36 protein-coding genes, 1 pseudogene and 1 riboswitch are annotated in these 48,741 nt (G+C 35.8%); of the genes and pseudogenes, 13 read left to right on the top strand and 24 right to left on the bottom strand.

What is annotated here, in order from left to right:
* From QVA17_RS05440 to QVA17_RS05390, 11 genes are all read right to left on the bottom strand, one after another.
* Positions 1 to 227: HPr family phosphocarrier protein (locus tag QVA17_RS05440; protein ID WP_287386970.1), on the bottom strand; the 227-nt coding region annotated here is incomplete at its 3' end.
* Positions 228 to 468: 241 nt separating this feature from the next.
* Positions 469 to 846 carry a response regulator gene (locus QVA17_RS05435; RefSeq protein ID WP_287386968.1) on the bottom strand — a complete coding sequence of 126 codons (378 nt, stop codon included), beginning with the start codon at positions 844 to 846 and terminating at the stop codon, positions 469 to 471.
* Between the two features lie 2 nt (positions 847 to 848).
* Positions 849 to 3,041 (bottom strand): ATP-binding protein, encoded by a 2,193-nt coding sequence (locus QVA17_RS05430; protein WP_287386967.1) that lies wholly within the window; start codon positions 3,039 to 3,041, stop codon positions 849 to 851.
* Positions 3,042 to 3,045: 4 nt separating this feature from the next.
* A complete protein-coding gene (locus tag QVA17_RS05425) occupies positions 3,046 to 5,616 on the bottom strand; it encodes an ATP-binding protein (RefSeq protein WP_287386965.1) in 2,571 nt (856 codons plus the stop codon).
* Between the two features lie 109 nt (positions 5,617 to 5,725).
* A complete protein-coding gene (locus QVA17_RS05420; RefSeq protein ID WP_287386963.1) occupies positions 5,726 to 6,754 on the bottom strand; it encodes a transglutaminase domain-containing protein in 1,029 nt (342 codons plus the stop codon).
* Positions 6,755 to 6,762: 8 nt separating this feature from the next.
* Complete coding sequence (locus QVA17_RS05415) at positions 6,763 to 7,326, bottom strand: DUF5662 family protein (protein ID WP_287386961.1); 564 nt, start codon at positions 7,324 to 7,326, stop codon at positions 6,763 to 6,765.
* A gap of 14 nt (positions 7,327 to 7,340) precedes the next feature.
* Complete coding sequence (locus QVA17_RS05410) at positions 7,341 to 8,615, bottom strand: ATP-binding protein (protein ID WP_027431285.1); 1,275 nt, start codon at positions 8,613 to 8,615, stop codon at positions 7,341 to 7,343.
* A 24-nt stretch (positions 8,616 to 8,639) separates the two neighbouring features.
* Complete coding sequence (locus QVA17_RS05405; protein ID WP_287386958.1) at positions 8,640 to 10,133, bottom strand: carboxypeptidase M32; 1,494 nt, start codon at positions 10,131 to 10,133, stop codon at positions 8,640 to 8,642.
* Between the two features lie 99 nt (positions 10,134 to 10,232).
* Positions 10,233 to 11,579 (bottom strand): vWA domain-containing protein, encoded by a 1,347-nt coding sequence (locus QVA17_RS05400; RefSeq protein ID WP_287386957.1) that lies wholly within the window; start codon positions 11,577 to 11,579, stop codon positions 10,233 to 10,235.
* 1 nt (position 11,580) lies between these two features.
* A complete protein-coding gene (locus QVA17_RS05395; RefSeq protein ID WP_287386955.1) occupies positions 11,581 to 12,630 on the bottom strand; it encodes a leucine-rich repeat protein in 1,050 nt (349 codons plus the stop codon).
* Positions 12,631 to 12,633: 3 nt separating this feature from the next.
* Positions 12,634 to 13,995 (bottom strand): diguanylate cyclase, encoded by a 1,362-nt coding sequence (locus tag QVA17_RS05390; RefSeq protein WP_287386953.1) that lies wholly within the window; start codon positions 13,993 to 13,995, stop codon positions 12,634 to 12,636.
* A 209-nt stretch (positions 13,996 to 14,204) separates the two neighbouring features.
* Between QVA17_RS05390 and QVA17_RS05385 the strand changes: the two genes are divergently transcribed.
* The 3 genes from QVA17_RS05385 to QVA17_RS05375 all read left to right on the top strand — a co-directional run bounded on the left by QVA17_RS05385 (position 14,205) and on the right by QVA17_RS05375 (position 18,389).
* On the top strand, positions 14,205 to 15,959 hold the full coding sequence (locus tag QVA17_RS05385; RefSeq protein ID WP_287386952.1) for a GGDEF domain-containing protein: 1,755 nt from the start codon (positions 14,205 to 14,207) through the stop codon (positions 15,957 to 15,959).
* On the top strand, positions 15,952 to 17,661 hold the full coding sequence (locus tag QVA17_RS05380; RefSeq protein WP_287386951.1) for a GGDEF domain-containing protein: 1,710 nt from the start codon (positions 15,952 to 15,954) through the stop codon (positions 17,659 to 17,661). The genes QVA17_RS05385 and QVA17_RS05380 overlap by 8 nt, the downstream gene beginning before the upstream one ends.
* Positions 17,662 to 17,888: 227 nt before the next feature.
* The gene (locus QVA17_RS05375) at positions 17,889 to 18,389 is read left to right on the top strand and encodes a DUF2798 domain-containing protein (RefSeq protein ID WP_287386950.1); all 501 of its coding nucleotides are present in this window, start codon (positions 17,889 to 17,891) and stop codon (positions 18,387 to 18,389) included.
* A 979-nt stretch (positions 18,390 to 19,368) separates the two neighbouring features.
* Here the strand turns inward: QVA17_RS05375 and QVA17_RS05370 are convergent.
* The gene (locus tag QVA17_RS05370) at positions 19,369 to 20,850 is read right to left on the bottom strand and encodes a DUF1846 domain-containing protein (RefSeq protein ID WP_027431291.1); all 1,482 of its coding nucleotides are present in this window, start codon (positions 20,848 to 20,850) and stop codon (positions 19,369 to 19,371) included.
* A gap of 157 nt (positions 20,851 to 21,007) precedes the next feature.
* Positions 21,008 to 21,117, top strand: a riboswitch (TPP riboswitch).
* A 65-nt stretch (positions 21,118 to 21,182) separates the two neighbouring features.
* On the opposite strand from QVA17_RS05370, the gene thiD reads away from it, so the two are divergent.
* The 6 genes from thiD (at position 21,183) to QVA17_RS05340 (ending at position 29,593) form a co-directional block, all read left to right on the top strand.
* Positions 21,183 to 22,019: a bifunctional hydroxymethylpyrimidine kinase/phosphomethylpyrimidine kinase gene (gene thiD, locus QVA17_RS05365; RefSeq protein ID WP_287386948.1), complete on the top strand. Its 837-nt coding sequence runs from the start codon at positions 21,183 to 21,185 to the stop codon at positions 22,017 to 22,019.
* 116 nt (positions 22,020 to 22,135) lie between these two features.
* Positions 22,136 to 23,452 carry a phosphomethylpyrimidine synthase ThiC gene (gene thiC, locus QVA17_RS05360; RefSeq protein WP_027431293.1) on the top strand — a complete coding sequence of 439 codons (1,317 nt, stop codon included), beginning with the start codon at positions 22,136 to 22,138 and terminating at the stop codon, positions 23,450 to 23,452.
* 46 nt (positions 23,453 to 23,498) lie between these two features.
* Positions 23,499 to 24,167 carry an energy-coupled thiamine transporter ThiT gene (locus tag QVA17_RS05355; protein WP_287386945.1) on the top strand — a complete coding sequence of 223 codons (669 nt, stop codon included), beginning with the start codon at positions 23,499 to 23,501 and terminating at the stop codon, positions 24,165 to 24,167.
* A 162-nt stretch (positions 24,168 to 24,329) separates the two neighbouring features.
* Complete coding sequence (locus QVA17_RS05350; RefSeq protein WP_287386943.1) at positions 24,330 to 25,088, top strand: CAP domain-containing protein; 759 nt, start codon at positions 24,330 to 24,332, stop codon at positions 25,086 to 25,088.
* Positions 25,089 to 25,167: 79 nt separating this feature from the next.
* Positions 25,168 to 26,370: an exonuclease SbcCD subunit D gene (locus QVA17_RS05345; RefSeq protein ID WP_287386941.1), complete on the top strand. Its 1,203-nt coding sequence runs from the start codon at positions 25,168 to 25,170 to the stop codon at positions 26,368 to 26,370.
* The gene (locus QVA17_RS05340) at positions 26,357 to 29,593 is read left to right on the top strand and encodes an SMC family ATPase (protein WP_287386940.1); all 3,237 of its coding nucleotides are present in this window, start codon (positions 26,357 to 26,359) and stop codon (positions 29,591 to 29,593) included. The genes QVA17_RS05345 and QVA17_RS05340 overlap by 14 nt, the downstream gene beginning before the upstream one ends.
* A gap of 37 nt (positions 29,594 to 29,630) precedes the next feature.
* On the opposite strand, the gene QVA17_RS05335 is transcribed toward QVA17_RS05340, so the two are convergent.
* From QVA17_RS05335 to pepT, 6 genes are all read right to left on the bottom strand, one after another.
* The gene (locus QVA17_RS05335; protein ID WP_287386938.1) at positions 29,631 to 30,083 is read right to left on the bottom strand and encodes a virulence RhuM family protein; all 453 of its coding nucleotides are present in this window, start codon (positions 30,081 to 30,083) and stop codon (positions 29,631 to 29,633) included.
* A gap of 113 nt (positions 30,084 to 30,196) precedes the next feature.
* Complete coding sequence (locus tag QVA17_RS05330; RefSeq protein ID WP_287386937.1) at positions 30,197 to 30,631, bottom strand: helix-turn-helix domain-containing protein; 435 nt, start codon at positions 30,629 to 30,631, stop codon at positions 30,197 to 30,199.
* Between the two features lie 367 nt (positions 30,632 to 30,998).
* Positions 30,999 to 33,461: an adenosine deaminase gene (locus QVA17_RS05325; RefSeq protein WP_287386935.1), complete on the bottom strand. Its 2,463-nt coding sequence runs from the start codon at positions 33,459 to 33,461 to the stop codon at positions 30,999 to 31,001.
* 26 nt (positions 33,462 to 33,487) lie between these two features.
* Positions 33,488 to 33,967 (bottom strand): Cys-tRNA(Pro) deacylase, encoded by a 480-nt coding sequence (ybaK, locus tag QVA17_RS05320; protein WP_287386933.1) that lies wholly within the window; start codon positions 33,965 to 33,967, stop codon positions 33,488 to 33,490.
* Between the two features lie 202 nt (positions 33,968 to 34,169).
* Positions 34,170 to 34,424, bottom strand: a complete 255-nt coding sequence (locus tag QVA17_RS05315) for a hypothetical protein (protein ID WP_287386932.1) — start codon at positions 34,422 to 34,424, stop codon at positions 34,170 to 34,172.
* A gap of 213 nt (positions 34,425 to 34,637) precedes the next feature.
* Positions 34,638 to 35,870 carry a peptidase T gene (pepT, locus tag QVA17_RS05310; protein ID WP_287386931.1) on the bottom strand — a complete coding sequence of 411 codons (1,233 nt, stop codon included), beginning with the start codon at positions 35,868 to 35,870 and terminating at the stop codon, positions 34,638 to 34,640.
* 192 nt (positions 35,871 to 36,062) lie between these two features.
* Here pepT and QVA17_RS05305 point away from each other — a divergent pair, with 192 nt between their 5' ends.
* The gene (locus QVA17_RS05305) at positions 36,063 to 37,154 is read left to right on the top strand and encodes a papain-like cysteine protease family protein (protein WP_287386929.1); all 1,092 of its coding nucleotides are present in this window, start codon (positions 36,063 to 36,065) and stop codon (positions 37,152 to 37,154) included.
* The gene (locus QVA17_RS05300) at positions 37,130 to 37,636 is read left to right on the top strand and encodes a hypothetical protein (RefSeq protein WP_287386928.1); all 507 of its coding nucleotides are present in this window, start codon (positions 37,130 to 37,132) and stop codon (positions 37,634 to 37,636) included. Before QVA17_RS05305 ends, QVA17_RS05300 begins: the two co-directional genes overlap by 25 nt.
* A 51-nt stretch (positions 37,637 to 37,687) precedes the next feature.
* Here the strand turns inward: QVA17_RS05300 and QVA17_RS05295 are convergent, their stop codons facing one another.
* Positions 37,688 to 39,355 (bottom strand): glycoside hydrolase family 13 protein, encoded by a 1,668-nt coding sequence (locus QVA17_RS05295; protein ID WP_287386926.1) that lies wholly within the window; start codon positions 39,353 to 39,355, stop codon positions 37,688 to 37,690.
* Between the two features lie 301 nt (positions 39,356 to 39,656).
* On the opposite strand from QVA17_RS05295, the gene ascB reads away from it, so the two are divergent.
* Positions 39,657 to 41,147 (top strand): 6-phospho-beta-glucosidase, encoded by a 1,491-nt coding sequence (ascB, locus tag QVA17_RS05290; protein WP_287386924.1) that lies wholly within the window; start codon positions 39,657 to 39,659, stop codon positions 41,145 to 41,147.
* A 532-nt stretch (positions 41,148 to 41,679) separates the two neighbouring features.
* Here ascB and QVA17_RS05285 read toward each other — a convergent pair.
* From QVA17_RS05285 to thrH, 3 genes are all read right to left on the bottom strand, one after another.
* Positions 41,680 to 42,948, bottom strand: coding sequence for a 6-phosphofructokinase (locus QVA17_RS05285; RefSeq protein WP_027431310.1), 1,269 nt, complete (start codon positions 42,946 to 42,948; stop codon positions 41,680 to 41,682).
* Between the two features lie 715 nt (positions 42,949 to 43,663).
* Positions 43,664 to 44,857 (bottom strand): Gfo/Idh/MocA family protein, encoded by a 1,194-nt coding sequence (locus QVA17_RS05280; protein ID WP_287386923.1) that lies wholly within the window; start codon positions 44,855 to 44,857, stop codon positions 43,664 to 43,666.
* A gap of 117 nt (positions 44,858 to 44,974) precedes the next feature.
* Positions 44,975 to 45,574 carry a bifunctional phosphoserine phosphatase/homoserine phosphotransferase ThrH gene (gene thrH / locus QVA17_RS05275; RefSeq protein ID WP_027431312.1) on the bottom strand — a complete coding sequence of 200 codons (600 nt, stop codon included), beginning with the start codon at positions 45,572 to 45,574 and terminating at the stop codon, positions 44,975 to 44,977.
* 341 nt (positions 45,575 to 45,915) lie between these two features.
* Here thrH and QVA17_RS05270 point away from each other — a divergent pair, with 341 nt between their 5' ends.
* Positions 45,916 to 47,181 carry an ATP-binding protein gene (locus tag QVA17_RS05270; protein WP_287386922.1) on the top strand — a complete coding sequence of 422 codons (1,266 nt, stop codon included), beginning with the start codon at positions 45,916 to 45,918 and terminating at the stop codon, positions 47,179 to 47,181.
* Between the two features lie 287 nt (positions 47,182 to 47,468).
* Here the strand turns inward: QVA17_RS05270 and QVA17_RS05265 are convergent, their stop codons facing one another.
* Positions 47,469 to 48,029 carry a flavin reductase family protein gene (locus QVA17_RS05265; protein ID WP_103952943.1) on the bottom strand — a complete coding sequence of 187 codons (561 nt, stop codon included), beginning with the start codon at positions 48,027 to 48,029 and terminating at the stop codon, positions 47,469 to 47,471.
* A 207-nt stretch (positions 48,030 to 48,236) separates the two neighbouring features.
* Positions 48,237 to 48,741 (bottom strand): annotated as a pseudogene (locus QVA17_RS05260) (hypothetical protein); the annotation flags it as partial.

Here is a 48,741-nt window from a genome sequence, read left to right as displayed (position 1 = left end):
CTAGCAAATGTAGCTTCTTCATCTCCACCTTCTACGTTAACAGTTACAGTATCGCCACACTTAACACCCATTGCCATTAAAGCCATAAGCTTTGTTGCTTCTGCTGATTTATCACCCTTGCAAACTGTGATCTTAGAATCATAGTTCTTAGCTTCCTTTACTAAAAGACCTGCTGGTCTAGCGTGAATTCCTACTTCGTCTTTAATTACATAATCAAATGATTTCATTTCAAAACCTCCAAAATTAATAATCTAATAATCAATGTGTCTCAACTGAAAGCCTTACATTTCATACGTTAAGCCCCCACTTAATAAATATGCAAATGTGAAAACGTTTACAGTTCATACTAAAATTATAACATGTGATTTTTTGTTGTAAATTGCTGTTTTCTATATAATCACATGCTATAATTTGGTAATTATGCACAATTCAATTTATTTATATTTAAGAAAAATTGAGTGTTTATGCTTATTTGTGAGCGTTTCTCCCGAAAGTTTTTTCTACGCTTTCTAAGAGTTTTTCTGGTAAAAATGGCTTCACAATATAATCATTTACGCCTAATCTCTTAGCCTTTAAAACTGTTTCTCTGTCAGCGGAAGATGTAAACATTAAGATTGGAATTTTATTCCATTTCTTATTTTGCTTAACCAAGGACATAACCTCAAAACCGTTCATCATTGGCATTTCAATATCTAACATAATAAGATCCGGCTCAAAATCCTGAATCATATCAATACCATCAATTCCTGAACTTGCACATTTTACCTCATACTCATCCTTTAAGACGTAATCTGCAAGCTTTAAAATCATTTTGTCATCATCAATAATTAATATCTTCTTATCCATCCTTATGCCTCCTCTCGATAGCCCTTAATAACCTCAATAGTACTCCTATACATAGATAAAAATGCTCTTGCATTAGACTTTATATAGTCTAAATCTCCTCGTTTAAACGCCAGCTCTAAATCCTTAGCGCTTCTTGTAAGCTCCATAGCGCCAATGGTTTGAGAGGTGTTTCTAACAGAGCGAAGTGTAAGCAAGAATGCGTCCCAATTTTCTACTTGAATGTAAGTAAGTAAATCTCCAATTTTCTCATTTTCTACATAAGTATTTAACATATCTTCATAAAAGGCTACATCATTCATGCAATACTTTAAACCCATCTCTACATCAAAGCCCTTCAAACCCTTTTCAAGCTTAAGAATATCCCCTCTTTGAGGTTTATTCTGAGTGTGCTTGTTTTCCTGTTTACTTGGTTCGATTTTCTTTGTTACATCAATAGGCTCTACTCTTTGTTGCTTGTCTTCCTTAACCAAATTTGGCTTTATCTTTGTAGTTTTTTTCATATCTTTCTCGGCTAATTTAACCTTCTTTTGTACTGGCTTTTTTTCTTTAACCTCCTTAGTTATAGGCATCTCTGCCCTGTCTTTATCCTCCTTAACGAGATCTAACTTAACATCACTTTTTTTCTTTCCCTGTTTTTCAATTTCAAGCCCTACCTCTGCTAGTTTGTTAGCAAGCAAATCTTCTTTAATATCAAGCTCCGCCTTGGTTTTACTAAAATCCTCCTCCATTATAAGAGGCTCCACCTTAGCAGGCTTATCAACTCCTTGTACTACTCCAAAGGAAAATGTAGTGCCCTTTCCATACTCGCTCTTAAACTTTAATTTACTACCCATTAAAGAAAGAAGTCTCGTGGCAATATTTAGACCAAAGCCTCGGCCCTTTGCATTTTTGTTATAACCAATAATTCCAGATTTCAGACTCTTTTCTAGGCTCTCTCTTTCTTCTGGCCTCATACCAACTCCAGTGTCTGAAACCTCAATGGTCATCTTGCCCTTATTCTCATCCTCCTGATTCCACAAGGCCTTAAAGTTAACTTTGCCCACTTGAGTGAATTTCAGAGAATTAAATATAAGAGAAGATATGATTTGTGAAAGTCTAGGCCTGTCCCCGTAAAGTTTCTTAGGGAAGCCCTCATCAATTTCATAATCAAAATCAAGGCCCTTTTCTCGGGCATTATTTTTACCAATTTCCACACAGTCCTCAAGCATCTCCCGAGGTGAATACTCCTCCACGTTTAACTCCATCTTATCATCTGTTAAACTTATGTAATCATTAATATCCTTAAGAGTTTCCTTTAACTTTCCTACAGATTCAATGATTTTTTCTGTATCCTTTAGGATATCCTGATCCGCCGTTTTAGCAGATATCTTCTGAGTGTAAGCATTTATCCGGTTAACTGGCGTCTTAATGTCCTGTCTAATACTTTTTAAAAATGTATCTTTAGACGCATTTAAATCTAAGACCTTATTAGTGGCCTCCTTCGCCTTATTAGTCACATCGTTTAGTTTATACATTGCCTCTATAAAAAGCCTATAATCTGGTGTTTCCATAGCAAGGAAGGTAATCCAAATTCCCACTGAAACAAAGAACATAGTAAGTAAAATGTCCTGAAGGAAGAAGAACTGAATCACAAGTCCTATCAATATCAAAAACATGTACATGGCAAAGGATACCAACTGCTTTACAGAGAAACATTTTCTATTAAGCACGGCAATTACCGAAGCATACAAAAGATAATAGATAGGCAGTATAAAAACTAGGAAATAAAGTGGTCCATGCACATAGCCCTCAGTGGCATTAAAGCTGAAAATAAACCCAATAGGGATATTTACCACAAGCATTACACAAATGGCGCAAACCACTACTTTTCCTATAATTACATCCACATCTTTTTTATCGCTAACCCTTACATAGGCATTGATGTATTTTGTGTAGGAATAGCCCATTAGGGCAATAGTCACGAAATACACCGTGTTTAAAAGGCTGTTAAACCAGAAGGGAACAATATAGCCATATGAAATTGTAAGTGCTGTTGTTAAATCAAAAACTGTGGCTACTAAAGCCCACATAACCAAATCTCTAAAGGCCCTGCTTACATCTGTTTGTGTTACAAAAAAGTAATTCATACACAGCCATAAAACCATGTCGAATACCGCTGCAGCAATTTCAAAATCAATATTATAAGCTAGTTCCAAGTTATCACCTCCAGCCCAACATCTTTAGTAATTTCTCGTAGCTCTCCATTAGATAAGCCTGTTTTTGATGTGCAATATCTATATTTCCAGCCTTAACTCCCTGCTCGATTTCCTTGCAGAGAGCCGAAAAATTCTTAGCACCAATAGTAAGAGATGTACTCTTTAAACCATGTACAGCAATTCTATAATTATTAAAGTCATTGGCTTCATAGAATTTCTTAATATCCTCAAAGCGATTTTCCTTAACGTAATCTGCCTTTAACTCATCGTATAACTCTCTAATTCCGCCGCAATATTCCATACCCGTCTTGTCATCGATATAGCAGATATTCGCCATATCAATAGCGTCTGCAACTGCATTTTCAATGGTTTTCTTAGTATCTAGATTATTGGCATCTAATTTCGTTATATCAAGTAAGCCACCCTCCTCGATGATCTTATTAAAATCCTCGTCCTTAGTTGGCTTGTCATACCATCTATAATTCTCATGCCAGTTTTTATCCACTTCCTCATCCACGATGCTATCCGGTGGTAAATATTTTCTTATGATGGCCTCTAGCTGCAACTCCCTAATAGGCTTTGCTAGATAGTCATCAAAGCCAATGGATAGGTACTCTTTCTTAGCCCCATTAATGGCATTGGCCGTAAGCATAATAATAGGTGTTTCCCTATTTAAATTATCCTTATCCGCCTTAATTTCCTTAAAGGTCTCAACGCCGTCCTTGCCAGGCATCATATGATCAAGGAAAATCATGTCATAGTTTACATTTCTAGTAAGGGCAATGGCTGTGTTTCCGTTGTCGCAATAATCAATGTCAATATTTGTATTTTTAAGGAGGCCCTCCACTACCTTAATATTTGCCGGAATATCGTCCACCACAAGGATTTTTACATCATTTACCACAAAGGAAATGTGTCTATTCTCCTCATAGTCCTCATCATTCTTAAGAGAGGAAATATCCCCAAGAAGATCTTCTCCATCTAGCTTTTGAGGGATTGTTATGGTAAAGGTAGAACCAACGCCATATTCACTTTCCACCTCAATGCTGCCTCCCATAAGGTCTACTAGCTGCTTTGAAATAGAAAGACCAAGGCCTGTGCCCTCTACCGCATAATTTCTCTCAATATTAATTCTCTGGAAGGTATGGAAAAGATTCGATAAATCCTCCTTTTTCATACCCTGTCCCGTATCTGTCACCTGAACAATTAAGTTTATTGTGTCCTCCTCATCTGTTGGAGAATAGCCAACAAACATGGTAACACTGCCGTAATCTGTATATTTTATTGCATTTGTTAAAATGTTATTAATAATCTGACGGATTCTAATGGCATCACCAATTAAACATGCCGGAACCTTAGTATCATTTTTTAAAACCACTGATAAACGCTTACTTTTAGCCCTCATCATAATCATGCCAATACAGTCATGAATCATGCTCTTTAGATTGTAGCTAGTCTCAACTATTTCCATTTTTCCTGATTCAATCTTAGAAAAATCAAGGATGTCATTAACTATGGTGTAGAGATTATTACTGGCTTTCTCAATATCTCTTGCATAGGATAGGATTTCAGGGTCCTTAGAATCCCTTAGAATCATGGTATCCATACCAATAATGGCATTAATAGGAGTTCTAATTTCATGAGACATGTGGGCAAGGAAATTAGACTTTGCCTTATTTGCCACCTGAGCTTGCTGTTTAGCCTCATCGGCTTCCTTTTTAGCCTCTCGCAATTTATTGTTTTGAGACTCCATGATTTCTACCTGCTTTGCCAGCATTTCTGAGGAAACCCTTGAATTTTCTAGCAAAGTCTCCATAAGTCTCACAATAAGCACGATTACCATAATGATGCTATAAACTGTAATTCCGTATCTAAAGTAGGTGCCCTTCACATTTTCAATATCACCAACGCCTAAGCAGACATCGATAATACCGCAGGAAATGGATACAAAAAGTCCGATCTCTTCAAGTTTTAAATCCCAGACCTTAAGCCTGTGATTTTCTAGGGTACAGCATACAAAGAAGACAATTAAATTTATTACAATGTAGCTATAAGTTGAAAGGAAAATATATTTTACATCTATAGCTTTTGATAAAAAGAGACCTAATTGTACAAAGAAAATAAGGAAGGATAGCAAAAGCATCACATCATATAATCTTCTATATTTATTGCCATATTGTTTTTCGTAATAAAGTAAAAGTAAAATTGGAATCGTCATTAGAATACTGATTAAACCAGTGGTGTAGGCAGTTTCAACGTAGAAATAACCGCCTATATACTTGCTTTCTAGGAAGAAATAAAGAGTTGCAAGTAAATCAAATAAAGTAAGATATTCAAGGCCAGTATTACGGCCATCCACGAACCTGCGAATGACAGTAATACCCCATGAAATCAAAAAAGTCAACAAAATAAGAAGGTCACAAATAAAATTGACCATATTACTAACTGCGCTAAATGGCAGTGTATTCATATCATATTTTATAACATCCTTCATCTGATAGCTGATGAAGTCTATAATCAAAAGAACGAATTCTCCAAGCAGAAGAATCCATAAAGCCTTCTTATACCCCTTCATATCAGTTCCCTCTACAATTAACACGTACTATTTATTGTTACAATTATTGTACAACATTAACTATAAACTGGCAACTTGTTAAGGTTAATTGATAATTATTAAAATGTATTTAATTCGCTGTGCTGTAATAGCTATAATATGCATCATCAGTTAAGTTTGCGTTATTTGCCTCATATCTTGAGTCTATGCAACTATGCTTTGCTGCAAGATATCCCGCCGCTGCGGAGGCATTTATTGTGTGATCAGCACTAATTGTAGCATCTGTTACAAGGAAATAATCGTAAATTTTTATCTGTTCAGTAGAAGAAACAAATGGCGCATCCCAAGTACAATCAATGTTATACCAAGTACCATCAATTCTTACCTGATTCCAAGCATGACCTATAAGACTTGAGCCGTTATTGGCTGGACCTGAAACGATTTCTGCCTGCACCCCTGCTAAGTAGCATAATAATGAAAATGCATCTGCATAGCCTTGGCATACAGCCACCTTGTTAATTAGCGCACCCGTACAGGTAAATAGGCTTCTATTACTTGTATCAATAGTTGATGGGTAAGTAATAGAGTCAATTAGGTAATCGTGAATTGTTTTTACCTTAGTATATTCTGACATTGAGCTAGAAATAATGCTATTAACAATAGACTGTGCTGCGCTATATTCACTTGCTGTTATTGCTGAAAATGTATGTAATTCAACGCTAGTGCTAGCGCTATTTGAAACAGACTGTAATAGTGAAGAGTTATCACTTTCTTGGCTAACTCCACTTACTGCTGATTTAGCAACTTGTACAGAGCTAGAAGATTTAGTTGAGGCAGCATTAGTCTCTTCTTTTATTGTAATTTGTTGGCCTGAACTTGTTGTAATTACAGTTGTGCCATCCTCAAGAGTTGTAACGGAAGTCTCTTCTTGACTTGCGCTTGTATCTTCACTGCTCTCCCCTGTAGAAGTCTCAGTGGATTCATCTGATGAAATTTCTTCCAAGCTTTCATCATCACTTGATTCTATTGTGTCATCCATACTTTCTGCTGCAAGGTTTCCTGACTTTGCAGAAGATGCTTTATTGCAGGCAGTTATATTAGTGCATAAAAGCATTAAAACCAACAGTAGGCTTAAAAATCTAAATTTGCGATTACCCATATTTCCTCCTATTTCTTACGGTGTAAGATCTTACGTCTTATATATGCATATGTGTAGTCTTCTCCCTTTTCTGATAACATTTTCAAAAGGCGATAAAGGAGTGCCTCTGTATCTGGGTGCATAAGATAATGTCCCCTGCCCTGTAAATAGTAGTTTAAGGCATCAGAATCGGTATATTTGTCTTTATTGTAGATTTTGCTTGCTGCTATTCTGTCGCAAAACATTTCTATAACGTATTTCTTTGGCATTGGCATGCCTTCTAGGTTGATATCCCCTGTCTTTTTTGTAGAATAATCAATCCAGTATTCATAGTGGTGTCTGTTGCGGCCCTTGTGATGAAGCCAAGCACTAGAGACACCCTCTTTTTCTCTCTGGGCATTATTCGGACTTCTATTCCCCTGGAAATAAATTACCCCCGGTATAAATTCCACAGGTGAATACTTAGAAAGGTCATGAGTAAGACCTTGATAATACATACCAAGTTTAAACATTTCCTTTCTAACTAATCTTCTATGGGCATTAACGGTATGCAAATGTCCACAAAAATTTTTCCAAAATTGAATAAATGTCATCAATTCACCCCATTCTATTTGTTCAAATCTTTTAGAATCTTTGTCTTCTTAGAGTTTATTAATAACTTATCAGCATATTCTAGGTAGTTTTTATTAGGGTTGTTAAGTAGGAATATTGCTGCATTTTCACTAAGTGTAAGGTTAGTAATAAATATAAGCATACTTCCCTCGTCTAAGCCTTCCTTAATAAAACGAATAGTATTATCTAGGTTAGAGCTTGCCATTTCTGAACTAACGCCCACTTTAAGCTCTAAGCTCATATCATAATCTGTTCCTGAATCCTTTGCTTTTTTAAGCTCTTCGGCACTTTCATTGGCCTCTTTAAAATCTCTATCTAATCTTTCTAATAGCAGATTAATAAGAATTAACTTCTCATCATATTCTGCGTTGTTTAGTCTAGCATAAACCGCTGCATCAACGCTAGCTTTTAAGATAAGTTCTATCTCATAATCTTTGCTATATTTCATGTAAAGATCATAGAAGCTTAGGAAATCCTCAGCCACTTCTCTATCTCTTAAATATTCATAGATAATGTCCTCAGTTATAGCAATTCCTAGCTCTTCATAGCTATAAAGGAGGGTACTTAAATCCTCCCAGCCTCTAGCTGTAACAAATTTTAAGCCGTCCACATCAGAGTAAACCTTATAGAAGTTATCGGCTTTTACATCTAAATAACTTAGTATACTTCTGTGAACCTTGCGATTTATAGCATAGATTTTCCAAGCATCAAGGTCAGGCTCTATATTGATTAAACGAACTCTATCAAGAGTTACAACGTCAAGCTCTCTAACCTGCTTGTTGTATTCTGATGGGTTTCCTGCAGCCACAATAATCCAGTTTTTTGGAAGCTTTTGATTACCAAAAGTCTTAACCTGCAAAAACTGTAGCATCATAGGCATAAGTGTCTCAGAAACACAGTTAATCTCATCAATAAAGAGAATTCCCTTCTTATGCCCTGTCTTTTCCATGTATTCGTAAATGCCTGAAATAATCTCAGACATTGTATACTCTGTAACATCTCTTTCCACGCCGTCATAAACCTTCTTTGAAACAATAGGTAGACCTACGGCTGACTGTCTTGTGTGATGTGTAATTGTATAAGAAACAAGGCCAATGTTTAACTCCTCGCTAATTTGCTGCATAATCTGAGTCTTACCAACCCCTGGAGGGCCCATTAATAACACTGGTCTTTGTCTAAGTTCAGGAATCTTAGGATTTCCCTGTTCATCCTTTAAAAAATAAGCCTTTACTGTATTAGCAATTTCTTCTTTTGCCTGAAAAATATTCATAACTTTCTCCTAACCATAACCTAATTATAGGCCATATAACATTCCATATTTATTTTCAATGTATTCTAAAAAGTCCTTTGAAGTTAATTCTCTAGCTGTAATCTGCTTGATCCAATCGCTAGAATCGAGTTTGTCTGCATCTTTCCATACATTTTCAAACATCCACTTATTAATTGTATCCATGTGGCCTGTTCTAATGGCATCTGCCACATCAATCTCTTCCTTCATCTTGTTGTAATACATGCTGTTGTAGAAGTTACCAAGGGCATAAGTTGGGAAATATCCAAAACCAGAAGTCCAGTGAACATCCTGCAAACAGCCAAGTGTATCATTAGTTGGAGTAACTCCAAGATAGCTCTTATACTTCTTTGCCCAAGCCTTTGGAACATCAGCAATATCAAGCTTTCCCTCCATAATTTCCTTCTCGATTTCATAACGAATAATTATGTGGAAAGTATATGTAAATTCGTCTGCCTCAGTTCTTACAAGACTAGGCTGTACCTGATTTACATAGTCAAAAATTTCTGTCTTTGAAACGCCCTTTAGTGCCTCTGGGAAAATGTCCTGCATTCTATCATAAATGGCAGCAATGAAGTTTTCAGATCTGCCGATAATATTTTCATAAAATCTTGAAACCGATTCGTGCTGACCCATGCTCTTATAGTCGAATAAATAGTAGTCCCAGTCCTTATCTGGTGTGCTTAAATCAAAGAGGGCATGGCCACACTCATGAATTACAGAATACATGCTTGAGAAGAGATTATCCTCATAAAAATGTGTTGTTACCCTTTCGTCATTTCGGCCCACAAGTTCAGTAAATGGGTGCTCTGAAAGGGCATATGTGCCCCTATTAAAGTCAAAACCTAGAGTTTCAAGTAAGAACTTCATAAATTCTTCCTGTTGATAATCCTTTACCTTTCTAGAGGCAAAGTCAGTTCTAATAGGCTTTTTAGCGGCCTTGATCTTTTCAAGTAAAGGAATAAGGCTTTCCTTGCACTCTCCAAAAAGCTCATCAAGCTTGGCGCTTGTCATACCTGGCTCGTAGATATCAAGTAAGTTATCATAAGACACATCCACTGCCGACTCATTTAAAGCTATCTTTTTGAATTCCATATCCTTTATCTTAGCAAGACTTGGTGCAAATTTTGTGAAATCTGCATCCTTTTTTGCCTCCACCCAATTTGCGAAGGCTTCGTTTTCTATATTTGAAAATTCAAGATTAAGCTCTGGGCTTATATTCTTGTTTCTTTCAATGTCCTTGTAGAGCTTGCTAACTAAAACCTTAGCCTCAGTTTCTAGGCTATCTAGCTCTTTATGTAGGGCCACTACGCAGTCCACAAATTCCTTGCTATGAGTAATCTCATAAGCTTTATTAGCAAGTAAACTCTGTAGCTCACCCTGAGCTTTAAGGCCCTTAGCTGGTGTCTTTGTTTCCATATCAAACTCTATGATTTTACTAGCGTGCTCATACTCCTCTGCTTCTTTTAGTTTTCCTAGTAAAAATTTTAAATTGTCCATTTTCCTTTTCCTTTCTCGATAGCATATCCTCACTTGCTATCTCTGTAAATGTGTTTTATTGTTTTGTGTTTTAAAGTGTTTTACACTTAAATATAAGCTTTATTCTTGCTCTAGGGTGGATTTATGAATTATCTCTTTGTAAACCCAAGCCGGAACCTTTATTTCCTCTTTTCCTTCATATCCTTCAAGGAATACAAAAGCCGTCTTATATTCTGGCTTTGTCTGTGGGAAAATGCCTCTTCCATCCGTAAAATAAATCACTCCGTCAGGACTAGTTATTTCTCCCGTCTTTATTAGATTATTTATATAAGTAAATGTTGGCCTAAAATCAGTGTTTCCGCCACCTTTAAGTTGGAAATCCGAGAATAGTTTTTCTATATTATAATCTCCATTAATAATTATATCATCTCTTACCAAATCATCTGCCTGTATTATTCTAACTCTTGCATTCTTAAAGAAATTCTCGCTTTGTCCTAAAATTTCCAAAGTCTTTTTTAGAAAATTTTTGACTAATTCTCCAGAAGTGGAATAACTAGTATCAATTGCAATAATAAAATCTCTGATCTTATTAGACTCCTTAGTTTCAAGAGGTTCAATAAGAGGTATATTTTCATAAAGACGAAGTCCGTAGCTATAAAAGGCTAGGTCAAACTCGTCTGGGTTAGTCTTTAGCTCTTCATGAAGAGAGCTAAATTTAATTAGGAAATCTCTGTAGCTTGCCCCACGTCTTGCCTCCACCGCTAGATTGATGGATGCAATATCTCCTCCATCATCACTATTTGAAAAGGACTTGTTATGAGAAATCTCCTTAGCTCTTTTCTGCCAGTCCTTGTAGGTGTCGTTCTCTCTTTGAGACATTTGCTTATTGTCCTTTTTAGGCCAGAAGCTGTGGTCGTCTGTGACAAATTCCCTAGCTAATTTCTGATACCATTTTATATACTCTTCTGGGTCGAAATTCTTGCTATCCTCATATAAAAGCTCGTAAATCTGAGAGGCGGAAACTATATTTAGATTCTTCAATCTCTCATAGACCTGCTTTCTTAAAAGGGTGAGAATTCTTTTGGTGCAAGGCTTATTAAGGCTATCAATAACCTGCTCCACGGCAATATCGCAGGCAAGATTCCACAAATCTTCCCTTCTATCCTGTCTTATCCACAAATGCCCGTAAATACAGTGCAAAATACTGTGTAAATAAGCTCTCTCTAAAAAGCGCTCATTCTTTTTAAAAATCTCTATGGTGTGTTCTGGCCCAAAGAAAAGCATTCTGCCATCTGTGGCAAACATCTGCATACCTTCCCTTTCCACAAAAGTTAGGGCTGAAAGGGCCACATCCATAAATCGTAAATCTTTATATATCTCGTCCCTTAAAAATGATAAAATCTCCTTGCCCATTCTGGCTTCCCACTGGCTTTGAGACTCATTTTTAAGCTTAAACTCTTCATCCATCTCATTCTCCTCTAAAATTTATAATCTTTGCTGAAGCCTCTAACCACTGATACTTTGTGGCTTCTCTTAAGGCTAGCATCTTATCTTCATTATTTATTATGTCCATTTTTAACAAAAATTCTAAACTCTCCATATCCTGCTTTCTTATGACTTCCTTTAGGATTTCCGCCTTATTATCTGCAATGAAATCATAGTACATCTCTTTGTTTGCCTTTGATAAATCCACAGGATAAAGCAGTCTATAAATTGCCATTAGGGCTAGGGTATTAACAGCTTCCACGCTTACTGCTTTACTAAAGGTCTCATCATAGCCATTAATTATTAATACCCCATTGGAAAATTGTTGTCTCGCCCTATAGCCTTCACCATCCACGTTAAAGGCAAAGATATGAGCAGGTCCAATTTCTTCATAACTCTCTGAATATTCAGGAAAGTAGAATCTTGCAAGGACGTTATCTAACTTATTAGTAGTCTCTAGCTCTTTATCCGGCTCCTTAAAGGTTACAAGTAGGCCCTGCTTATACTGGGCTAAGACATTTCTTATTCCAGTAGCATCCTTAATTTCTGCCTTTAAATTAATCTTTGATAATTTATTGCAGTTCATAAAAGCATCCCCGTCTACTAGGTTAAGGGCTTTACTCATTTCCATAAACTTTAGACTACGACAATTGTAGAGCGCAAAGCTCTCGATTTTGACTAGATTTTCATTAAGATATAATTCCTCTAGAATATCTCCTGAAATCAGGGATAAATCTGTGTCGTAATCATCTATATCTATTAGTTTTTGTTTCGGAGCAAAGGCATATTTTCCTAAAACAAGGACCCTAAAGCCCTCTATCTCATTAGGTAAATAAACTAAATTAAGCTCGCCAAAGAGGCGCAGTAATCTAATACCCACATCCCCTATAGCAAGCTTATTGTCCTTCATATATTCTGTAATTGTTCTCTCGCCTAAATCAATAGGCTTTAAATCCTTAGTTAGCACATAATCGTATGCACATAAAAATCTATAATCGTAATAATCTATTGAAACACTGTACTCAAACACCATTCTCTATTCTTCTCTTTCTTGCATGTCTTTTACTTCGTAAGAAAGCTCTATGGATTCTCCCATTAAGTATCTTTCATAGATCTTTTCCACACGGGAAACTACCTTATCAATGTCCTCGTCCTTGACATTCATAATTAAAACCACGTACTGGGAGCTATTGTATTTTGTTGAGACATCCGAATTTCTTAGGGCGTCGCTTACAGCTGCTTCTAGGGAATTCATAGCCTTTTTTAAAGTATCCAATTCAATAATCTGATTTCTACCAAGGGTAAATACCACCATCTTGGCGTTTCCTGGATATCTTTTTAAATATCTGCGAACAAAATTATATATCTTCTTAAAATCGTTATATTCAACCTGAAAAGCACCGTCCCTGGTATCTAGATGACCTTCAATGGTATAGATAATATTTTTCAATTCCACGTTACCTTCTCTTGAAGTCTCATCTAAAAACTCATCATATAAATGAGTTCCGTTCTTACCATTTAACTTAACTGTGTAAAGGGCCTTATCTGCCTTTCTATAGAGCTCTTCAACCATCATTCCATCCTCGGGATATCTAACCACACCGCAGGATATAGTAGCAATATCACGATAACCTAATTCATTGAATTTCTCAATAGCTTTTTTATTAATTTTTTCGGCTAAATTCTTAATTTTTTTCTCAGATAAAAAAGACATTACGCAGATAATAAATTCATCTCCACCAACTCTAATGGCAAGGTCTTCCTTATTAATATTCTCAGAGATAATTTTACCTAGGGCGCTAAGGGCCTCATCTCCTGCAACATGTCCATAGGTGTCATTTATCTGCTTGAAATTATCAATATCCATCATGAAAATGGTCATCTGCTCGTATTCGTGACATTTTTCAATCCAAAGCTCAACCCCACCACTTCTATTATAGATGCCCGTTAGGTGATCAATCTTGGAATCGTTAACTACCTGCTCTATTGTCTCTTCGTTTTTCTCAACCTTATTTTCAAGGCCTTTTCTATATTTAAAGTCCTCAATGACTTTTTTTACCTTATTTAAAATCAAACTAGCGCTGTAGGGCTTACTAATTACTCCCTCTGCTCCAATTTCCAAACATTCAAGTTCAATGGCGTAATCTCTCTCACTTGTTAGGAATATAAAAGGAACATTCATCTTGTCCTTGCTTGCCTGAATTACGCGCACTATATCAAAGCCATCAATGCCCGGTAAATAAACGTCAATTAATAGTAAATCAAAATCTATCTCCTCTGCTAATCTAATAGCATCATGGCTTACTTCTGCAACAACTATTTCGTAATCATCCCCAAGTATTTCTTCTAATGCTTCAATATCTTCCTCGTCATCATCAACTAACAATATCTTCTTCATTGACTAACATCCTCCTGCCCCAATAGCTATGATAACTGTAGTTTCCCTATTATTTAACAAATATATATTAACACATTTTTTTGTATCTTAAAAGTAATGTGTCTTATTAATTTATAATCTTGATGAACTCCCTAAAGTTATGGTATATTTTTATATAACAATTTTACAAACAACAGTAATAATTTTTATTATTATGGGGATAGAAAGTTATGAACTTTAAACATATAGGGAAATACTTAATTGCAGTAGCAATTATTATTATATACATGCTTTGTATTATAAAGCTTGGTTCTAATAAATACGATATTAAAAATGTTTTTCCATTCTATAATATTGATAGTGGATGGACAGTCACAGAAAATGGGGAGAGTCGAGAAATTGAGAGCCTTTTTAAGGCTAGCATCGGTCTAGTAAATAAGCACGATTCCGTTACAATTACCACAACAATTCCAGATGTAAGCGAGATTGTGTCGCCTTGCATCTCTTTTAAGACAATACTTTCTACAGCTGACGTTTATTTAGATGGCGAGCTTATCTATAGTTATGGCCATAAGACTGAGAATAAAGGCCTTATGGTTAATAAAAGCTACCACTATGTACCTCTGTCAAGTTCAGATAGCGGTAAAACCATAAGCATAGTTATCACAGGTACCGAGAATAGCGCATTTTCAAGCTTTTCAAACGTCTATGTAGGAAACATTTCAGATGTCTATAACAAATATATTCAGGTACATAAGATTCCATTTATTATAGGATTTTTCTTATGTATCTTTGCTCTTGTGCTTTTGGTGCTTTCTACTTATCTAATAAGTTCAAGCCACAAGGATCACAGTATAATTTTCAGCTCCATAATTTCCTTTCTTTTAGGAGCTTATATTCTTGGCTACAACGACGTTATTATTCTAATTTCTGACCGACTACGTCTTGGAACAGTGCTAGAATACATAACTTTACTTTACATGCCAGCGGCTATCATTGGCTTTATTATTACTGATAATATCGGCTTTAACACAGTGGTTACCCGCTTCTTTTTGGCTGTAAATGTTATCTTGCCAACAATTTTTGTGATTTTACACTACACTAATATTTGTCACATTTGCAATTTTGTTAGCATATTCCACCTTCTTGCTATGATTGAGGGTTTTGCTAGCCTTTGCCAATTCATCCTTATCATAATAAGGAAGAAAAAAGACAAAAAGAAACAGATTAATATTGAAAATAGATCTCTCATCCACAGTTATTCAGGGGATGTACTTGCTATCGGCCTTATGATTTTCATTGCCACAGCAACTTACGAGATTCTAATCTTTAACTATCAGAAATATCTTTCTCCTACTGGAGACAGATTTTCCGTGTCTGTGCTAACTATTGGAGCGATTATATTTGTTATGTCACTATTCCTTAACTTCTTTTTCCATAACATCGATCACTACAATTCAAAGGCCCTTTTTTCTAAGCTTGAAAATATAGCTTATACCGATGAGTTAACTTCACTAGCTAACAGAGCCTTAAGCGAGAAAGTTTTGGAAAATCTTGAAAAGACCAATGCAAACTACGCAATTATTAGTATTGACCTTGACCAATTAAAATTAATAAATGACAATTACGGGCACACCTGTGGAGACCGCTATATATCTAACTTCGCCCGTATAATAGATGAGGTGTTTATTAACTCAACCATTTCTGCAAGAATCGGCGGAGATGAATTTTTAATAGCCCTAAAGGACGCCGACGAATGGGAATGTAGTTCTCTTTTATCCAAATTTGAAACTGCCCTAATCAAGGAAAGCGAAGCTAGTGATGAATTTACTTACAAAGCTTCCTATGGTTTTGCAATTCACAAATCAAAGGATAAAAATATTGGTTCCCACGAAGTTTACATGCTTGCAGATAAGCGTATGTATGATATGAAGCAGGAACACCATCTAAATTATGATAAAGAAGGAGAGATTGAAAATGCTTAATAAGAAAAATTATCTTTCTATAGCAGTAGCTGCATTTTTACTACTAACAATTCTGTTTGCAGTTTCATACTCTCTATCTTACCACCCCCTTGGGATTACTTGCTATTTAGATAGTCCATGGACTGTAAATTATAATGATAAAACTTACACAGACATGAATTTTAAAAACATTAATGATTTAACTGCTAATGGCTTTATAAAAAAGGACGTAATTAGCCTTACTACTAATTTAGCGGATGTAAATGTGGATTTTCCATGTCTCTTTTTTACAAGTAAATACTCTGCTTTTATCGTTAGTTTAACTAACCTTAAGGATGGCACAAGCTTTGATATCTATTCTTATGACTATGATAGATATAAAGATTCTGACTTTATAGGCTGCGATTATCACCTGATTAACTTGCCTGAGGATTATGAAAATTACGAGTTAACCATCACTATTTACGTTAATTCTGACACTGAGGCTCTACCTATATCAATGCCTACACTTTCAACTTATCACAACCAGATTAATTCCTATATTAACGACCATATTTATGCTCTTTGTATAGGTATATTTGCTGTGGTTTTTGGAATTTCCTTCCTATTTATTTCACTTATGTTTATAGGAGTTTCCAAAAATTCCAAGATAGAAATCTTAACTGGCCTTTTCTGCCTAGACATTGGAATTTGGCTACTTAGTTATTACGGACTTCTAGATTTCTTCTACGAATCTAGAAACACAACTTTCATGTCTTATATAACTATGTTTTTAATTTTACCAATTACATATTTAATAATTGACACAGTGCATCCAGCAAAAAATAAGCTAATTTTTTCAGCCGTCAGTTTTATTAACATTTTCATACCAATTGAACTTGTAATGTTGCATCTTAATAGGACTGTGTACTTTAACGAGTCCAGGGACATATTCTTTATCACTGCCCTAATCACTTTCTTAATTCTTACTAATTATCTTGTTAATGATATTAAGACGATTCACAAAACTAGAACCTTTAAGAGTGCCTCTAACAGATTGCAGCTCTATGGTTTATTCTGTTTTGCTTGGTGCGGAATTTTTGAAATTGCAACGGTTAGCCTACACATTTTTTCTGAAGACATAAATTTGATTATTAAAAATATAACTCTGCCTACAGGTATTTCTATTTATATAGGCACTGTTATCTTTAACTACATTATCTTCTCCACAGAAGGTCTTGCTAGAGTTCAGCAGTATAACAAGCTTAAGGAAATGGCCTATGTTGATGTTTTAACTAAGCTTCCAAACCGCGCCGTTAGTGATTATTTAATGAAGCGTTATGGTAATTCTACTAGCAACTACTGCATCATCAGTATTGATATTAACGGCCTTAAATCTGTAAATGATACTTATGGACATACAGAAGGAGATCGTCTTATTAAGGACTTCGCCAACTGTCTTTCTGAAAATTTTGAAGACGTTGGTGTCTGCACTCGAATGGGTGGCGACGAATTCCTTATTTATATTGATTCTATTAAGGAAGTAGATTTAAAGAAACGTCTTATAAATCTTGAGGAGAGCTACGCAAGTCTTGATGAGGACAATGAAAAGGGAATCAGACACAGCTTTGCCTATGGTTATGCCTTTAAGAATAATTTGGAAAATTCATCTCCTCATACCGTCTACATGGTTGCAGATCAGTTGATGTACGATATGAAGAGAAAACAGCATGAGCAGAGGTAGGACTAGACTTATTATGAAGTTCTGTACAAAAGATTATGAAAAATTTCCACTTGACTTTGCTATTAGTTTTGTGATAAATTAGACGCTGTCGATTAAACGCGCCTACAATTGTTTAAACGAACACAATTCAATAAGGTATTTATTGGAAACTATGCATTTCTTTGCAGGAACAACACTTGTTAATTACGATATTAATAAATGTTGTTTTTGAAAGGAGTGCTATTTTTATGCCAAAAACTAAGTTTCAAGATTTTATTTTCACATTAATCATGGTTTTCGTTATGGTTTATGCCATGGTAGTTTACAACATCTCAGGTGATAAGGGCGGCCTTACACTTGAATGTTTCAGACTTGCAGTATTTGAATTACCTATTATGATTCCTATTGGTTTCATCTTAGAATTCTTCATCATCGGAAACCTTACAAAGATGGTTGTATTTAGACACTTAACTCCAGCTGATAAGCCAATCCTTATTACATTCTTTATCTCTGGTGTTACAGTAGCTATGATGTGTCCAGTAATGAGTGCTGTTGCTTCTGTATTATTCAAGGGTGCAACTCTTAACACATTCTTTACAACATGGATCGGACTTACAGCCCACAACTTACCAATGGCTTTCTTCTGGCAGTTTATGTATGCTGGACCATTCGTAAGATTTGTATTTAAGAGAATTTGCTTACCTATTATGTCATTAGGCAAGAAGAGCGAAGCAGAAGTTGCTGCGTAATATATAGAAAAGCGCTAGTTAGCAGGGTCGTGAAATGACCACTGCAGCGTAAACATTGAATTTATAGAAGGCTATAATCCTTTGGATTATGGCCTTCTTTTTTTATTAGTGACGCAACTGGTCTGCGACGGTTGCTGGTGGGGATTACTGTAGCTGCCGGGCGGGGATCGCTGTAGCTGATGGAAAAGCTGAAGTTAGCGGAGATTTCGGTTACTAGGGGGATTAGTTCAATCTTTTTGTGCTATTTTGGAAATGTTGACCTAGCGGGAAAATAATAGCCTCTAGGTCCTACAAAACTTGCTTTTTAGGAAAGAGAGTTAATCCTTATGGCAAAAAAATTTCGGAAAAGTATTAAAGCCCCTAAAATTCCAACTTGCTTTCTTTAATTTCGTTGACCTAATGGGCTAAAAAGTGTCAATTAGTATTAGTTTTTAAAAATGCATAATTTCCTAGTTCTTCATCTCTTGACCTTTTCAGAGAAAAATTGTCGGTAGGGATTATTCTTTCTAGAGAATTTCTGAAATTTGGAAGTAGTTTAAGTAGTAAGCTCCAGATTGTATATAAGTTTTTTGATTTCGTCAGATAAATGATACAATCTATCTGACGAAAGTAAAAAATAACTATTAATTCCCGCAACTAAACACCCCATCTTCGTTAGAACAATACAAACCCTTAAGTTAAGCACCCCTTTAGACTACAAAAAAGCAGGATTAGATAAGCGACGACTTATCTAATCCTGCTTTATATATGGGCTTATGCCCTAAGTCAAGACTCGCTCGCGAGTCTTGCGCGCCGGATTCGGGTCTGCTTCAGATGTAGCAAACACTCCGTGTTTGCTACTTAGCGTCAGCCTAATTTTGCGAAGCAAAATTCTAATGGCTGATGTTCCTACTGCAGACAAATTCCTGTCCGAATCCGTGCGCATCCTCGCGGAGCGTTTAACTCAGTCGGAGCTTGTACTCCGACTGAGTTAGATTTCTTACTTATGGAATAACTTCTTTGTCTGATATACAGGCTGGCATGTTAAGTTGATTCCTAACTTCTTAAATGTACTTACATCTACTGGTGAAAGGATTACAGATGAGTGAACCTCTGTGCCCTTAAGTTTTGAGAGCTGGTCGAGGGCCTTCTGTGCATTTTCATCATTCTTAGCACAAATTGTAAGTGCGATTAAGATTTCTTCGATATGCATTCTTGGATTGTGATTTCCAAGTCTTTCCACCTTTAACTGCTGTAATGGCTCGATAACATCTGGTGAGATGAGCTTAACTGAGTCATCAAGGCCAGCAAGCTTCTTTAAAGCGTTAAGTAACATTGCAGAAGATGCACCAAGAAGTGTTGATGTCTTACCTGTAATGATTTCGCCTGTTTCAAGCTCGATTGCCGCAGCTGGTTCTCCTGTGATTTCAGCCTTTGTATTAGCGGCTGCAACTACTGGACGATCTGCAACTGTGATACCGCTCTTCTCCATGAGAAGCTCAATCTTATCAACGATTTCCTGACTTCCGTTACCCTTTCTTAAATCGCAAAGTGCTGTGAAGTAACGTCTAATAATTTCCTGATTAGAAGCGGCCTTTGTGTTCTCGTCGTTAACGATACAGTAGCCTGCCATATTAACACCCATATCTGTAGGTGACTTGTATGGTGATTCGCCATAAATCTTCTTAAACATACCATTAAGAACTGGGAATACCTCTACGTCTCTATTATAGTTAACTGTTGTCTTGCCATAAGCTTCAAGGTGCCATGGGTCGATCATGTTAACATCATTTAAATCAGCTGTTGCTGCTTCATAAGCTAAGTTTACAGGATGGTTAAGAGGGATATTCCAAATTGGGAATGTCTCGTACTTAGCATAACCTGCCTCAATGCCCTTCTGATGCTCATGATAGAGCTGTGAAAGACATGTTGCCATCTTACCAGAACCAGGACCAGGGGCTGTAACAACTACAAGTGAGCGCTTTGTCTCGATATAGTCGTTCTTTCCGAAACCTTCATCACTTAAGATGTGAGGTACATTTCCTGGGTAACCAGCGATTGGATAGTGTCTATAAACCTTAAGGCCAAGGCCCTCAAGTCTCTTCTGATAAGCAATAGCACTTTCCTGTCCTGCAAATCTTGTTAAGACAACAGAACCTACATAAAGGCCATAGCCTCTAAATGCATCTATAAGTCTAAGGACGTCCATATCATAAGTAATACCAAGGTCGCCTCTTACTTTATTCTTCTCAATATCGTTAGCATTAATAACGATTACGATTTCAACATCATCCTTAATCTGAGTTAACATTCTAATCTTAGAATCCGCCTCAAATCCAGGTAAAACTCTCATTGCATGATAATCATCGAAAAGCTTTCCACCAAACTCCAAGTAGAGCTTTCCGCCAAAATGACTGATACGTTCCTTGATGTGTTCTGACTGCATCTTAAGATACTTTTCATTATCAAATCCGATCTTCATAAAAATTACCTTTCTTAAACTCCAACATATTATTACTTTATTATATTAATCTTTCCCCCAAATTTCTGCAAGTATTTTAGTACTTTAGCACTATATCTTTTTAGGCACATTTACAATATAATCGATATGTTGATTAAATGTACATTTAATCAATAAATTTTATACTAATGGGAGCTGATAATACATTCGGCTGAGAGGAAGTGTAGACACTTCGACCGTAAACCTGATTTGGATAATGCCAACGTAGGGAAGATCTATTCGCGTCGTCCATTGGATGACGTTTTTTTATTTTTACTACAAGTCATTAAATTAACTCCCTAGAAAGAAATACTATGATTAAAGACATAACAATTGAAAAGAAAAAGATTCCGTGCGCTCTTACTATTGCCGGCAGCGACTGCTCTGGTGGCGCAGGAATACAAGCAGACATTAAAACCATGCTATCTCTTGGAGTTTATGCATCAAGCATTATTACTTCACTTACGGCACAAAACACCTTAGGAGTAAGAGATATTTTTGATTTAACGAGACATTTTCTTGATGAGCAATTCGACGCAGTCTTTACAGACATCTACCCTGATGCCGTCAAGATTGGCATGGTTTCTAATAAGGAAATCGTAGAGGGCATCGTAGAAAATCTTAAAAAATACAAGGCGAAGAAAATCGTCGTTGACCCAGTAATGGTCTCAACTTCCGGTTCTGTACTTTTGCAGGAGGACGCAATTTCCATCTTAGTAAATAAGCTCATCCCCCTTGCAACTGTGATTACACCTAACATTCCAGAGGCCTCTAAGCTTTCTGGCCTTGAGATAAAGAACCGAGAGGACATGATTAAGGCTGCTTACCTAATTGATGAGAACTACTCAAAGAAATCTAATGGCAGACCTGCCATCCTAATTAAGGGCGGTCACAGCATTGAGGATGCTAACGATTTGCTTCTATATAAAGGAGAGCTTACTTGGTTTGAAAATGAGCGTATCCACAACGACAACACTCACGGAACGGGATGCACCCTTTCAAGTGCTATTGCTAGTTACCTAAGTCTTGGCTACGACTTAAAAGAGGCAATTAAGCATGCAAAGGAATATATTACAAATGCTCTAAAGTGCGATTTTGACTTAGGTGCGGGAAGTGGACCACTTAATCACGCTTGGAAAATTACAGGTTAATTTTGAATAAATCGGACATAAGGAATTTGGGGTGTCTTTTGAATAAATCGGACATTATTATTTTTGTAAAAATACGACATATATAGATTACTAAAAAAGAGAGAGAAGGAAATTTTATGGAAACAAGAAATTACACAACACAGATGGACGCAGCAAGAAAAGGCATCATTACTGAGGAGATGAAGATTGTTGCAAAGAAGGAAAATGTTAGCGAGGAATTTATTAGAGCTGGCCTTGCAGATGGTACTATTATCATTCCTGCAAACAAGAACCACAAGAGCCTTGACCCTAACGCTATTGGAAGCAAGTTAAAGACAAAGATTAATGTAAACCTAGGTGTTAGTAGAGATTGTAAGGACTACGATCTTGAGATGGAAAAGGTTATGAAGGCTGTTAACATGGGAGCTGAAGCTATCATGGATTTATCAAGTCACGGAGATACAGAGATTTTTAGAAAAAAGCTTTGTAGTGAATGTCCTGCAATGGTGGGTACTGTGCCAGTTTATGATGCAGTTATTCACTATAAGAGAGACTTAAAAGAGCTTACAGCTAAGGATTTTATTGACGTAGTTAGATTACACGCTCAAAACGGTGTGGATTTTGTTACTGTTCACTGCGGAATTACTAAAAAAACAGTAGAGCAAATTAAGGCAAATAATCGTATAATGAACATTGTGAGTCGTGGTGGTAGTTTAATTTTCGCATGGATGAGCATGACTGGAAATGAGAATCCATTTTACGAATACTATGATGAAATTCTTGATATCTGTAGAGAATACGACGTTACAGTAAGTTTAGGTGATGCTTGTAGACCAGGTTGTTTAGCTGATGCTTCTGACCTTGTTCAGATTGACGAGCTTACAAGACTTGGTGAGCTTACTAAGAGAGCTTGGGAAAAGGACGTTCAGGTTATGATTGAAGGTCCAGGACATATGCCAATGGATCAGATCGCTGCTAACATGAAGATTCAGCAGACAATTTGCAAGGGCGCACCCTTCTATGTACTTGGCCCTCTCGTTACAGATATCGCTCCAGGTTATGACCACATTACAGCTGCTATTGGTGGTGCTATTGCTGCCGCAAGCGGTGCTGCTTTCCTTTGCTATGTAACACCTGCAGAGCATCTTGCTCTTCCTAATTTAGAGGATGTTGCTCAAGGTATTGTTGCTAGTAAAATTGCTGCTCATGCCGCTGATATTGCTAAGGGAGTTCCAGGGGCTAGAGACCAGGATGACAGAATGGCAAGAGCTAGAAGAAAGCTTGATTGGGATGCACAGTGGCTTGAGGCCCTTGACCCAGAGACAGCTAAGGCTATTAGAAATTCAAGACTTCCTGAGGATGATCACTCAGAGGCTTGCAGTATGTGTGGAAAATTCTGTGCAGTAAGAAGTATTAATAAGGCTCTCGCAGGAGAAACAATTGATATTTTATAATGAATAAAAAAGGAGGAAGTAAGACTTTTAGTTTTACGAAAATGTTATGTTCTTTTTAAACAACGGGGATGGCAGTTATTCCCTAACTTCAAACGGCTATGCACTAATAGCATTTATTCTTTTTGCAGTTTTAATCGCTATTGCATTTTTAGCTGGAAACAATAAGAAATTCAGTCCTAGAGTACTAATCTTTTGCTCTGTGTCTATTGCACTTGCAACTGTTTGCTCTATGATAAATCCATTTAAGTTACCAATGGGTGGCTCTGTTACTGTATTTTCAATGCTCTTTGTTACAATCATCGGCTATTGGTACGGCCCAGTAATTGGTATCCTAGGCGGTGCAGCTTATGGACTTTTACAGTTTATTATTGACCCATATATCCTAAGCATTCCTCAGGTTTTCGTAGATTATATCTTCGCCTTTGGCGCTTTAGGTATTTCCGGATTTTTTAGTAATAAAAAGAACGGTTTAATTATTGGTTACATAGTTGCTATCTTTGGAAGATATTTCTTTGCAGTACTTTCAGGAGTAATCTTCTTTGGCGCATACGCAACAGACTACGGTTTAGGTCAGTTTAATGCCTTAGTTTACTCCCTCCTCTATAACATCACATACATCGGTGCAGAGGGAATTATTACTGTAGTTTTACTACTTCTTCCAAGTGTGTCACAGGCCTTTAATTTCGTTAAAAAGCAGGCTATACAGACCGTTTAATTTTGCAGTGGATTTCGAGATATATTTTCATAAGTCTTAATAAAAATATATCAAAAAAATTCAAAAAGTAATTGAAAAATTTTATAACTATGAGATAATATAATTCGTGCCTAGTTTCCATTAGGTGCGAATTATATTTTTTTTGAATAGGGTAGATATAAAATGACAAAAAATGAAAGACATGCTTTAGTTATATTGTGCCTTATTGTACTTGTTATGGTATCTTCTGTTTTAGTTATGAAGGTCTATGCACATTTTCAAAATACTTATAATCAGAAGAATAAAGCCAATACCCAAGCAGAAGAAGTCCTAAACCAGGAGGAAACTGCCGAGGTTGCCGCAGATGACGATAGCACAATAGAAACGACTTCGCCGGAAGAGATGACAAACACTGAAGAGACAACAAGCGGAAGTACGGAAACTACAACTACTACAGATTCATCAAAAGTTGTCACTAGCAAAAACCCTACTAAAGAGGAAACTACTGAAAATGCTACGAAGGCCGATTCAGATAGTCAAACACCAACAGCTAACAGCTATGCAGCTCTCACACAATACAACCAAGCCATTTTAAATGCCATAAATGAGGCAAGAAATTCAGCGGGTTTAGGCTCGGTTTACTTAGATTCACGTTTAACAAATGATGCTTTAATAAGAGTTTGCGAAGAGGCTACTGCACACGAGATAAATCATGTAAGACTAGATAACAGCGAATGTTTTAGCGTTGACAAGGGATATTATACCGCAGAAATTCTTTACCGTGGAAATACAACTGACGCATCTGTAATCGTAAATGCTTGGCTAGCTTCTAAGAAGCATCACGATGTAATTATGGATGTAAATAGCTCTCATAGTGCACTGGGTATTGCCTTTATCCTTGGGGATGACGGCCTTTACTACTGTTGTATAGGCTGGAGATAAATAACCAAACAAGTGTTTGCATATTATAAAATTCATGCTATAATATTTGTATTGATATACAGGTTTTATGGGAGGATTTATGAAGTTTATGCACCTTGCCGATCTTCACATAGGTAAGAACGTTAATTCCTATGAATTGATTGAAGATCAGTCTTATATACTTGATGAAATTTTGAATATTTCGGACAGCAATAATGTCAATGTAATAGTTATTTCAGGCGATATTTATGATAAGAAACAGCCTAGTGAAAAGGCTGTTTCTCTTTTTGATAATTTTCTTACAAAATGTAGCACTAAAGGCAAGACTGTAATTGCCATTAGTGGTAATCACGATTCCGATGAAAGACTTAATTTCGGAAGTCGAATTTTTTCAAATAATAATTTATACATAACTGGTTTATATTCTGGGGAAGTGCCTTTTGTGGAATTAGAGGACGAATATGGACCAATATATTTTCATATGTTGCCTTTCATTAAGGCTTCTTTAGTAAAGTCCTACTATCCTGAAGAATTTGAAAACGAGGAAACTAACAGCTATCAAAAGGCAGTCGATGTGGCTTTAAAGCACCCTGGTCTTGATTATAAGGCTCGTAATGTGTTACTTGCTCATCAGTTTGTGGCTGGCTCTACAGACCCTCTCCTATCCGATTCTGAGGATGCTACAGCCGATGTAGGAACTGTTGAGAAGATTGGCACTAATATCTTTGATGCCTTTGATTATGTGGCTTTAGGACACATCCACATTCCACAGCAAGTAGGCCGTGAAAGCATTAGATATAGTGGCTCTCCACTTTGCTACTCAGCTAGTGAAATTACAAGAGAGAAGTCTGTTCCTATTGTGGAAATCAAGGAGAAGGGCGACGTTTCAATTGAATTAGTACCTTTAAAACCTCTTAGAAAGATGAGAAAAATTAAAGGAGAACTCTCTAACTTAATTAGCGCAGCAAGAGCCCTTGACCCTCATGAAAGATCAGATGAATTTGGAAAGAATGGGCCTTTGGAGGACTACATCTTCGCTACACTAACAGACGAAGATGAATTGCCAAATTCCTACGATAAACTTAAGGATATCTATCCTAGATTAATGTCTTTGAATTTTGAGAATAGTAGAACTAAAGCCTTAGCTAAGGCTGAGATCTCAGATATAAGCACAGACAAATCTTTTGTAGATTTGATGTCCGATTTTTACAAACAAATTTTGGGGACAGAGATCGATGAAGAGGATTTCGATTGTCTAAAAGAAGTTGCTAAGGAGGCGGGAATTATTAATGAAGCCGATTAAACTTGAAATGTGTGCCTTTGGCCCATATATAGATAAAACTGTTATAGATTTTAATAAGGACCTAGGTGAGCATGGTCTATACCTTATTTGTGGTGATACAGGTGCAGGTAAATCAACAATTTTTGATGCCATTACTTTTGCCCTTTACGGAGAAGGAAGTTTAAAGGATAAAGAGAAGAAGGCCTTTCGTAATGAACTTGCTGGGCCTGAATTAGTATCTTACGTAGATTTTACATTTTCTCACAACGGTAAAGAATATAATGTGCATCGTGAACCGGAGCAGGAATATGCCAGAAAAAGAGGTTCAGGAACTAAACCCTATAAGGAATCTATTGTTGTTACAATTGATGAACACAAGACTATTGAGAAGTTATCAGAGGCTAATAAATATATTTCCGAGGAATTACTTCACTTAACTTTTGAACAATTCAGACAAACTGTCATGATTGCTCAAGGGGAATTTTATAAGTTACTTAATGCAGATTCTAACTCTCGTAAGGCTATTATGCAGACTATCTTTCAGACTAAGAAGTATGAGAATATGCGACAGATTATGAAGGAGAAGAAGGATAAGGCAAATTCTGACATTGCCGATGCTAACAAGCAAATTGCCAGCTATTTTGAAAGTGTTAAAGCTAATTTTAATGAAGAACTTGCTAATACACTAGCCGCCAAGAAAAAGGATTATACCGAGAATAGTAACGCCGTTGATGCTCATCATATAATGAATTTCATTGATAAAATCAACAGCTTTGATAAGGATCTTATAAAGGAACAAGAGCTTAAGCTAGCCTCAATTAATGAAAATTATAACAAAGTAAACAAGGAGTTTATTACTGCCAATGAAACTAATAGTCTTCTTGATAAGCTAGAGGAATTGAATAAAAAAGACATTGAATTACAAGCTAGAAAAGAAGAAATTAGTCATAAGGAAGAAAGTTATAAAATCGGGCAAAAGGCCTTAATTAAAGTTAAGCCTGCAGAGGATAAATACCTTGAAGCTGAAAAGCAATACACTAAAGCCGGAAACGATTTAGAGCTCTTCGATAATTACCATAAAAATGCCTTAGAAAAGTTTAATGAATGTAAAAAAGCACTAGAACTTCACAAGGACAGTGAAGAGATTATTTCTAAACTTAGATTAGATATTCACACTCTTTCAGAGAAAGAACATTTTTATAATGATAAGAATACTATTAATAAGCAAATCGCTGATAAAAGTCAGGAAGCTAATCGCTTAACTAAAGAGCTAAACGATTTTGAAGAAAAACGACTTAAATTAGAAGAAGATATTAAAAGTAAGCAGGATTTTATTAATAAGAATGAATCTGTAGCCCTAGATTTGCAAAACACTAAGATAAATTTTGAAAAATTAACACAGGCAAAAGAAGAGCTTTATGACCTAATTAATACTGAACTTAAGGGTATCTTTAAGTTTAAGAAGATGTTTATTAAGGCTACTTATACACTTGATGAACAAAATAACCTTTATATTAAAGCATGTGAGGACTATGGTCATCAATATAGCGCCTATATGAAAAACCTCGCTGGTATTATTGCCTCTGAAGAATTATGTGAAGATAAACCTTGTCCTGTTTGTGGATCTATTCATCATCCAGCACCGGCCAAATTAACAGAAACTGTTGTTACTTCAGAGGATTTAGAGAAGCTAAATAAAGCTAATAACGAACAGCTTGTTAAACTAAATAATTATAAAAGTCAAATGGAAGGTATTCTAAAAGACTTAGCTAATAAGTACGAGAATCTTCTAAATAGCTATAAAAGAATCTTTGATACAATTAATGGTTTACCTGCTCTAGAGGATAAAGATTACCTAGGCCTTGAAAAACTAACAGTAGGTAAACTAGCTCCTAGAGAAGAGGCGTCAGATAATGAATTAGAAGCTTTATTAGAACATGCCTATGAATTGCTCACTAATATTGTTACGGACCTCCAATTTAATATAAAAAAGCTTAGTGCCCTCGCTAATGAATATAATAAAGCCAAGGAAAATCTAGCAACTTATCAAGTTTTACTTGATAAGCATAAGCTTTCAAAAGAAGAACTTACTAATAAACTAGAGGCAGCTAAAACTGCTATTAGTAAGCTAGAAGGTCAATTAAATGCCCTTCCTAAACTAGACTTTGATGATATTGATATGGCAATTGCCAAACGTGTGGAATTAACTAATAAAGCTAATGAGCTTGAGAATAGCTTTAAAGCAGCTAAGAACAACTACGATTCAGCTAATGAAGCCTTAACAAAAGCTTCTAGTAATTATGACAACGCTAAGAAAAATTATGATAATGCCAATCAAAATTTTCATGAAAACTTAAAAGCCTATAATGAGGCTATTAAATCTCAGGACTTTGCAGATGAATTAGATTATCATACATATTTACTTAGTGCTGAGGATTTATCAAGATTAAATAGCGAAATTAACAGCTATAAGAATGAATTAAGTTCTAATAAATCCTTACTTGAGGATACTAAAAAAAGCTGTGAAGGCAAGACTAGAGTTGATATTACAAGCCTTAAAGAAAGTCTTGATAAAGTTAAACTTGAGCTTGATAAAACTAAACAGGATATAACAATTGCTAATAATGAAATTGATAATAATAACAGCACTAAAGCAGCTATTAATAAGAGCTTTAAGAAATCTGAAGATCTTAGTAATAAGGCTATCAGATATAAAAGACTTGATGATTTACTTAGCGGTCAGGTTGCTGGTTCTAATAAATTGTCCTTTGAAACCTTCGTTCAGTTAGAAGGTTTTGAAAAAATTTTACAAGCTGCTAACAAGCGTCTATACACTTTAACCAATGGACAATTTGAATTTAAACGACACTCAGATGGCAACAAAGATTTCCTAAAACTAAATATGCTAGATAGCTATACAGGAAAAGAAAGACCAGTTGGTAACTTATCTGGTGGAGAAAGCTTTAAGGCTTCCCTAAGTCTTGCTATAGGTCTATCAGATAGTATTAGTCATTCTTCTGGCGGTATTGAACTAGATACTTTATTTATTGATGAAGGTTTTGGTACTTTAGATGAGAAGTCTTTAAGAGATTCTATGGCACTATTAAAAGAACTCTCTTCTGGCAGCAAGCTTGTAGGTATTATTAGTCATAGAGAAGATCTAAAGGATAATATTAAAAAGCATGTAATTGTTACTAAGAACAAAACTGGCGGAAGCCATATAACTATTGATAATGGAATTTAATAGTAATAACAATTGCAGCCGAGGAGGTAACGAAATGTTACCAACTCGGCTGTTTGCTATTCACCCTTAAAATATTTCTCGGTTTGTTTATCAAATTCTGATACATATTCCTGATCCTGTCGCACTCGGAAAATATCATACTCCTTTGCAGCCTCTTGGTAGCCCACTGGCGGAATTTGGTTGCTTTCTTTGAATTTACACGGTAGCCGACGGCAATAATGGCATCGAGATTATAAAAATCCACCTTACGCTTCTTCTCGACACCGCCTTCATTTTGAACTAGTTCCATTTTGGAACTAGTTGATTCGCGATCTAATTCTTCCTCTTTATAGATATTTCCCAAATGTTTACTGATAGCTTGTGGACCAACATCGAACAATTCTGCCATAGACATTCTAGTAACCCAAAATGTTTCGTCCTTATATATTACGCTGACGCAGACATTGGTATCATCAATCTGATAGAGAACGATATCATGTTTTTGTTCCATTGACATCCCCTTTCTGAAATCTATGTTATGCATATAACAAGCATATTTATATGATATCTTTTATTTTTTCATATAGTGGATCAAGATTTTCGTTCTTCCATTCTTTGAATCATCTAATCAAATCTTTTAGAACCTGATCTGATACTGCAAATGATATCTATTCCACTTACATCCTCAGATGTTCCCTGATTCCTGCACCTTTCGGCTTCCGTTTTTATCAAATAATCCACAGTTTGCTTGCCATAATCATCTATTGAAAGATAGAGCTTAATGAGATCCATCAGTTCATCCTCTGTCGACCATTTCCCAAATTTTTCAATAGCTTCCGCTGATAGTGTAGCAGAAGAATCATCATCCGATTGTCCTAATATGTAATCTGTCCGAACATCAAACAACTCCGACAGTGTACATAGAGTTTCAAAATCAGGCTTCCTTTTGCCGACTTCCCACATAGCAACCGTACCCTTGGAAACTCCTAATTTTTCTGACAATGTAACCTGTGTATATCCATTTTTCTTACGCAATTCTTTTAATCTTGTTCCAAACATGCTATTTCTCCTATAATCACACAAAACACAAAGTTTATATTAGCACAAAATGTGAGAAAATAGAACTACTTTTACACAAATATACTATTTTCTGCAACATTATGTGAGATTTTATATTAACTTCTATATCCAACTATGCTAAAGACAAATTGTATTTAATGATATAGTTTGTCATAACCCCCACCTACGCTATTACTGTAGCAATCATATAATGATTGCTATGTAGGAGCCGCCCATAGCCGCCAGGCTATTCTCATGGCGGACTCTTCCCCAACGCTTAGAGGTAGGGGATTTCTCCGACTGAGTTAAAAAAAGGAGACCATCTTTGATATATTTATCAAATCTGATCTCCTAATTTCTATTTATTCTACAATTCCTTAGAATACTTCTTTTTTAGGCTTGTCATTAAGTCCACAATTCTATTCTTGGCATCAAAAGAATATGCATAACCATGTAGTGACTTAGCTTTTTGCATTAAAGCTTTAGAATTAGCCCATACTAAAATTGCTGATTTACCCTTACCATTTTTAGCTTCTTGAATAAGGTTAGCTGCAGCACTATTACCATCAAAAGCAATTACCATAGATGGACGACGTTCAAAGATTTCATAGTTGAAACTCTTATAAATACCCATTGCCTGTGCTTCTGTAGATACCCTTACCTTAACACCGGCCTTCTTAATTTTTTCAGCTTCATGTTTTGTAAGGACTGCAGGTACGAAAGAATATATTCTAAAATTCTTTTCATTATGTTCTAGAAGATACTTTTCATAACCTGAAATCTTGTGACCTATCACAAAGCAAACTTCCTCTGGGTTTAAGTATTCAAGCATTTCGTCAATCTGCTTTGTAGCATTGGCACTAAGCTTAGTAGCTCGGTTTTCTGTATTAAAGCTTCCACCTACTAAGACGATTGGGAATCTATCCCATGTAATTTCTTGAATCTGTTCCTTTAACTCCTTGTTAGAGTCATACTTAAGCTCACGCTTTGACTTATTAGATTTAATCTTAACTGTCTGCATCTTATCAAGTAAAACTTCCTCAAAATCCTTGTTCTTAACAAGTCTTTCAAAGGCTGCCTTCTTATCAGAATAGGCCTGCTGACTTTCTTCAATAATCTTCTTTTCGGCATCCTTCATAAGCTGCACTTCCCTTTCGGTTAGCCCAAGCATTTTCTTTAAAGACAATTCTTCTTCAATAGCATCTGTACCGTAAAGCGCAGCGCCATCAGTTCCCTGAACGCAGGCAATACCATTCTTTAAATACTGCTTTAAAGGATGTTTTTCTAGTGTATTTAAATTATTAAGTCGAACATTACTTGAAATCTGGAATTCTAGCACAACATCATTTTCAATTAACTGCTTTAGGGTATCCTTACCCTTCTTACTTGTAAGACTATAAGTGTAGAGTCCATGTCCAAGACGCATCTTTGGCATCTTCTGGCCAGGTTCAAGGGAATCCTTAACACACTCAATTGAGTGTGCAATGTTATCCTTCTGACTATCATTCTCACCAGCATGTACACGAATTACAAAACTTGGGTCAGCTGCAGCAATCTTAACTAATTCCTTAAATGCTGGCTTTAAAGTAATGATGTCGTTGATTTCTTCTCCAACAAAATCGCAACCTGCAACATATGGATCAAGGGCTGTAGCCTTTAAAACCTCAAGGTTTTGCTCAAGATAATTATCTGGAGTTACGGCATCCTTAATAATTGTAAGCGGAATTCTTCTCATAGCTGCAAGGAATCTAATCATTACGCCTGTTTCCTGATAGATACTTGGCATAACCTCATGTACCTGACGTAACATTTCAAGAGATTCATACTTTTTAACAAGGGTTGTATCACTGATTTCTGCATAAACAATTCCCTGTCTTTTATAGCTTCTTGCAATCCAAAGTAACTTATCCTGGAAAATTGTGTTGTGGCAATAAGCTGGATTTTCTCTATCACGAATCATCTGTGAAAGCGCTGCTCTTACATCTAAATCCGGTATCATATCCTTCTTAGCTAAACTTATCTTCTCTTCGCTTTCAACGCCCTTACAGAATACATATCGATAAATGTATACCTTCTCTAAGTTAGTAAATACAGCTTGTCCATCCTTAATAACTGCAAGAGAACCTCTGATTTTGACAATATTTTCCTCAGCATTATCCAAGTTGTTTAAAATTAGATCTGCAAAGTTTATAAATGTGTTGTCGTTGATTTTACGATCAAGATACTTGCCCTTAAGTTCTGATGTTACAAACTGTCTTGCTACCTTTTCTCTCTGCTCTTCTAATTTATCCCACTGACTCTTAGTCAATTTAAGGTCCAATTTCTTCACATAATAAAGCGGATATCTAATCTGATGAGCAATACCTAAGGCAATTAGCACATCACCTGTTAAATTACCGTTCATGTGAGTATGAAGGTCTGCTCTAAATTTTAAATCCTTACGAATAAAAGTCTCAAAAAGTGTCTTATCTAGTGGAAGTAGAGCCTCCTTTGACTGACTAAGTAAAGTCTTAGCAATTGCAGGTATTGTGGCCTTAACTTCAACACTTCCATCGGGAAAGATTCGCGCAATCTCAGTTTCTCCGAATTTGAAAATGTAATTCTCCTGATTGTTTCCATCAATAAAGCAAGGAACCTCGCCCTTTATAATGAGCATATCGTCCTCATCCTTAGATAAGTCCAAATCACAAATCTTGGCAATATTACGAATTAAGTTACCAGATGCGTGATTTGGTGTTTTTAAAATGTAGTAGATTCTATCTAAATCTTTATACAGATTTACGATAATATCTTTCTCTTTATCAAGAAAAAACCATGTAAAATATGTCATCTTGTAAACCTTTCTATAATCTAAAATTAATCCATTACAATATCAGTAACTTCGGCTCTTATTACCTTTACTAAATCCTTAGGATCTAGCTCAAGTGTTAAGCCTACTCGACCACCGCTAATATAGATTTTATCGTAATCTAAGCAACTACTATGGATTACAGTTTTAAAATTTTTCTTCATACCAAGTGGGCTACAGCCACCTCTAATATAACCTGTAAGTGCAGTTAAATCTTTAACGTGAATTAACTCTACATTCTTCTCACCCACAGCTTTAGCGGCCTTCTTAAAATTTACTTCTAGTGCTACTGGAATCACAAAAACATAGTGTTCTCCTGACTTTCCAACAGCAACTAAAGTCTTAAAACTTCTATCTGGGTCATGACCTAGAATCTCGGCTGAATGTACACCATCTGTAAATTCCTTAGCATCATAGGTCTCTTCTGTATATGCAATTTTATTTTTTTCCAAAAAACGCATAGCGTTTGTCTTTGCTTCTTTAGCCATTATATCACTCCTTATATATATTATGATATCATATCATATTATTTTTAAGATAAAAGAGCATTTATTCTTTTTTTATTAAACATTGTAACAAATTTAATAGTATTCTTCCAGTTAATCTCAGTTTAAACAAAAAACCGAATTTAGATTTTCAAATCTAAATCCGGTTTCTATATTTCTATTATCTTTATCTTACAAATTTTCCTTAAAAAAGCCATATAACAAGTGCAAAAACAATAACTGCAAATAACAAATATGCAATTGATTCTATGACTTTTTTCTTAATTTCTTTTTCTTTATCTAAACATATTCTTACAACAACTACAAACACAAGTAAAAGCATCAATAGCCCAACAGCTCTATGTGATAAGATAATATGTTTTTTATTTGCTATAAACATAAAAACTAGAATTGATAAATATATCAAATCAAATATTCCACTTATTACTCTTCTCTTCATGTATTTTATCTCCTTATTTAATCGTTTGTTAGTACTAACAAAAGTAAGTTTAAACTATTTAAAGAGCTATGTCAACTATTATAATTTATTTTATTAAAAAAAAGACAAACCAATATGCTCCCTGTCAAGTAGACAAGATAAATAACCAAATCTACTTAAGGGGGATCATATCAATTTTGTCTCTTTTTTCAAATTTATTATAATAACAATCTCTTATTTAGCAAAATTACAGCAAGCAAGTAAAACAAGCATCTCTGTAATCTTTTCCATAGATTCTACGCATACATATTCATAAATACCATGGAAGTTATGACCTCCTGCACAAAGGTTTGGACAAGGTAAGCCCTTATATGAAAGTGCTGCACCATCTGTACCACCACGAATTGGAACTACCTTAGGCACTACATCTAACTTCTTGAAAGCTTCAACTGCACCATCTACTAAGAACATATAATCTGGCTCAACCTTTTCTCTCATGTTGTAGTATGTATCTGAAATATCAGCTGTTACTCTGCCTTCGCCGTACTTCTGATTTAAGAAGCTTGCAACTGACTTAAGTAATTCCTTCTTAGCTTCAAACTTAGCTCTATCATGATCTCTTACAATATACTGTAACTTAGCTTCGCTTGTGTTACCCTCCATGCTAATAAGATGAATGAAGCCTTCGTAACCTTCTGTGTATTCTGGCTTTTCATTCTGAGGTAACATTTTCTCAAATTCCATAGCAATTGAAGCTGCGTTAACCATCTTGTTCTTAGCTTCACCTGGATGAACATTTCTACCAGCCACCTTAATTACTGCAGCTGCAGCGTTGAAGTTTTCAAACTCGATTTCTCCAAGAGCACCACCATCAACTGTATATGCAAAATCTGCACCGAATCTTTCTAAGTCAAAGTGTGCTGTACCAACACCGATTTCTTCATCTGGTGTGAAGGCAATAGCAATTCTACCATGCTTTCTTTCTGGATGATTGATGATTTCGCTAGCCATTGTCATGATTTCTGCAATACCTGACTTATCATCAGAACCAAGTAGTGTTGTACCATCTGTAACTATAAGTGACTTTCCCTTGTAATCAAGTAATTCTGGAAAATCTACTGGACTCATCTTAATGTCCTTTTCCTTATTTAAAATGATTTCGCTTCCATCATAGTTTTCAATTGTTCTTGGCTTAACATCCTTACCACTAGCATCTGGTGCTGTATCCATGTGTGAAATAAAACCAAGAGTCTTAGTATTCTCTGGGTCATTAGCTGGGATGTGACCGTAAACATAGCAATACTTCTCATCAAGATAAGCATCCTCGATACCCATCTCAAGCATTTCCTTTTGTAACATTCTAGCAAGATCAAACTGTCTAGCTGTACTAGGGCTTGTCTGGCTTTCATCATCTGATGTAGTGTGAACACTAACATATCTTAAAAATTTCTCGATAACTTCTGACATATATTCTCCTGCCTTTATATAAATAAATGTTTTTGCCCCATGATTATAGCACATTTACTTATAGTTATAAACTCTGCATTCATAGGGCCTTAGATTTGAAAAACATTATACTTTTTATTAAATTTATTTACATCTAATATTATATATGTTAAAATAAATTATAATATATTTTTATTTAAAAAGGAGGATATTATGAAAAAAATTAAACTTTTTACTTTTTTATCATTATTAGTTATTATTATTGTATTTTTTAATTCTCGTACAACAAAAGCTGAAACCTATAATAATTTGAACGTAAGTAGCTTATCTATATCGTCTGATTATGACGATTATGCAAAAGAAGTTTATTTACAACATTTAAATGTATTAATAAAAACTGGAGATTTAAAACATTCTATTTCAAATTATTATCTTGGACATCCATTTACAGTTTTCAATGTTACCAACGATAACTATAATGCTTGTTATCCAATTATTTCTAATATGGATAAAAAAATCGAAGCTATATTGGAAATAAATTATGATACTTCCTTTTCAGCATCAATGTCTATTTCTTTTTCTAAGGAATTAAATCAATTCGTTTCAGATTACAGTGGAAATTATGCATTTATTTCAGATGGTATTAATCTATATGCTTATAATGAAACACAATTAATTAAAATTTACAGTATGTTTGATAATATCAATTTTTTAGATATAAACACTGTTAAAAACTCATCGTTCGACTATAATAATACTTCATTGCTTAATTATAACGATTTGCTTAATAAATTAAATGTTACCTATCAACCTCAACGTTACAATTTAACAGGTATAGATCGTCCGTCATCATATAAAACCATTAATGTTAAAGGGGTAAGTCAAGTTGATGACACTTGTTGGGCAGCTACATGTGCAGCTCTAATTAATTATTATAAAAATACAAATTTATCCTGCCTAGATGTTTCCAAATATGTTTATGGAGATAATTGGGATAATGGTGGAACATGGACAGAAATTAAAAAAGCATATAACCATTGGAATCTTTATCCTAAACAAACAGGACCTATAAGTTTTACACAAATTAAAAACAATATTAATAATAACAAACCCATGCATTTAGGTTTAACAAAACATTCTGTTGGATTAATCGGTTATGAATATTGGAATAGTTCTAATAAGATACTTATTTTATTAGAACCAAATGGTGGTAGACACAGTAGTGTTTCATTAAATGCTAATGGGAATTTTTCATATGAGCTAGGAGGGAAATCAAGATCATGGATTTACACAAGATACTTCTAAAGCTATCTATTATAGCAATGATATTAAGTATAACTGCTTGTTCTACTTCGGTTAAATATAGCTCAATCTTCCCAAGAAATGAGAAGGGTTATCCAAAAGCAAACTGTCTTATAATTAATAAAACTGTCTACACTATTGGTGATATCTCTTTAAATCATTTTGATCAAAAAAAATACGAAGTTAACATTTCCCGCGAAAGCCTTAAAAATAACACCCTTACTGTTGTTTTACCTACCATGTACGTAATTAACACTTGGATAATCTCTGACTCTAATGACTATAAAGTCATAAATACTGACATAGAAGAATGTTACATTAAAGGGGTTGTCCCAGAAGGTCCCTCATCTGATCTACAAATTTTTAAGATTGAGATTTCAGATAATTGCCAATCAATTTCCTTTAAATGGACCAATGTTAATTATATGAAGGAAGATTTTGAGAAAATTGAAGAAGATTCATTATTATTAATAAATATAAACTAAAATAAAGAGATGAAAATTGTTTTACATGCAATTTTCATCTCTGTTAGTTTATTACTCATACTTATAAACTCTACATTCATAGGGCCTTAGAATATCTAATCTGTGTCCATCCTCGTAATTACTAAGTTTAAGCTCGCCCTTTAAGCCTACATATTCTTCTGGCATTTTATAGCTTATATGTTTCCCTTTTAAATTGCAGATTATTAAAAACTTTTCTGAAGATAATGTTCTTTCATAAGTATATACATTTTTATCCTTAGGAAAATATTCCTTGTAGTCACCCCATATAAGTGCGTCGCTATCTTTCCTTAATTTAAGGGCTTTTCTATAGAAATTTAAAATACTCTTTTCATCCTCTTCCTGGGCTTTCACATTTATCTTCTTATAGTTAGGATTTAAGTAAAACCAAGGTTTCACCGTAGAGAAGCCAGCATATTTTCCATCAGACCACTGCATTGGTGTTCTAGCGGAATCCCTTGAACCTTCGCCAATATAGTAAAGACGCTGGGATTTTGACTTCTTAGTATGGAAGGTCATGTATGCATTTTTAGAGGAAATATCCTCATACTTATCGATGGAATTTAAGCGGAGGTTAGTCATTCCAATTTCCTGTCCTTGATAAATAAAAGGGCATCCTTGAAGGAAAATGTAACTAGCAGCTAAACTTGTAGCACTCTCCCTCCACATCTTCTCACTACCATATCTACTAACAACCCTTGGATGATCGTGATTTTCAATATACACACAATTCCAAGATTTGCCATTCATGGCGTACTGCCACTTAGAAAAGGCCCTCTTGTATTTCACCACATTAAATGGTCGTCTAATAAAATCCGAGAGGAAATTGTCAGCATTCATGTAATCAAAGGTAATTACCATATCTAAAGACTTCGTATCCCCAGTTAAATAAGGCATTGCCTTATCTGGGCCTGTCATTGGCATCTCACCCATTTGGAAGCAATCGTAATCCTCGCAGACTTCTCTAAATTCCTTCATATACTCATGAATATGTGGGCCATGCTGAGTGTAGCGAAGACCATTAATCATTGGAAGTTCAGGGTATCCATTAGGAAGTCCCTCCACTTTTGATATAAAAGCAATGGAATCTTCTCTAAATCCATCCACTCCTAAATCAAGCCAAAAGCGCATAATATCCTTAATTTCCTCACGAACCCTTGGATTATCCATATTTAGATCAGGCTGTTTCTTGGCAAAAAAATGTAAATAGTACTGACCTCTTTCTTCGTTATATTCCCAAGCTTTCCCTTCAAAAAGCGAATTCCAATTATTAGGAAGTTTTTTATGTCCATTTTTATCAATTTTTCCGTCACGCCAAATATAGTAATCCTTATAAGGGTTGTCTTCTCCACCCTTGCAACTTTCCTTAAACCAAAAATGTTCATCAGATGTGTGATTAATTACTAAATCCATTATGACCTTCATGCCTAGTTCATGAGCTTTATTTAAGACTTTTTTAAACTGCTCTAAATCCCCGTAGTCTGGATGAATGTCCTTATAGTCTGAAACATCATAGCCATAATCTGCATTTGGCGATGGATAAATTGGCGAAAACCAAATTCCATCAATTCCTAAAGACTTGATATATTCTAGCTTGTCATAAACGCCATATAAATCTCCAATTCCATCCCCGTTGCCATCTGCAAAAGAACGAATCCATATCTGATAAAAAGCCATGTTCTTAAACCAATTATTATCCATATTTATCCCCTTTATAGTAAATTTAGCGTGCTTTAATAAGCCTACGGCTTTCTCTGAATTTTAGCACTATATACATTTTCACAAAAACAAATTACTAACTACATTATACTAACAATATTAAATAAATACAAGAATCCGGCGCTAGACTTGCGAGCGTGTCTTGACAATATACATCCATACAAAAGTGTGTTAAAATATTATCTAGAATTCACATTGTGTTAATATTTATGTGCTAAATTAAATAATAGGGTGTTATTACAATAAATAATAGATAATAAACAATGAATTTTGGAGGTTTTTTATGTTACAAAAGGACTTTTTATGGGGTGGCGCAACAGCTGCAAATCAGTGCGAAGGTGGTTATAACAAAGGAGGCCGCGGCCTTGCTTTAGTTGATGTGGTTCCTGCTGGCAAGAACAGATTCCCAGTTGCTCTTGGCAAGCTATCATATAAGGATTTACCGGCTGATAGTTTTTATCCAGGCAGAGAGGCCATCGATATGTATGATCACTACATCGAGGACATCCGCCTTTTCGCTAAGATGGGCTTTAAGTGCTACCGTTTTTCAATGTCATGGTCTAGAATTTTCCCTAATGGTGATGAAAATGCACCTTGCGAGGAAGGCCTTAAATTCTATGACGAAATCATTGACGAGATGCTTAAAAATGGCATCGAGCCAGTTGTTACTATCTGCCATTTTGATGCGCCAATCGGTCTTTTGGAAAAGTTTGGTGGTTGGAAGAGTCGTCAAATGATTGATAGATACTTGGCTTATTGCGAAGCTATTTTCACAAGATTCAAGAATAAGGTTAAATACTGGATTACCTTTAACGAAATCAACATGATTCTTCATCTTCCATTCATGGGCGCTGGCCTTTCTTTTAAGGAGGGTGAAAATGAAACTCTCATCAAGTATCAGGCTGCCCATTATGAGCTTGTTGCTTCCGCTGCAGCTACAAAGCTTGCACATAGCATTAACCCTGATTTCATGATTGGTTGTATGCTTGCTGCCGGAAATTACTATCCATATAGCTGCGATCCTGATGATGTTATGGATTCAATTCTTAAGGATAGAGAAAATTATTTCTTCATCGACGTTCAGTCTCGTGGTTACTATCCAAGCTACGCTCTTAAGTTCTTTGAGCGTGAGGGCATTAACCTTGATATGACAGTTGAAGATGATAAGCTTTTAAGAGAGAATACTGTTGATTACATTTCCTTTAGTTACTACTCTTCTCGCCTTACAAGTGCTAATCCAGAATTAACAGATAAGACTGCTGGAAATGTATTTGCAACTCTAAAGAATCCACATCTTAAGGCTTCTGAATGGGGCTGGCAGATTGACCCAGTTGGTCTTCGAATCACACTTAACAGCATTTATGACAGATACCAGAAGCCTATGTTTATTGTAGAAAATGGACTTGGTGCTAAAGATACCGTTATTAATACAGAAACTGGCAAAGAGCTTACTCCAGGAACTGAAGAATTTAGAGAAGCTGTTAAAGCTGGCAAGGCTAGCGTTAATGATGATTACAGAATTGCATATCTTAAGGCTCATGTTCAGGAACTTATGAAGGCTGTGGAAATTGATGGCGTTGAACTTCTTGGTTACACTCCTTGGGGTTGTATCGATTTAGTTTCAGCTTCAACTGGTGAAATGAGCAAGCGTTACGGCTTTATCTATGTTGATAAGGATGATGAGGGAAAGGGCGAATTAGCTAGATTCCCTAAGAAGTCTTTTGATTGGTATAAAGAAGTAATTGCTAGTAATGGTGAATGTACTAGAGAATAAGATTGTACTAGAGAATAAGATTGCGATAGAATTTTTAAAATGAATGTAAATCCGGCACATGGTAGAAATTAACCATGTGCCTTCTTTTATGACTTGGATGGTGGCTTTAGAATCTGAGGTCGCAGAAATATATATTATTTTTTCTTTTCGTCAGATAGATGATACATTTTATCTGACAAAACAAAAATCAGATGGTAATCAGATGGTTTTTCATTATGCTTATAAAAACAAAATCTGAGTATGTTTTTGTCGGTTTTTGCATAAAATCCGGGTGTCGGTTCGGCGGGGTTGCATAAAATCCGGGTATCGGTTCGGCGGGGTTGCATAAAAATGTGTTGTTATTTCTTTTCGTCAGATAAATGATATCATCTATCTGACGAAATAAAAAAAGACATACCTTTCTCTGACACATTTTTAAAAAAATACAAATCAAAAAGTTTGAAGCCTCTACAAACACGAATAATTAAAAACAAAAATGAGGCAGTAGGAAATTTCCCACCGCCTCAATAATTAAGAAAGATAGATAGTTAGCTTATTCATTGAATACCTTGTAGAGATCCTTGTAGCCTTTGGTATTCATTGTTAAATGTCTTGGAAGACCGTCTACCATCATAGGAGTATAGTCACCCTGAATTAATGGCTTTAGATAACTTACAAATTCATCTGTAACGTAGTCTCCATCCTTGTTGATCCACTCACGTGGTACAACCTTTTCGCCGTTGGCGATTCTATGAACATCATAAACACCAGTTGTAGACTGGTATGGATCATCTGATAATCTATCAATAACTACCATCATTCCTGATAAGCCTTCATCTGCAGCCTTAATTGCTGCACCACCAACCATGAAAGCTTCGTTGATGTCAATTCGGCTTGCAAGATGTGAAGCTGAACGCTGTAATGTAGAAAACTCTACAGAACGTGTCTTGCAGCCTAACTTTTCATGAATATAATTTGCAAGATAAGCAGCTGTTCCTGTCATTTGGATATGGCCAAATGCATCTTTAGTTGAAGAGCCTGCTGAGAACTCACAAATATATTTTCCTTCTTTATTCTTGATACCTTCTGATACTGCCGCTACTACAATGTCCTTTTTCTTCAAAAGTGTTTCTACCTTCTTAGTAAACTTTTCAATATCAAATGGAATCTCTGGTAAGTAAATCAAGTCTGGACCGTCGCAATCTTCAGCCTTTGAAAGTGCTGTTGCACCTGTAAGCCAACCTGCGTTTCGTCCCATAACTTCAATAACTGTTACATTTTTCTTCTTATAAGAGAAACCAAGACAGTCACGAATTACTTCCTTTGTAGATGTGCCAATGTACTTAGCAGCACTGCCGTAACCTGGAGTGTGATCTGTAAGTGCAAGGTCATTATCAATTGTCTTTGGACAACCAATGAATCTTTGCTTAGCTCCTGTAAGGATTGCGTAATCAGATAGCTTCTGAATTGTATCCATTGAGTCGTTACCGCCGATATAGATTAATACTTCAATATCCATCTTATCTAGTAGATGGAAAATTTTTTCATAAACCTCTTTATCTTCGTGAATAGCTGGTAACTTATAACGACAAGTTCCAAGGAATGCTGATGGTGTTCTCTTTAATAATTCTAAGTCGAGTTCGTTCTTTACGTATTTTGACATGTCAACATACTGCTCATCAAGGAAACCTTGAATTCCATAACGCATACCATATACCTTATTAAATCCTCTATCCATTGCAGTCTTGAAAACCCCAGCAAGACTAGAATTGATAACGGCTGTAGGGCCACCAGATTGGCCAACTAATACATTACCCTTCATATAATGTACCTCCCCTATATATAATTTTACAAAAATCTCTTTAAGTAAGTATATCATAAATAAAATTATTTGAATAGAGTTTTTTTAGTGTTGGTATTATTTTTTTGTCGATAGTAGGCTGTTTGGGGAAAATTGGGATTCTATTGGAGGATTTGTAGGGAGAATTATGTTTTTATTGGAGGATTTGCAGGGGGAATTTTGACTTTTTTACTTGTATGCTTAATTTATAGCCACTGGCTACTTATAAGATTTCTTTGTTTCCTAGGAGATTTTTGGCTATAAGGGAGGATATCTCTTCTTTTAGCCACACAAATTTTGATTTCTTCCATGGCGTCTCACTAGTTCTGTGCTTTTTCCACGTCAACACTCAAGAAAAGTCACAAAGGTTTTTGATTTCTTCTGTTAATTCCGGAAATCTGTTGACTATTCTTCAGGTATCACTAAATTACAGGCACAAAGGAGAAATTTCCGATGTTTCCAACTTGCTTAATTTTAATGCGGGATGTGGCTGTTTCCCGGATTGATGGTGAGAATAGGCACACACGGAGAAAAATACTGGATTAAAAAAAACAAAAGCGGACCATAAACCATGTCAACAACAAAAGCGGCAAAATGATTGCTCATTCTACCGCTTAAATCCGCTTATTTCTTTAGTTTCTGAAATCTCTAAACCATCTTACTTGTCTAGAGCTTCCTAAATCCCACAAATCTTTCTCTAGCCCAAAACCTCGGACTCGTTATGTTTCATCTCATCTAGGAAATCTCTATATTCTTCGCCATTTACTGGGATGCGTACCTTCTTGCCTTTAAAGGCTGAGAGGTAGGCGCCGCAGGTAAGCTCTAAAGTATTGATGCCATCTTGACCGTTAGTTATAGCCATATCTTCCTTTGCATCAGTTTCTTGATTCGCTGTGCTATGAGCCTTATTAATTCTTGCAATAACTGTCTCGCCAAAATTTTCTAGCACCTTGCGGTATGGCTCGTCACCAGTTTCTGATACTAAATCTATCTCTTCGTAGTCTTCAGATAATTCCTGAGTTGAGGAGCAAGTTGCATTTTTAGAATACTCCTCAAGATCCCTTGAGAAGCGCCAAATTCTTAGCTTGTCATCATCAATTCTTATATGGCCCTTAGTTCCGCTAATTTCAATGTATCTTTCTTTGTGAGCCTCACCTGTTGAGAGAATAAAAACGCCTGTCATACCATTTTCATAATTAAAATTAATAATTGCCTCGTCATCAACGATAAAGTCGTTGTATTTACCCCAGTTGATGAAGGCACCAACTTCCTGAGGCATACCAAAAAGCCACTGCCACATATCAAGTAGGTGCTGGCCCTGATTAATAAGAGCACCACCACCCTCGCCTTGCCAGCTGCTTCTCCACTCGCCAGACGCATGATAAGATCTAGTTCTATAGTAGCCTGTATCGATTTGTCTAACAGCCTGGATGCGACCAATTTCACCACTGTCTATCATTTGCTTAAGCTTTATAAAACGTGAATATGTTCTTTGATGGAAAATGAGTTCGTAAACCACATCTGCAAACTTACTTTCAGAATACATCTGTCTTGCACTTATGACATCAATTCCCGCTGGTTTCTCACAAAGCACGTGTTTACCGGCTCTAAAGGCTCTAATTGCTGTATCTGGATGGAGCTTGTGAGGTGTTGTGATTATGATGGCATCGAAGGCTGTCATTGCATTTTCATAAAGCTCATTCTCGTTACGGTAGAGCTTGACCTCGCCTTTATCTACAACGCCATCACAGTTCTCATTAAGCCACTGCGCAGCCTGACCCGATCTTGTGCAGACACAAGCCAAAGATAAAGTTTTTATTTCCCCGCTTAAAATCATCTTGGCATAGCGCTTACCCATGTGACCTAAACCTATTATTGCTACTTTTATCATGATTTCCTCCCCCTTTTATTTAAGTGAATAAATTCGTAAATACAAAAATCCCACAGCACTAGCTGTATGCATTAATGCTGTGGTCTATAATTCTATTATACAAAAATTTAATGAAAATTAAAGAGCTTTCTTGATTGCTTCGTATAAATCATCATATTCCTCGAAAGCCTGAAGTTCTGGGTATTCAGCCTTGATTGCATCTGTAGATCTAAAGAGGAAACCTGCCTTAGATGCCTTAATCATGCCTAAATCGTTGTGGCTGTCACCTGAAGCGATTGTTTCAAAGCCAACTGACTGTAAAGCCTTAACTGTTGAGAGCTTTGACTGTTCGCAACGCATCTTAAAGCCTGTGATTTCACCATTTTCTGCTACTTCAAGAGTATTACAGAAAATTGTAGGTAAACCAAGCTTCTCCATAAGAGGCTTTGCAAACTGTGTAAATGTATCGCTAATAATAATAACCTGTGTGAGTTCTCTAAGGTCATCAAGGAACTTCTTAGCACCTGGAAGTGGATCAATCTTAGCGATTGTTTCCTGGATTTCCTTAAGGCCAAGGCCATGCTCCTTTAAGATGCCAATTCTATACTTCATTAGCTTGTCATAATCTGGTTCGTCTCTTGTTGTTCTCTCTAGTTCAGGGATATTTGTTTCCTTTGCAAATGCGATCCAAATCTCAGGAACAAGTACACCCTCAAGGTCTAAACAAACAATATTCATGTCACTCATTTTCTTACTTCCTTCCTACATTCCTAAAGCCGCCATAAAGCTTTGGGTTATGTTTTAAAAATATTGCGGACAAATGTTTTTCTGTCGCGGACATTTAAAATTATATCATAGAAAAAAGATAATAGAAACTGAATTTTGAAAATGTATTGCAGAAATTTTCATCGTGTGTGCACGATAAATTTCTTTATTTTTATCGTGTAGATACGATAATTTTATGTGATTTTGTCGTGTAAAGACGATAATTTTGCTTAATTTTATCGTGTAGAGACGATAATTTTACTTGATTTTATCGTGTATAGACGATAAAATAATATATAAGAGGTGATGTTATTATGAATAAAAATATAATTAAACAAGTGATTCTAGAGCAACTAGAAGTCATTGAAGAAAGCACTATTATAGACAGAAACTACCGTTTCGAAAAAAATATGAATTATATTTTGGTGGGACTTCGTCGTGCTGGAAAATCCACCTTACTTTATAAGATTGCAAAAGATCTTATTAAATCAGGTGTTGACTGGTCTCAGATTATTTATGTCAATTTCGAGGATGATAGATTGTTCGGTTTTCAAAAGGAAGATTTTAACGACATTGTGGAAGTAGCCTATGAACTGGCCGAAGGCAAGGAAATCTACTACTTCTTTGACGAGATACAGATTGTTGATGGCTGGGAACATTTTGCAAGACGAATGGCCGACCAGAAAAAGCATGTCTACATTACTGGCAGCAACGCCAAGATGCTAAGTTCTGAGATGGAAAAAGTCCTTGGAGGCCGCTATTTATCTAAGATGATTATGCCTTTTTCCCTAGCTGAGGTCCTTGACTATTTAGAAATCGACCACTCCAACAAGGCACTTTTAACTAGTTCTAAACTTGCCAAGATTAAGAATGCGACTAGTAACTATATCAATTTCGGAGGCTTTGCAGAAGCACAACATTTGCTAGACAAAAGAGAATATATCAAGAGCGTTTACGAAAAGGTGCTTCTTGGGGACATTTCCGAACGTGAAAATATCAAGAATCAAACTGCCCTCCGCCTTATGGTTAAGAAAATCGCAGAAACTGTCATGCACGAAATCAGCTTTAACAAGCTTGCCGGCAACATTAAGGCAACTGGCATAAAGACCTCGACAGATTCCATGATTGAGTACACAAGTTACGCAGAGAGCGCATTTTTACTGTTTAGAACAAGAAATTATGTGAATAAGTTTTCAAAGAAGGAGAGCACTCCAAGATTTTACTTCTATGATAATGGCCTGCTCAATCTCTTCCTGGTAGACAAGGCTTCCGCCCTTCTTGAAAATGTGGTTGCTTGCCATTTAAAGCGCCTCTACGGGGAGGATGTCTATTACTTTAAGTCAAGTAAAACTGGCATTGACGTGGATTTTTACCTTCCTCAAAAGCAGTGCGGGGTGCAGGTTTGCTATAACCTAGAATCCGCTTACGAGCGAGAAACTAAGAACCTTTTTGATTTTATGGATAAATCTGAAAATGTATCGCGACTTATAATTGTGACTCACGATGAAGAAGGCACTATAACCGAGGGGAATAAGACGATAGAGGTTATTCCAGTTTATAAGTTTTTACTTATGAATTAAAATTATTACTTTTTTCAAATCCCATGATTTTATAATAAATTCATGGGATAATATTCTAAAATGTTGATGCATGGACATTTTAACTTTCTAAAATGTTGATTGACGGACATTTTTTCTTTCCAAAATGTTGATTGATGGACATTTTTTCTTTCTAAAATGTTGATGTTTAAGAAGAAACACATCATTTCCATAAAAAATGTCGTGTAGACACGATAATTTCTCTTGATTTTATCATGCAGACACGACATTTTTATTAATTATAAAAGTATGTATTGTTTATCTAGTTTCTAAAGTAATTCCTTACCTGAACCCCAGGCATCTCCTACCTTTTCACCAAGCACGTGGTATGCATTATTAAATGGATCAAAGGCGATTGGTGCTACCTTTGCAATGTCGACCTTGTCCTCTGTGAGTGCTGCTTCGTCAACGCTTACATTTACAATTTCACCCTTGAGGATGCAACTATCATGGTCGAAGCTCTTGAGCTTGCATTCAAGGCACACTGCGAGTTCGTTGATAATTGGAGCATTTACTAATTCGCTCTTTGTAGCTGTGAAGCCTGCTTTTGAAAATTTATCTTCAGTCTTATTTCCTGAAGAAATACCTACGTAATCACAGCCGGCAACGTGAGCTGCGTCAGCCATGCTAATTGTGAAAGCGCCTGTCTTTTCAAAATTTTTGCAAGTCTTATGTCCTACTGAAAGGCAAAGTGTAATCTCATTAGATTCACTGATTCCGCCCCAAGCTGCATTCATTGCGTTTGGGACTCCATTTTCATCATAAGTTGCAATAATCCACACAGGCTGTGGAAGTGTAAGTGGCTTTGCGCCAAAATTCTTTCTTGCCATAAAAGCCTCCCTAATTGATTGAATAAATTTTAATTGGATTAAATCTATTATATAACTTATTTCAAAAAATTGGTATAAAGAAAGAATAAAATTATAAATCTAATAGTTTTCTAAAATGTTGATGTTATCACATAAACGTTGAATGGAGCTAAGCACACGCTTAGCTCCACCCTATTCCAGTATCAATTCTACTATTCACTTATATTTCTAGCTATTTTTTTCATTGAGAATCTTTTCAAATTCTTCCTTTGAGATTGATAGATTATTAGCGGCCTGCTCAACTGTTATTATTCCAGTTTGAACAAGTTTTACTAATGTCATTATCTGCCCTTCTTCGATTCCTTCTTTTAAACCGATTTCATGCCCTTCTTCGATTCCTTCTACCTTCCCAGCTTCATGACCTAAATCATATTCACTCTCTTTTATAGCGTCGATTATCTCCTCATCGGTACATTCAAATATGCACATTTCATATACCTCATTTCTATGCTTTAACAAATACTCCCGTAACACGTTTTCATCGATGCACTCATCAATCGCCTTGTTGATTGCATCTTCTAACTTTATATTCATTTTAACATATTTTCTTATCTTAGCAACATAGATAGTATAATCATTTAGCTTCTTACACGCACTCATCAGGTTCATGTTATAACCCTGATTAATATTTAGAACCAGAACTTTTAATTCTAGCGCTGGTTCCTTTGTTTTT

The organism is Lachnospira sp., from assembly GCF_016290755.1.
GTDB classification, from domain to species: Bacteria; Bacillota; Clostridia; order Lachnospirales; family Lachnospiraceae; genus Lachnospira; species Lachnospira multipara.
Note: the sequence above shows the minus strand (reverse complement) of the source record. Positions and strands in the feature narration are given on the sequence as shown.

Bases quoted from the DNA above. Each gene is read 5' to 3' on its own strand.
- QVA17_RS05370 (WP_027431291.1), bottom strand. From the start codon at position 20,850: ATGAAGATCGGATTTGATAATGAAAAGTATCTTAAGATGCAGTCAGAA.
- QVA17_RS05405 (WP_287386958.1), bottom strand. From the start codon at position 10,133: ATGGACAATTTAAAATTTTTACTAGGAAAACTAAAAGAAGCAGAGGAG.
- QVA17_RS05385 (WP_287386952.1), top strand. From the start codon at position 14,205: ATGAACTTTAAACATATAGGGAAATACTTAATTGCAGTAGCAATTATT.
- QVA17_RS05270 (WP_287386922.1), top strand. From the start codon at position 45,916: ATGAATAAAAATATAATTAAACAAGTGATTCTAGAGCAACTAGAAGTC.
- QVA17_RS05305 (WP_287386929.1), top strand. From the start codon at position 36,063: ATGAAAAAAATTAAACTTTTTACTTTTTTATCATTATTAGTTATTATT.
- thiD (WP_287386948.1), top strand. From the start codon at position 21,183: ATGATTAAAGACATAACAATTGAAAAGAAAAAGATTCCGTGCGCTCTT.
- QVA17_RS05330 (WP_287386937.1), bottom strand. From the start codon at position 30,631: ATGTTTGGAACAAGATTAAAAGAATTGCGTAAGAAAAATGGATATACA.
- QVA17_RS05375 (WP_287386950.1), top strand. From the start codon at position 17,889: ATGCCAAAAACTAAGTTTCAAGATTTTATTTTCACATTAATCATGGTT.
- QVA17_RS05425 (WP_287386965.1), bottom strand. From the start codon at position 5,616: ATGAAGGGGTATAAGAAGGCTTTATGGATTCTTCTGCTTGGAGAATTC.
- QVA17_RS05265 (WP_103952943.1), bottom strand. From the start codon at position 48,029: ATGGCAAGAAAGAATTTTGGCGCAAAGCCACTTACACTTCCACAGCCT.
- QVA17_RS05285 (WP_027431310.1), bottom strand. From the start codon at position 42,948: ATGAAGGGTAATGTATTAGTTGGCCAATCTGGTGGCCCTACAGCCGTT.
- QVA17_RS05335 (WP_287386938.1), bottom strand. From the start codon at position 30,083: ATGGAACAAAAACATGATATCGTTCTCTATCAGATTGATGATACCAAT.
- QVA17_RS05395 (WP_287386955.1), bottom strand. From the start codon at position 12,630: ATGGTGTTTGAGTACAGTGTTTCAATAGATTATTACGATTATAGATTT.
- QVA17_RS05390 (WP_287386953.1), bottom strand. From the start codon at position 13,995: ATGAAGAAGATATTGTTAGTTGATGATGACGAGGAAGATATTGAAGCA.
- QVA17_RS05355 (WP_287386945.1), top strand. From the start codon at position 23,499: ATGTTCTTTTTAAACAACGGGGATGGCAGTTATTCCCTAACTTCAAAC.
- QVA17_RS05295 (WP_287386926.1), bottom strand. From the start codon at position 39,355: ATGGATAATAATTGGTTTAAGAACATGGCTTTTTATCAGATATGGATT.
- thiC (WP_027431293.1), top strand. From the start codon at position 22,136: ATGGAAACAAGAAATTACACAACACAGATGGACGCAGCAAGAAAAGGC.
- QVA17_RS05325 (WP_287386935.1), bottom strand. From the start codon at position 33,461: ATGACATATTTTACATGGTTTTTTCTTGATAAAGAGAAAGATATTATC.
- QVA17_RS05350 (WP_287386943.1), top strand. From the start codon at position 24,330: ATGACAAAAAATGAAAGACATGCTTTAGTTATATTGTGCCTTATTGTA.
- ascB (WP_287386924.1), top strand. From the start codon at position 39,657: ATGTTACAAAAGGACTTTTTATGGGGTGGCGCAACAGCTGCAAATCAG.
- thrH (WP_027431312.1), bottom strand. From the start codon at position 45,574: ATGAATATTGTTTGTTTAGACCTTGAGGGTGTACTTGTTCCTGAGATT.
- QVA17_RS05415 (WP_287386961.1), bottom strand. From the start codon at position 7,326: ATGACATTTATTCAATTTTGGAAAAATTTTTGTGGACATTTGCATACC.
- QVA17_RS05380 (WP_287386951.1), top strand. From the start codon at position 15,952: ATGCTTAATAAGAAAAATTATCTTTCTATAGCAGTAGCTGCATTTTTA.
- QVA17_RS05340 (WP_287386940.1), top strand. From the start codon at position 26,357: ATGAAGCCGATTAAACTTGAAATGTGTGCCTTTGGCCCATATATAGAT.
- QVA17_RS05435 (WP_287386968.1), bottom strand. From the start codon at position 846: ATGGATAAGAAGATATTAATTATTGATGATGACAAAATGATTTTAAAG.
- ybaK (WP_287386933.1), bottom strand. From the start codon at position 33,967: ATGGCTAAAGAAGCAAAGACAAACGCTATGCGTTTTTTGGAAAAAAAT.
- QVA17_RS05300 (WP_287386928.1), top strand. From the start codon at position 37,130: ATGGATTTACACAAGATACTTCTAAAGCTATCTATTATAGCAATGATA.
- QVA17_RS05400 (WP_287386957.1), bottom strand. From the start codon at position 11,579: ATGGATGAAGAGTTTAAGCTTAAAAATGAGTCTCAAAGCCAGTGGGAA.
- QVA17_RS05280 (WP_287386923.1), bottom strand. From the start codon at position 44,857: ATGATAAAAGTAGCAATAATAGGTTTAGGTCACATGGGTAAGCGCTAT.
- QVA17_RS05345 (WP_287386941.1), top strand. From the start codon at position 25,168: ATGAAGTTTATGCACCTTGCCGATCTTCACATAGGTAAGAACGTTAAT.
- QVA17_RS05420 (WP_287386963.1), bottom strand. From the start codon at position 6,754: ATGGGTAATCGCAAATTTAGATTTTTAAGCCTACTGTTGGTTTTAATG.
- QVA17_RS05410 (WP_027431285.1), bottom strand. From the start codon at position 8,615: ATGAATATTTTTCAGGCAAAAGAAGAAATTGCTAATACAGTAAAGGCT.
- QVA17_RS05315 (WP_287386932.1), bottom strand. From the start codon at position 34,424: ATGAAGAGAAGAGTAATAAGTGGAATATTTGATTTGATATATTTATCA.
- pepT (WP_287386931.1), bottom strand. From the start codon at position 35,870: ATGTCAGAAGTTATCGAGAAATTTTTAAGATATGTTAGTGTTCACACT.